Raw genomic sequence first — 57,671 nt, 5'->3', positions numbered from 1 at the left:
GCCAGCAACCGCTGATCTGATTGCTCGCATGACAGCTGGCATGGGTAACGACCTACTGACCACTTTGGTTCTAGCAACCGATGCGCCAGTTGCGGTATCTCCGGCAATGAACCAACAGATGTACAGCCACCCTGCCACTCAAGAGAACATCGCAACACTAAAACGTCGTGGTTGTGAGATTTGGGGACCGGCGGCTGGCGAACAAGCGTGTGGTGATGTGGGCATGGGCCGCATGCTAGAGCCTATGCAGCTTGTACACCGCTGTGAAGACTTCTTCCAACCCAAACCACTTGCAGGCCGCTCTGTACTTATTACTGCAGGCCCGACTCGAGAAGCGATCGACCCTGTGCGCTACATTACCAACCACAGCTCAGGAAAAATGGGCTATGCACTGGCCGAAGCAGCAGCTAAACAAGGCGCTACGGTTACTTTAGTCAGTGGCCCAGTATCACTCGCGACACCGAATAATGTCACTCGCGTTGATGTTGATAGCGCTCAACAGATGCTAGATGCCGTTTCTTCACGCGCTGCTCAGCACGACATTTTCATCGGTTGTGCTGCAGTTGCAGACTATCGTCCTGAGACAGTTGCAGACCAGAAGCTTAAAAAAGTCGACGGTAAAGATGACATGAACATTCAAATGGTTAAGAACCCAGATATCGTCGCTTCTGTCGCTTCAATGACTGAAGGTCGTCCATTTACTGTTGGCTTCGCAGCAGAAACTCAAGATGTTGAGAAATACGCGCGCGGCAAACTAGAAAGAAAGAACCTCGACATGATTTGTGCCAACGACGTCTCAGTCGCAGGCCAAGGCTTCAATAGCAGCAGTAATGAATTGCACCTTTATTGGAAAGACGGTGATAAATCTCTGCCACTGGACAGCAAAGACACACTTGGTTTCCAGATCCTCGATCAGATCCAACAGCTTATTGATGCATAAACGCACAAATTTGCTCTGACAATCTGCTGACACCTCTCGATTCTGTTGACCTAAGGCTCACAAAACTAGGAAACAGAATTGATTGGTGTTTATAATCCTTCTTCACTCAATCCTCATCTTTAGGAAAGGAAGTAAATAGATGGCTGGTGCTCGAAAATCAAACCGTCGTGAAGAAATCCTACAAGCTCTCGCACAAATGTTGGAATCGACCGAAGGTGCTTCTCGTATCACAACGGTAAAGTTGGCCAAGCAAGTGGGTGTTTCTGAGGCTGCGTTATACCGCCACTTCCCAAGCAAAGCTCGCATGTTTGAAGGCCTAATCGAGTTCATTGAAGAAGCGTTGATGTCTCGAATCAACCGCATTCTGGATGAAGAGAAAGACACGCTAGAGCGCATACGCCTAGTGCTACAACTTATCTTAGTTTTCTCAGAACGTAACCCAGGCCTGACTCGAATTTTATCTGGTCATGCTCTAATGTTTGAAAATGAACGCCTGCGTGATCGCATCAACCAACTTTTCGAACGCATTGAGACGCAACTTCGCCAGATCCTGCGTGAAAGAAAGCTTCGTGAAGGGAAATCATTCCCGGTTGATGAGAAAATCTTAGCCGCTCAGCTGCTCGGTCAAGTTGAAGGCAGCTTGAATCGATTTGTTCGCTCAGACTTCAAATATCAACCGACAGAAAACTTCGATGCTTATTGGGCTCTGCTAAGCGCTCAGATTAAGTAGCAATCAAATTTTAAGTGATGGTTATGACGACGAAAACTTCTCCGACAAACAGCACTGCACAACACGTTATTACTAAGCCACCTTTTACTCTGGCGTTACTCCACCCTAAATACTGGGGGGTATGGTTCGGTTTTGGGTTATTGGCGCTTATCGTTAACGTTCTTCCTTACCGTCTCTTACTGCTATTAGGCCGATCGTTAGGCTCTTTGGGCGCTCGTTATGGTAAAAAACGTGTAGCGGTAGCAACACGTAACTTGGAACTCGCCTTCCCAGACAAGCCAGCAGATGAAGTCTCAGCAATGGTCAGCGAGAACTTCAAGAACACTGGTATGGCACTCATCGAAACTGGCATTACCTGGTTTTGGCCAACGTGGCGTTTCAAGCGAATCCTAGTAGATAAAGATACCCAAGCACTGCGTACGCATAAAGCCAACGGTAAAGGTGTTTTGTTGTGCTGTGTGCATGCCTTAAACCTAGAGATCACGGCACGAGCAATGGCTGTTCTCGGTATTTCTGGCTTAGGGGTTTATCGCCCACACAACAACCCTGCTTATGAATTCATTCAGTACCGCGGTCGTACCCAAAACGGCAACCGCCTAATTCACCGTAAAGACGTGAAGCGCATGATTCGAATCCTGCGTCAGGGTGAGATCCTTTTCTACCTACCGGATCATGATTACGGTCGTAACAAATCTGTGTTTGTGCCTTTCTTCGCGGTAGAAGATGCATGCACCACTACAGGCACCAGCATTCTTGCGTACACCAGCCGATGTGCACTTGTTCCGGGGTCTGGTTTTAGAAATGCCGACGGCAAATATGAAATCATGGCCGATGAGTCAATCGAAGATAACTATCCGCAGAAAGATGAGAAAGCCGCCGCTGCCTATATGAACCGCTATCTTGAGAAGATTATCTTAAGAGCACCAGAACAGTGGATGTGGCTACACAAGCGCTTCAAAACAATGGAAGATCCAGAAGTGGAACGCGGCATTCGTTATAAGTAGAGTAGCCGCTACAAGTAAATACTTCTGAACCAAAAGAAAAGGGGCTGATGATTCATCAGCCCCTTGTGCATTCTATAGCTATAACAAATTGTATTAGATGCCGTACTGAGCGCGGTACGCTTTTACTGACTCTAGTTGTGCTGCGTCTGTGCCTTTCTCTTCAAGGAAAGTCACAAGATCAGTCAGGCTAACGATTGAGATAATCGCACAACCGAAGTCTCGCTCTACTTCCTGAATTGCAGACAACTCGCCTTTGCCCTTCTCTTGGCGGTCAATCGCAACCAGAACACCCGCTAAATCAGCGCCGTTTGCTTGGATGATTTCCATCGACTCACGAATCGCAGTACCAGCAGTGATCACGTCATCCACTAGCATGATGCGACCTTCAAGTTCGCTACCCACTAGGTTGCCACCTTCACCGTGGTTTTTCGCTTCTTTACGGTTGAAACAGTAAGGCGTGTCCACATCGTGGTGATCTGCCAGTGCAACCGCTGTCGTCGTTGCAATTGGGATACCCTTGTATGCAGGGCCAAATAACACATCAAACTCAATGCCAGAATCAGCCAATGCTGCTGCGTAGAAGCGACCTAAGCGTGCTAGGTCACGACCTGTATTAAACAATCCAGCATTGAAGAAGTAAGGGCTCTTACGGCCAGACTTTAAAGTAAATTCACCAAACTTAAGTACTTCTTTCTCTAGTGCAAATTCAATAAATTCACGTTGATATGCTTTCATGCTCATCCTCTAAATTAATTTACTTTCCAATTCCTAACTTCCGATCACTTCGAAAGCTAACGATGATGTATTTTCTAAATAGATAGCTCTACAACAAGGCAGCAAAGTTTTTCAGCCCTATGAGCATAGGGAACCTATGTGATTAGGGTGAAAAATTGTAGCTAACACAGGTGTAGAGTTATATATGACGAAAATAAAAAAAATAGCCCCCATTTGGGAGCTATTAAAAATAATTAGTCGGCCAACGCAGCTTTCTGCGCTTCGACGATATCGGCAATACCCTTATTCGCCAAGGCTAAAAGCTGCATCAGCTCTTCGTGGCTGAACGGTTCGCCTTCTGCGGTGCCTTGAATCTCAATCATCTTACCGTCTTCCGTCATTACAACGTTCATATCGGTATCTGCTGCTGAGTCTTCAACGTACTCAAGGTCACACAGTGCTTGTGCACCAACGATACCCACTGAAACTGCCGCTACGTGGCCTTTCATTGGGTTCTTTTTCAGTTTACCGCTTGCTAGTAAGCTGTTGATAGCATCAGCCATTGCAACGCTTGCACCTGAGATAGAAGCAGTACGTGTACCGCCGTCTGCTTGGATAACATCACAATCGACAGTGATCATGATTTCACCCATTACTTTCAGGTCAACAACAGCACGTAGGCTACGCGCGATCAGACGTTGGATTTCCATCGTACGACCACCTTGCTTACCGCTCGCCGCTTCACGACGGTTACGAGTGTGCGTTGCACGTGGCAGCATGCCGTATTCAGCGGTTACCCAACCCTTTCCTTGGCCTTTTAACCAACGCGGTACGTTTTCTTCTACCGTCGCATTACATAGAACTTTAGTGTTGCCGAACTCAACTAATACAGAACCTTCAGCATAAGCTGTGTAGTTACGAGTAATTTTAATTGGACGAATTTGATCTACAGCGCGGTCATTTGGACGCATTGGTATCTACCTTATTAACAGTCTGAAGTGATTTACTATCGAAAGAGTGCATCACCTAAGAAAGGGGTGAGACAGTTTTGATTGGGGCAAGATTATATAGCAGTTTATCATGCAAAGCTATCCATCATGAAAGGCGACAAGCTTCGGGAGCACACCATATCGTGATACTATGCGTGCGCGTTATTTTCAGAATGATAAAAGACAGGAAAATTCGATGATTTATAGTATGACCGCGTATGCACGCAAAGAAGTAAAAGGCGATTGGGGTACAGCAGTATGGGAAATCCGTAGTGTAAACCAGCGCTACCTAGAAACTTACTTCCGTATGCCTGAACAGTTCCGTGGTTTAGAACCAATCTTGCGTGAGCGTTTCCGCAAGCGTCTAGCGCGCGGCAAGGTTGAGTGTAACCTGCGCTTTGAAGCAAACCCTGCAGCAAAGGGCGAACTAAGCATTAATGAAGGTTTGGCTCAGCAAGTAATTAATGCTGCGAACCAAGTTATGACCATGACAGGTGAAGACAGCCGTCTGAACCCATTCCAAGTCATGAACTGGCCTGGCGTGATGGAAACGCCAGAGCAAGACATGGATGCCATCAACAAAGACCTACTTGAAGCATTCAACGATGCAATCGCAGAATTCATTGATGCTCGTGCTCGTGAAGGCGAAAACATGAAGGCGCTAATCGTTCAGCGTTTAGATGCAATCACTGAAGAAGTAGTTAAAGTTCGTGCACGCATGCCTGAGATCCTAGAGTGGCAACGTGAGCGTCTTCTTACCAAATTTGAAGATGCGAAAATTGAACTTGAAGGTTCTCGTGTTGAACAAGAGCTTATCCTACTCGCACAGAAGTCAGACGTAGCAGAAGAGCTAGACCGTCTAGACTCTCACGTGAAAGAAGCGAACGTAGTGTTGAAGAAAGGTGGCGCTTGTGGCCGTAAGCTAGACTTCATGATGCAAGAGTTCAACCGTGAGTCAAACACGCTAGCGTCTAAGTCTATCAGCACAGACATCACAGCATCAGGCGTAGAGCTTAAGGTTCTTATCGAACAGATGCGTGAGCAGATTCAGAATATTGAATAACAGTTTGTCAGTAACACGCTGTGAATAAGCTATTAGCTGAATCAGTGTTGATTAGATCAAGATAAGCTCCTAGTTTTAGGGGCTTTTTTTATGGATGCAATAAGGCCAATCAGGTTGAGCAGGTTGTTACGCAGGAGATTTGTTTGGAGCAAGAGATAGATACAGCTATAGATAAAACAGAGAAGCGGATGTAACAAAGGATTTTAGAATATCTTGAGGGGGATATTACAGGTGGAACTAGAGGGGAAAGATTTAAAGGAGAAAGTGACGCAAGTTGCTAATGCAACCTGCGCCGACTTAAAATCTTATAGAGCTACAACGTTTGCAGCTTGAAGACCTTTTTGGCCTTGCTCTACTTCGAAAGACACTTGTTGGCCTTCTTTAAGAGTCTTGAAACCTTCAGAAGCGATTGCACGGAAGTGTACGAATACGTCTGCGCCGCCGTTGTCTTGAGTTAGGAAACCGAAGCCTTTCTCTTCGTTAAACCATTTTACTACGCCGTTTGTTTTGTTAGACATGATGTGTCCCTTATATAAAAATAAAAAATTAATCGCCAAAAGTGCGATGCGCTGAAAGCTTGAATTATTTAATGTATCTATGAAGCTAAGGGAAACACTGAGAATAACAATGAAGCAATACTAAGGGTTTTACTTTACAACTGGATGTTTCATTTAATAACCCTGAAAACAGAGCGACGCCATTCTTGGTGATCTTAGCCTGCTTGTAAAGCGTTATTTGGATAAATTGATGTTTTTTTGTTCAACTAACCCAATTAAAAACCCAACGATATCGCTGGGCTTCATTTATAAAACCTTAACCTTCAAAGTGTTACTCATCTGGCTGCTTGGTTCGAAGGTCTACATACGGCCAATAATGATGCCCAACACGAATCAAGAGTGTTGCAGCAGCTAAGATAAATGCCGCTAAAGATAACCAAACGATCAATACTGCATCGAGCTCTTTCATACCCAAAGTGATGTAACGAGCAATCGCCATCATCGCGATATAGATTGGGTATCGCACTGGGATCTTACCGTTCATCACAAACTGTTGAACCATCGCCAACACTTCTAAATAGATGAACATCAATAGAATGTCGGTCAGTTGTACACGGCGTTCAGCGAAGACATGCATGAACTCTTCGACCATCGCAAACAAGGTCGCGAGCGTGATCGCCACCAGCAATACCGCTTCCATAATGTGGAACACTTTTAAAAACGGCTTACTAAAAGATTTGGGTAAATGAGAAGGCATAGTCACTCTTCAAAAAATAATTAATCCAGTCTCTACAATAGCATGCATCAATATAAGTCGCGTACTCTCTATCGGATAACACCATCGATTGCACACGTTTTATAGAAGCAACAGATACAAAAATGACCCCACATTCACTGTAGAGCCATCTATTGATCTTTTACTTAATAGTAGCTAATTAGCCTTTAAAGCAGAATCAGGTAAGTTAAGAACACCACACAGGCCGTAGATAAGTGGATGCACTTCTTTATACAAACCAAAACCACTAAAAATAAACTCAATTAAATTAAGTACCTAGGTTTGAAAGTGTCATAATAGTACACGCTGATATCGGAGTTACTATGGTTCAAAATCGTCATTTGGAATAGCAGATAAGATTCCTCTCTTCTGCATGCCCTTTACTGAACAAAAACAACTGGTCACCTTTCACTTTATACATCAGTTCAATTTTAGCTCTTACCAGAGCGTCCATATCACGAACAAAAATCTCATTGCCAGTTGGCTTTAGATTCCAGTCGATATGTTGATAGGCAACCGATAGGAGACCATTCTCAGCAATGTAGTTTGCTTCATAATAGACTTCGTAGGGCTTGGTTTCTCCGACAAGTGTCTGAACATAACCTTTCTGAAAAATCAGCAAACTGTCATTTGAGGTAAACTCTAAAATAGAGCGATCAGCGATCTCTTGATAGTGACGATACCCTTGCGAAACAAACCCCTCATCAAGCTGAACACATGCCCAACGACTACCCGCTAACTGTTGTTGCTCAAACTTCCATTGATACAACGCCACACCGATGACACAGGTAGCAAGCGCAATATTGAAAACGACGACCGATTTTATCCGCATATTGATCGAGCCCTCCTAATTGCTTTCACCACCGTCTCTGATAAATCATCAATACTCACCGAATGATTCACGTAGCTTGCGTTCTTACTGCCGTGTTTCGCAAAAGCAAAAGTTTTAATCATATAAACGTCGTCGTCATAAGCAGACTCTGCGATTCGCAGATACATATCCGCATGACAGGTTGGAAACGATTGAGTCGCTAACTCATATGCGAGCAGTCGACCGTCACTTATTAAATAAGCACTGTCATAAAGATAAAAATCGGTCACGCCAATCTGAAAATGTTGATACTCACTAGGCTGGAGAAACTGTGGCTTTCGGATAAAAGGCTTAGTAAAAAAAACGAACACCAAACAGGCTAGCAGCAATACCGTCACAAACCCATGCCAAGAATACATGTTCATTTTCAAGGTAGGGGCAGGCTTAAGGCTCACCTCTTCTAAAACGATTTCTTGCTCTTGGCTAACCCGAATTGCTCGGTTTCCTATTTTCTTAATCGGCTCTTTGCCACTGTGAATGTTCAGAACGTAGCCAATTTTGCTGACTGTTTTCAAGGTGACATCGTGCGCGCCCAACTGCTCGAAGTTTTTCCTTAAACCTGAAATGACATTAGTTATCGCTTGGTCAGTGACTAATGCGCCCCCCCAACACGTTTCAAATAGTTGTTCACGAGTAACGTGAACACCCTGGTTTTCAAGTAACAAGCTCAACACTGCATATGGAAGCGGGCGTAATTGAATACATTCCCCATCGGCATTCGATAAAGTTAGAGTCGTTGGATCGAGAATCAAATTGGAAAAACAGACTCTATGCATACACTCACTATTACCGAAATTAGGGCTCACGTAACCAAAAAAACACACGCGTGAAGAACTGGATCCTACCATTACCAAGTCAACTGCGTAAGCATTGAGTACAATCCATCTACCTAAAGCAAAAGTTCCTACAGAAAAAACACAACATCAACTATATCAATGAATTATGCAATAAAGATAAAAACATATAAAAGGAAAATCATCAATAAACCGACAACTCATGAAGTTTATATGAATTCCATCTTTAGTTTTATATTGTCATTGAACACATAATGCACACCACTTTTTATTCCCGATGAGATGAATCTAATGAAAAAAGCAGTGATCCTTCTGGCGGCATTTTCTGCCTTTGCCGGTGCCCAAGAGCAAGCAGTTGAGAAAGACGTATCAGGCTTTTACCTAGGTGGTGGTTTTGGTACCACAACTTACGATGACGATGCCGCGTTTTCTACACTAGAAACAAAATACTCAACGCTTAAGTTGATTGGTGGCTATCAATTTAACCGCATTGTTGGCGTTGAAACACAATTCACCAAATACAGTAATATAACAGCACCAGGCTTGTCAGGTTATGCTATCGAGACAGCAGGCATATCTATTGCTGCAAACCTTGGCTACACCTTTGATAGCGGTTGGCGTCCATTTGGTACCATAGGTCTAACGCAGCTTTCATTTGATGTTGATGACTATGGTAGCAAAGATGAAACAGCATTGCGTCTGGGCGCAGGTGTAGAATACACACCAGCAAGCCTTGAGAACCTAAACTTCCGTGTGGCTTACGAAGTTGATACCTTCAGCGTTGATACTGGCCACTGGTTATACAATGATGTGACCGTCCAACTTGGTAGCTTCTACGCTGGCGCAACGTACAAATTCTAATAACGAACACTTCGTTGGCTAGTAAACGTAAAGAGGCGACCACCGTCGCCCTTTTTAGATGAACATCAGCAGAATAGCGGTAAGTTGAACTCAACGTTCAGCAAAAACGAGCATAAATTTAAGATACAACAGATACAAAAATGGCCCCACATTCACTGCGGAGCCATCAGTTTGCCTTTTACTTAGCGACCTTTAAGGCTAATTAGCCTTAAAGCAGAATCAGGTAAGTTAAGAACACCACACACAGTCCGTAGATAAGCGGGTGTACTTCTTTGCGCTTACCTGCCACAACCATTGTGAATGCGTAGCTGATGAAACCCATCGCCATACCGTTCGCTGGAGAGAAGCTTAACACTGTAAACATGATGGTGAAGAAGGCTGCAATGCGTGACTCTTTCTTTTCCCAGTTAATCTGACCAAGGCGACCTACCATGTAAATACCCACAACTACCATCGCCGGCGCAACCATGGCTGCCGAGAAGATAGAGAAGATTGGGTATAGGAATAGCGAGATTAGGAACAAACCCGCAACCATGACTGCCGCTAAGCCCGTTTTCGCACCTTGAGAAGACGCAATACCTGACTCAGAGAAAGCCGTAATCGACGTTGTACCCAGAATAGAGCCAATCACAGTACCGCCTGCATCAGCCACTAGAGCCGACTTCGCGTTTGGCACCTTACCGTCTTTATCAATGATTCCTGCATCGCGGCCAACACCAACGATCGTGCTCAAGCCATCGAAGAAATCGACAATCAGGAAGATAAGCACGATGAATAATAGGTCGAACATTTTCTCTGGCGTGAAAGCAGAGAAATCGAAGATAGCGCCGAAGCTACCTGCCATGCTTGGTGGCATAGCTACTAACTGTTCTGGGATTGGCGCGTTTGATGTACCCATAAATACGTCAGCAAGAATAGTTAGTGCAATTGCCGACACAAATGAAATGAATGTAGCGAGCTTGATATCACGAACCATACAGCCTAGTGCGATGAAGATACTTACATAAGCGATGATCACTTTTGGATCTGAGATATCACCTAGACCAACCAACACGAATGGGTTAGAAACGATAATGCCTGCATTCTTCAGACCTAAAAAAGCAATAAACAGTCCGAGAGATACGGTAATTGCCAGTTTCAAGTCTTCAGGGATCGACTCAATCATCGACTTACGAATATTAGTCAGTGAGAACGCAAGATAAAGTATGCCCGACAAGAAGATGCCGAATAGCGCTTCATTCCAAAGTACCGCGACTGAACCACTTAATAGCAAGCCTTTAAAGAAGCCGTTCATACTCATGCCCGGCGCAAGCATCACTGGATAGTTGCCCCAAATACCCATGATTAGGGTCGAAATAGCCGCAGCAAGTGCTGTTGCAGTAAACACGGCACCTTTATCCATTCCAGGAATACCACCCAAAATCGCTGGGTTGACCGCCAGAATGTAACTCATCGCCAAGAAAGTAATGAAACCCGCGTACAGCTCAGTGCCAATCGTGGTTTTTCTTTCAGTGATTTTAAACAACGAATCAAGTGAGCCAGAAGAGTTCTGGGCTTTTAGGGTGGAATCGGTACTCACAACAAAACCTATGCAATAAATTAAGAATTTGGTGATTCAAATGCTGTGAGAATAGAGAAGTCTCTACACTAAAAACTGTAGTCACCAAGATAGGCTCGGTAGTAGAAACATTTGATCCATTTCATCAAACATATACAGCATTTAATCGTTTGCGCGGATTGTAAGGATTGAGATTAAAACTTCAACAGATTTTGTCCAGATCACATAAAAAAGTGCAGATGGTGAGTGATTACATTTCTACAAAGATCCTCATGAAGATCATTCGCCAATAAATAACGATCAAGCCAGTTGTTCTCAATCATCTAAATATGCTACTCTTCGCCTCCATTTTTCTGACCTAATTTTCACCAGTTGCTTCTATTAGTTTTACTCGTTATCTCTTTATAGACGTAACCAACGGAACAACAATTAGAGTCAGTGCTATCTTTTATAGTGTAGGTCTATTGCCTTCACTCAATCCAACCAACAGTGGAAATATACAGATGGGCAAAGGTACTCTTTACATCGTATCTGCACCTAGTGGCGCAGGTAAGTCGAGCTTGATCTCAGCAATGCTAGAAACCAATCCAACCTACGCAATGAAGGTATCTGTTTCACACACCACTCGCGGTATGCGCCCTGGTGAAGAGAATGGTGTTCACTACCACTTTGTAGAAAAACATCACTTCGAAGATCTTATTGGTAAAGGTGAGTTCCTAGAGTACGCTGAAGTGTTCGGCAACTACTACGGTACTTCACGCGTTTGGATTGAAGAAAACCTAGACCGCGGTATCGATGTATTCCTAGATATCGACTGGCAAGGCGCTCGTCAGATCCGTGAACAAATGCCTCAAGCGAAGAGTGTATTCATTCTTCCACCATCAAATGGTGAGCTAGAGCGTCGTTTGAATGTTCGCGGTCAAGATAGCGACGAAGTTATTGCGAAACGCATGAGCGAAGCAAAATCAGAGATTTCTCACTATGCAGAATATGATTATGTGATCGTGAATGATGACTTTGATGCAGCCCTAATGGACTTCAGAGCTATCATTCGTGCGGAACGTTTAAAAGAAGATAAGCAAGCAGCGAAATACAGCGGCATGCTTACTGCTTTATTAGCGGAATAATCTAGATCCCCTAGATTTTCCATTGAGATAAGTATACGGTGATCTAGAAAGTCTCTAGTTAAACTTGTATACTTTCTCGTCATCAAAAATTTATTAGTTAATTACTATTTGGAGTCCTCATGGCACGCGTAACTGTTCAAGACGCTGTTGAAAAAGTTGGCAACCGTTTCGACCTAGTTCTTATTGCGGCTCGCCGCGCACGTCAAATGCAAACTGGCGGTAAAGATTCACTAGTGCCTGAAGAAAACGATAAACCAACGGTTATCGCTCTTCGCGAAATCGAAGAAGGTCTTATCACTAAAGACGTACTAGATGCTCGTGAGCGTCAAGAGCAACAAGAGCAAGAAGCGGCTGAACTTGCAGCAGTAAGCAGCATCGCTCACACTCGTTAAAAGCGTCATTCGAACTAATTAACCTTCCGGGCCTTTAATTTGTATCTATTCGATAGCCTCAAAGACGTTGCCCAAGAATACCTAACAGAGCCTCAAATTGAGGCTCTGCGTCAATCTTATGTGGTAGCGAGAAACGCCCATGAAGGGCAAACCCGTTCAACGGGTGAACCATACATAATCCACCCTGTTGCTGTTTCAAGAATCCTGGCAGAAATGCGTCTGGATATCGAAACCCTGCAAGCAGCCCTACTCCACGATGTAATTGAAGATACTGAAGTTACAAAAGAGGAGCTAGAAGCTCAATTTGGCAATACTGTTGCTGAACTGGTTGATGGTGTATCTAAGCTGGATAAGCTTAAATTTCGTGATCGCAAAGAAGCGCAAGCAGAGAACTTCCGCAAGATGGTTCTCGCCATGGTGCAAGACATCCGCGTTATCTTGATCAAATTAGCTGACCGTACTCACAACATGCGTACACTTGGGGCTCTTCGTCCTGATAAAAAGCGTCGTATTGCTCGTGAAACCCTCGAGATTTATTCTCCGCTAGCTCACCGTCTTGGTATTCATAACATCAAGACCGAACTAGAAGAGCTGGGATTTGAAGCCCTTTATCCTAACCGTTATCGCGTACTTAAAAACGTAGTGAAAGCTGCGCGTGGTAACCGTAAGGAGATGATCCAACGTATCCATAGCGAAATCGAGGGCCGCCTTGAAGAAGTCGGTTTGCCTGCTCGCGTACTTGGTCGTGAAAAGAACCTGTTCTCCATCTATAACAAGATGAAAACTAAAGAGCAGCGCTTCCACACCATTATGGACATCTACGCTTTCCGCGTGGTGGTTGATACCCCAGATACTTGTTATCGCGCACTTGGTCAGGCTCACAGCCTGTACAAGCCTCGCCCTGGCCGCATGAAAGATTACATTGCGGTACCAAAAGCCAACGGCTACCAATCTCTGCATACGTCAATGATCGGCCCTCATGGGGTGCCAGTTGAGGTTCAGATCCGTACTGAAGATATGGATCAAATGGCAGACAAAGGTGTCGCGGCGCACTGGTCTTACAAAGGCAATGGTTCGCGTAGCAGTAATGGCACAACCGCACAGGTTAAAGCACAACGTTGGATGCAGAGCTTACTTGAGCTGCAACAAAGCGCGGGTAACTCATTCGAGTTCATTGAAAACGTTAAGTCTGATCTGTTCCCAGATGAAATCTTTGTATTCACGCCGAAAGGTCGCATTGTCGAACTTCCTGCGGGCGCAACAGCGGTCGATTTTGCTTACGCGGTACATACCGATGTCGGCAACATGTGTGTAGGCGCTCGTGTAGACATGAACCCTTACCCACTCAGCAAATCGCTGAAGAACGGTCAAACCATTGAGATCATCAGTGCTCCGGGCGCACGTCCGAATGCAGCATGGCTCAACTACGTGGTGACATCACGTGCGCGCACTAAGATCCGACAGGTTCTGAAAACCATGCGTCGTGAAGAATCGATTACTTTAGGTCGTCGTCTACTGAATCACGCACTTGGCGAACACTCGATTGGCGATATCGGCCAAGAGAACGTTGAACATGTTTTGTCTGATCTGCGTCTCGATAACATTGAAGACTTACTAGCATCGATTGGTCTTGGTGAGCTGATGAGTATCGTGATTGCTCGTCGCCTACTGGGTGATGCTGACGAACTAACTGAAGTGGAAAACAACAGCGATACACCAAGGAAGAAACTTCCTATCCGTGGTGCTGAAGGTCTACTGCTGACGTTCGCCAACTGTTGTCACCCGATTCCAGATGATCACATCATTGCCCATGTATCTCCAGGTCGTGGCCTTGTGGTTCACCGTGAAACGTGTCCAAACGTTCGTGGTTACCAAAAAGAACCAGACAAGTACATGGCGGTTGAATGGTCTGACGATTACGACCAAGAGTTCACAGCTGAGCTTCAGGTTGATCTGCAGAATCACCAAGGTGCACTGGCTGAGCTAACTAATGTTATCTCGAAAACAGGCTCTAACATTCACGGTATTTCTACCGAAGAACGTGACGGTCGCCTGTACACAGTGACTATCTTGCTGACCACTAAAGATCGTGTTCATCTTGCAAGCATTATGAAAAAGCTACGTGTGATGCCACACGCGCTGAAAGTAAGACGTCGTAAGAACTGATCCAAAAGCAGATGAGAGATACGAGTCTCGAGATGCGAAGAGCACAAGCTTTTCACTACTCAACTCTCCGTATTTCGAGTCTGCTTTAATTTTTTGTACCGCCCTGTTCTTTTCTTAGCTCGCTTACCCACATCCCGCATCTGCTCCTAATCTCTTCGTATCTCGTTTACCCGCATCCCGAACCGGCTCTTAATCTCTTCGTATCTCGTTTACCCGCAACCCGAATCTGCTCTTAATCTCTTCGTATCTCGTTTACCCACATCCCGCATCTGCTCTTCATCCTTTCGCATCCCGCATCTGCCCTTAATCTTTTCGAATCTCGTTTACTCGCATCCCGTATCTGCTTCTAAGCTTTATCCTGTACAAAAATCCAGTAAAATGCTTGAATAGATCATCTCTCTTACGTTTATGAGCCTTGTTATGTCACAGCTTTTATCTGCTATCCCTCTCAACTCTTTATCTGGAGTCGGCGCTAAAGTCGCAGAGAAACTGGAGAAGGTTGGGCTTAATAACGTACAAGACCTGCTATTTCATCTCCCTTTACGCTATGAAGATAGAACACGCATCTATCCGATCGTAAAACTGCACGCTGGCCTTTGGGCTGCGGTGCAAGGCAAGGTGATGCATGTTGATACCATTTTCGGTAAACGTAAGATGCTCGCAGTAAAGATCAGTGATGGGAATGGCACCATTACCCTACGCTTTTTCAACTTCACTGCCGGAATGAAGAATAACTTTGCCGAAGGCAAACAAGTACACGCCTACGGTGAAATCAAGCGCGGCAATATGGGGCTGGAGATCGTCCACCCTGACTACAAGTTCTTTGCCCCAAGGCAGCAGCCAGATGTTGAAGCGAACCTAACGCCGGTGTACCCAACCACTGAAGGGCTAAGACAAGTCACGCTGCGTAACCTGGCAGACCAAGCGTTAGAGCTTATCGACAAAGCAGCCGTCAATGAGTTGCTACCATCTGGTTTATACGATCACCAAATCACCCTAGCACAAGCGCTGCATACCATTCACAGACCACCTCCGGGCATTGACCTAGAGCTGTTTGATGAAGGTAAACACCCTGCGCAACTGCGTCTGATTATGGAAGAGTTACTGGCTCAAAACCTGTCGATGCTGTCAGTTCGCAGCAAAGGGCAACAAGACAAAGCGATGCCATTTCCTCCAGTAAATACGCTTAAAGATAAGCTGCTGGCTCAGCTGCCGTTTTCTCCAACCAATGCTCAAGCACGAGTGACTAAAGAGATCGAAGCTGACTTGGAAAAGCCGCACCCTATGATGCGCTTAGTACAAGGGGATGTAGGTTCAGGTAAAACCTTGGTTGCTGCATTGGCGGCGGTTCGAGCGTTAGAACATGGTCAACAGGTCGCTTTGATGGCACCAACTGAACTATTAGCAGAGCAGCACGCGATCAACTTTGCCAACTGGTTTGAAGCAATGGGCATTCAAGTGGGTTGGCTTGCAGGAAAACTCAAAGGTAAGGCTCGTGAGACTGAACTGGCGCGCATTGCCAGTGGCGAAGCACAAATGGTTGTCGGTACTCATGCTCTCTTCCAAGAGCATGTCGAGTTCAAAAACCTTGGTCTCGTGATCATTGATGAGCAGCACCGATTCGGTGTCCACCAGCGACTAGAACTGCGCGAGAAAGGCGCAAAGCAAGGTTACTACCCTCACCAATTAGTGATGACGGCAACGCCAATTCCACGAACGCTCGCAATGACGGCCTATGCCGATCTCGAAACCTCAATTATTGATGAGCTACCACCGGGGCGAACACCGATTCAAACCGTGGCAATTCCAGATACCAAACGTGATGACATTGTTGAGCGGGTGCGCAATGCGTGTCTCAATGAGGGCAAGCAAGCCTATTGGGTGTGTACGCTAATTGATGAGTCAGAAGTATTAGAAGCTCAAGCCGCGGCTGACACAGCAGAAGAGCTGCAACGAAAGCTGCCAGATGTGAAAATTGGCTTGGTGCACGGCCGAATGAAACCCGCAGAGAAACAAGCGGTGATGCAGGAATTCAAAGACAACAAACTGCACCTTTTGGTTGCGACAACCGTGATCGAAGTCGGTGTGGATGTACCGAATTCGAGCTTAATGATCATCGAGAACCCAGAGCGTCTAGGCCTAGCACAACTGCACCAACTGCGTGGCCGTGTTGGCCGTGGTTCAGTCGCAAGCCACTGTGTGCTGCTGTATCACTCTCCACTATCAAAAACCGCTCAGAAGCGCTTAGGGGTACTGCGTGAAAGTAACGATGGCTTTGTGATTGCTCAGCGAGACCTAGAGATCCGTGGCCCAGGTGAGCTACTTGGCACTAAACAGACCGGCTTGGCTGACTTTAAGATTGCCGACTTAATACGAGACCAACGTTTAATCCCTGAAGTGCAGCGTATCGCCCGCCATATTCACGATAGCTTCCCAGACAATGCTAAGGCGATCATCAATCGCTGGTTAGGCGAGCGCGATGTCTATTCTAAGGCGTAATTAGCCATTATATTCCCGCTTAAAACGTAAAAAGGCTTCCTCAAGGAAGCCTTTTTAGTGCGTATAGTCCAAGCCTAAGGTTTCACAGGGAAACTGATCTGCGCTTTTAAGCCACCTTCACTGCGGTTATTGACCACTACAGCACCTTGGTGCTGGCTGACAATACGTTTCACGATCGCTAAACCTAAGCCCGTACCTTCGCTGCCACGAGCCGTGTCACCACGTGTGAAGGGTTCAAACAACTTACCGATCTGGTCTTGTGGAATACCCGGACCATTATCTTCTACCGTAACCCAAGCTAACTTGTTATCCGCCGTCATGCCGGTCGATACCTTCACCCAGCCATTACCATAGCGCAGCGCGTTCACCACCAAGTTACTCACTGCACGCTTCATTGCGATCGGGTTGCCCAACGCAGGTTTCATGGTTTCTGGAATATCGGTTTCAATCTGGACCTCATAGCCACCTTCAGAGCTAGAGACTTCTCGCGCAATATCATCGACAAACACCGCTTGGAATGAGTCTCTGTCAACAGGCTTTAGGTAATCCATGAACTGACTGATGATCTCGTTACACTCTTCGGTATCACTGATGATGCCTTCCGCTAAGTAGCTGTCTTCTGGCGACATCATCTCGGTTGCTAAGCGAATACGCGTTAACGGAGTACGCAAATCATGACTGATTCCTGCCATCAACAAAGCGCGGTCTTCTTCCAATTCTTGTATGCCTTTCGACATTTGATTGAAAGCTCGTGTTACTGAGCGAATTTCTTGCGCACCTTGAACCGGCAATGGCGGTGGAATATCGCCGCGCCCGACACCTTGCGCGGCTTTCTCTAGCGCTATCAACGGCCGGTTTTGTAAGCGGATAAACAACCAACCACCTACGACAATCAACAACGCCATGATCAGACTGTTACGAAATAGTGGTGCAAAATCTTCTTCTTGCAACTCAGAAAGAGGAATACGAATCAGAGAGTTGGGCAGCTGCGCAATGTCCATCCACAGCACATAGCTCTCTTTACCCAGAATCAACCGTACTTCGGTTTCAGAGCCTAGCTCTTTGGTCATCTCCTCGCTCATCAAGTCAATCGCAACCGCGTGGTAATACTCACCCGCCGCTTCACTGTTTTTCGCGTGAACGGTTACCCCGAGTTGTTCAAGTACACGCTGACGCAATGGCGCATCAATCTCGATATCACTGCCTTGGTCTAATACTAGGTTTAACTCATGCGCCAGAATCTTATTAAACTGCTGCAAACTCGGCATCAATGCATAGTTAAACACTGCGTAGTAAGAAAAGATTTGGCTAGCGACCAAGAGCGTTAAGAAAAGCACTATCGACTGAGTAAAGGAGCTACGTATGCGCATAGAAGACCTAAAATGGAGGTTAGGGAAACAGAGACATGATAGAAACTATAACTCTAATCTCTTGTGCTGAATACAAAGCGGGCCATCACATATCAATGAGATGGCCCGTAAATAGAGAATTCTGAATCACAGAATCAATAAAGCTGCTGTCGAGCTTTTAATACTAGATTACACAGCCTTACCATCAGGAACGAAGACATAACCTAAGCCCCACACTGTTTGGATATAGCGAGGTTTGCTTGGGTCTTCTTCCACTAGACGACGCAGACGCGAAATCTGAACATCGATAGAACGTTCCATCGCTGAATACTCACGGCCACGAGCCATGTTCATCAGCTTATCGCGAGACATTGGCTCACGCGCATTGGTTACTAGTGACTTAAGTACTGCAAATTCGCCAGAAGTAAGCGGCATTGGCTCTTCACCACGGAACATTTCACGTGTACCTAGGTTTAGGCGGAATTCACCAAACTCAACCACAGACTCTTCTGTACTTGGCGCGCCTGGTGCTTCAATTACTTGGCGACGCAGTACCGCTTTAATGCGAGCAAGCAGCTCACGTGGGTTAAATGGTTTTGGCAGGTAATCATCAGCACCTACTTCCAAGCCCACAATGCGATCCACTTCATCACCCTTTGCAGTAAGCATCAGGATTGGTAGCGAGTTGTTTGCGTTTCGTAGACGACGACAAATAGATAGGCCATCTTCGCCCGGCAACATCAAATCCAATACCATCAAGTGAAAATTTTCACGGGTTAACAGGCGGTCCATTTGCTCACTGTTTGCCACGCTACGCACTTGAAAGCCTTGCTCTGACAGATAGCGTTCTAACAGTGCACGTAAACGAGCATCGTCATCGACCACTAAAATTTTGTAGTTTTCTTGCATGTAATGGTTCCACCTATTAAAGCTTAAACCTAAGGTTAAGCATTCTTGGTAAATTGTATATTGGTATAAGACATTAAAAATGTAACATTATTGGAGAAAAAGTCGCCTAAATAATTGTTAACGTATGTTGCCTTTCTATATATTCTATCTTAGATCATCATTTCATTAAGTCAGATTTATGAAAACCAAACTTATCACTCGAGAAGGTTATAACAAGCTCAAAGCAGAACATGACCACTTATGGCACGAGAAACGTCCAGAGATCACCAAAATAGTCACTTGGGCGGCAAGCCTAGGAGATCGTTCAGAAAACGCAGATTACACCTTCAATAAGCGTTTGCTTCGACAGATTGATCGCCGAGTACGTTTCTTAAGAAAGTTCCTACCTGATGTCACGATCGTTGATTACTCTCCACAACAAGAAGGTAAGGTATTTTTCGGTGCTTGGGTCGAAATTGAGAATGATGATGGGGAAATTAAGAAGTTTCGAATTGTCGGCCCAGAAGAGATCTACGGCGATGCTAAAGGTTATATCTCTATCGACTCACCCATGGCTAGAGCTCTGCTCAAGAAAGAAGTGGATGATGAGTTTACGGTAAAGACACCGGAAGGCGACAAAGAGTGGTTCATTAACTCGATTCGCTACGCAGACAATCAATAACCAAACCTAATATACACTTAGCAATGAGCTGAGTGTTCAAGTAAACCCAAACGCCAGATAAAAGAAAACCCCGCTAGGCTTTCGCCTGACGGGGTTAAGTCTCTATCGCAGCAATCCGGCTACTGTTTATCTCTTCGAGATAAGGTGCTCCCTGCATCTTTCCTTGATAGTGGCTAAATCCTTTAACCAATTTCCTTTTTGTTCATCGCCATCCTAGCGGTGTCCATTCTAGCCTGTCATCCTGACTGGCGAATCTCATCCAGAGATTATAACTTCCTTGCTGACCACTCATCCTAAGTAATCAAATCTTCATCCTGAAGATACCTAGTCCGTTAGGCTTTTTCCTGTTCCTGCCAACTCCCTGTCGACAAGTTAAATATTACGGTATTTGGGCGAGTTTCCTAGATAGTCCCAAAAAACATTTCAGGTGAGAAATATACCCGCAAACACTCAACATAATAAAATCAGCAACTTAAGTTAATATTAAGACGATTTCATCGGTTTAAAGTGACTTAGTCTCACATCACTTGTAAGAGATCTCGCACAAAGCGGGTATCACAAACGGAAATTCGACTTCTGACAGGATAATTACACAGTCAAAGCTAGAAAAAGAGTACGCTCACCCCCATGTATTTGTCATGATATTAAATAAGAGATTCATCGGATGAGCCAAGCTATCTGTCGACTGATCGCTGAAGAACTGAATGTCCGTTCTGAGCAAGTCACTGCCGCAGTAAACCTAATTGACGACGGTAATACCGTTCCCTTTATTGCCCGCTACCGTAAAGAAGTTACGGGTGGCTTAGACGATACCCAACTACGTAACCTTGATAGCCGCCTTTCTTACCTACGCGAGCTAGACGATCGTCGCCAAACGATTCTTAAGTCGATTCAAGACCAAGGTAAACTCACGCCAGAACTCGAGCGTGATATCACTCAGGCAGACAGCAAGACTCGCCTAGAAGATTTATACCTGCCTTACAAACCAAAGCGCCGCACCAAAGGTCAGATCGCGATTGAAGCAGGCTTAGAGCCACTTGCCGATACGCTATGGAATGAACCACAGCACGATCCGGAAACGGAAGCAGCGAACTTCATTAGCAACGACAAAGGCATTGCCGATACCAAAGCTGCACTCGATGGCGCACGTGCGATCATCATGGAACGCATTGCGGAAGACGCAAACCTGCTTGAAAAGATTCGTCAACACCTAAACCGTAATGCAGAGCTTGGTGCTCGTGTTGTGGCTGGCAAAGAGAACGAAGGTGAGAAATTCAAAGACTACTTCGAGCACAACGAAGCGCTTAGCAAAGTACCGTCTCACCGTGCGCTTGCAATGCTGCGTGGCCGCAATGAAGGCTTCCTAACACTGGCGATGAACGCTGACCCGGATCAAGAAGAAGGTGTACGTGGTTCATACTGCGAGAACATCATCTCTGATCACTACGGTATTACCCTAAGCAGCGCACCTGCGGATGCATGGCGTAAGCAAGTGATCAGCTGGGCATGGCGCATCAAGGTTTCTATGCACATGGAAACCGAATTGATGGGCGCGATGAAAGAGCGTGCTGAGATCGAAGCGATTGAAGTGTTCGCCACCAACCTTAAAGATCTGCTAATGGCAGCACCAGCTGGTCCTCGTGCCACATTAGGCTTAGATCCAGGTTTACGTACCGGTTCAAAAATCGCCGTTGTGGATTCAACTGGTAAGGTTCTAGCGACAGAAACTATTTACCCTCACCCACCACAAAAGCAATACGACAAATCAGCACACGTTGTTGAACAGATGGTTCGTCAGTTCAACGTTGACCTGATTGCGATTGGTAACGGTACGGCTTCACGCGAAACCGATAGCTTTGTGGCTGATGTGATTAAGCGCGGCAACCTAAAAGCGCAAAAAATTATTGTTAGCGAAGCAGGTGCTTCAGTTTATTCAGCGTCTGAGCTAGCGGCGAAAGAGTTCCCGAACATGGACGTATCGATCCGTGGTGCAGTATCTATCGCTCGTCGTCTACAAGATCCATTGGCTGAGCTCGTGAAGATTGATCCTAAATCGATCGGGGTGGGCCAATACCAACATGACGTTAGCCAAACCATGCTTGCTAAACGTCTAGATGCGATTGTCGAAGACTGTGTAAACGCCGTAGGTGTTGATGTGAATACCGCGTCTGCCGCGCTACTTACTCGCGTAGCAGGCCTTTCTAGCACCATAGCTCAAAACATCGTGGATTTCCGTGATGAGAATGGTCGCTTCGAAGCTCGTACTACACTTAAGAAAGTCGCTCGCTTGGGGCCAAAAGCCTTTGAACAGTGTGCTGGTTTCCTACGTATTATGGATGGTAAGAACCCGTTAGATGCATCATCGGTTCACCCAGAAGCTTACCCAGTAGTGAAAACTATCGCTGAGAAAAACCACAAAGACATCAAATCTCTGGTGGGTAACACCGACTTCTTACGTGGTTTACACGCGGTTGATTACACCAATGAAAACTTTGGTGTACCAACGGTCACCGACATCATCAAGGAGCTGGATAAGCCGGGACGCGACCCTCGCCCTGAGTTCAAGACTGCAACCTTCGCAGATGGTGTAAACAGCGTTTCAGACCTAGAACCAGGCATGATTCTAGAAGGTGTGGTGTCGAACGTGGCTAACTTTGGTGCCTTCGTTGACATTGGTGTTCACCAAGATGGCTTAGTGCACATTTCAGCGCTCACCGATCGCTTTGTCTCTGACCCACGTGAAGTGGTTAAAGCGGGTGACATCGTGAAAGTGAAAGTGATGGAAGTGGATGTTCAGCGTAAACGTATTGCACTAAGCATGCGTATGAAAGACGAGCCGGGACAAGACAACCGCGCGCAACGTTCAAGTGCACCTCGCACGCAAAACCGCCCGAATCAAAAGTCACAAGGTGGACAACGCCGCCGTGAGGAACCGCAGCAAAACGCGGCGATGGGTGGTGCTTTTGCCGCTGCTTTTGCTAAAGCGAAAAAATAATCCGTTAGCGTATCTGAAAAACTGAATCGCCTAAAACAGAAAACCTGCATCCCTTAGGGTATGCAGGTTTTTATTATGTGTTCAAAAAAGACATCGAAGCTTGGTTTTATTCTGCGCGTTCTAATCACAACACGATCGTTTTACAAAACAACTAGCATCTCTGATGGAGCATGAGGCGCAACAGCATGACCATAATGATATTTTATGACCTTACGTCGTTTCTCCATCTGTCCCTCCTGAATCGCCGCATCTAAAACATGCTTTGGCAGGCGAAAACGCATGGTATAGCCCTTTCCTTGGTCAGCACTGTAAGTTCTCAGTGCCAACAAGCTGAACAGCCTATCAAAAGGATCTTGTGACTCTTCTTGGCTAATCGAATTGGCCTCTGACTCGTTCTCCATTTCATAACCAGGATGGTCTGAAGGATCCCAAGCCGACTGCTGCCTTCGCTTATCGTCCGACTTTACCTTTCGCTCTGCATTGGTTTTCGCCAACGCTACTGCGGGAGCAACAGGCTCTCGAACTCTATTATCACGCGCAACTTGCTCTGTTTGCACATTAACGGACGGGGCGATAAGTGGCACACTCACTGCAGTTGCAGGTGACACAATCATCGCGAACTCCTCAAGAATCGCCCATCGTTATTGCTATAACGCTGTTGTACTGTGAGTCAGCACAACAGGCATAGCCCAACTTACCGCAATCAGCTCAGGAGAGAGTTAGGTCTGAGTATCAAGCAACACGTTGGTGTTATACCAATCGTAGTAAATAACTGATCATCCTAGCTTGTTAAAATACTCGATAACGGCGTTAGATTTTTTGATTGTAGAATAACTACTTATCGAAACTACTTGTCAAAAAAAAGCTGCCTTGTTCTCAAGCCTTTTTCCTACGCTATTTTTGAACACTTACTTACTGTGATTGGTATTAGCTTATATATCGACCAAGCCGGCGATAAATTTAGCGATTATTTTTGCGCGAAGCTAACCAGTTCACTGCAAAAGGCATCGGCTTCGGTCATAAACGGCGCATGTGAAGACTGAGTAAAGATATATTGCTCGGTATGAGGCAAGGCTGCGCCCAAGTCTTTCGCAACCTTGATTGGCACCAATCCATCTAATCGGCCATACAAGCGCAGCATTGGTACTGAAATCTCAGGCAGTTGTTCACGCAGGTCGACATCCGACAGCATCTTTAGTCCTGCTAATAATGAATCAGGGTTCGGTAATGGGCGAGACAGCACCGCTTGCTTGAGCTGTTTTACATCTTGTCTTGCTGAAGGGCTACCCATAGCTTGTAATGCCATAAAGCGTTCGATGGTGGTTTGGAAATCTTCAACCAGTTGTTCGGTGAATGCGCTTAATACGTTTGGCTGAATACCTCGCCATAACACTGGCTCTTTTGAGGCCGAGAATTTAGGAGAACTGGCGACAGTCACCAGCTTACTCACGTAGTCTGAGTGATGGAGAGCCATGTGCGTTGCGACCAAACCACCCAGTGACCAACCCACCCAAATAGCTTGTTTAGGCGCTTCGGCCAACAGTTGCTGAGCAATCTCTTCAAGATCTTGAGCGTGGCAGTGTGCGCTGTGTCCATATCCTGGTAAATCGACAACATGCACTCGGAAATCAGCTTGTAATGCATTAACGGTTTGTTGCCACACCGCACCGTTCATTCCCCAGCCGTGAACCAACACTAAATCAGGCCCTTGCCCAGAAACATGCCAATATAACCCGTCACTCATTCTCAATATTCCCTACTTTTTTCATCGGCGATTATCTGTGCTTTTCAGTATGGTGAGTAAAAGGAACACCTTAACCCAAAAGCATCACGAGCTATGTTATCTGATTGGCTACAAAAACACACACCACGTCTGGTCACACCTCAATGCCACCTGTGCAAGCTAGATAAGTCGCATAGCGATGCTCACCCTCGATGGTGTGATTCTTGTCTTAATCTCTTTGAGTCAGTTCCTCGCTGCCAACGATGTGGTTTAAAAACACTGCTCACAGTAGAGCAGTGCGGACAGTGTTTATCTCAACCTCCACCTTGGCATCGTCTCTATTGCGTTGGGGATTACACCTTTCCAACAGCACGTTACATTCAACAAATGAAGTACGCCGATAAGTTTTGGTTTGCACGCGATCTGTCAAAGTTATTGGCTTCACGTATCGAGCACCCTGCTCCGCTGATCACCAGCGTACCGCTGCATTGGCGTCGATATATTCATCGTGCCTTTAATCAAAGTCAGCTGCTTGCTAATTACACAGCTCAAGAACTTGGCGTTAAAGATGAGGTGCTGTTCCGTCGAATTCGCTCAACCGCTTCTCAGCAAGGGCTGACTAAATCCGCACGCTTACTTAATCTAAAGAGCGCTTTTACGCTGCGAAAACAAGACCTTCGAGGAACTATCCCCTCCCACGTCGCGATAATTGATGATGTTGTAACCACCGGCAGTACTGTGTATCAATTATGCCAATTACTACTTGAAGTGGACGTGAAAAGGATTGATATTTACTGCATCTGCCGCACTCCTGAGCCCTCTGGATAAAAGCTGTGAATCACTACTTGTACAGCAATCCAACAAAAAAAGGGCTGAATTACAAAACTGACAGGAGTAGAATAGCGCTAATAGCCTACAAATTTACTCAGGTATTCGTCGTGTCAAATATTACTATTACAGAAACAGCTCAAACTCATTTTGCCAATCTGCTGTCACAGCAGCCTGAAGGTACAAACATTCGTGTGTTCGTGGTAAACCCAGGCACACAAAACGCTGAGTGTGGTGTTTCTTACTGCCCAACAGATGCTATTGAAGCGTCTGACACTAAGCTTTCTTTCGACGCTTTCTCTGCTTACGTTGATGAGCTAAGCCTACCGTTCCTAGATGAAGCTGAAATTGACTTCGTTACTGACAAAATGGGCTCTCAACTAACACTTAAAGCACCAAACGCTAAGATGCGTAAAGTATCAGACGATGCACCACTTCTAGAGCGCGTTGAATACGCAATCCAAACTCAAGTGAACCCACAGCTTGCTGGTCACGGCGGTCACGTTAGCTTGGTAGAAATCACTGAAGACGGTGCTGCTATCGTTGCATTCGGTGGCGGCTGTAACGGTTGTTCTATGGTTGATGTAACGCTAAAAGAAGGCATCGAGAAAGAACTTCTTCAACAATTCGAAGGTGAACTGACTGCGGTTCGTGATGCAACTGAACACGATCGTGGTGAGCACTCTTACTACTAAGCTCTTTTACGACTAAGCACTCATGCAGTCTTAGTCAGTAAAAAGTGAAAGATTCAATAAAAAGGTTGATGTGCAAGCATCAACCTTTTTTGTTTTTAAAACAGCAGAAGTCCTTCCGAATAATATATTTCCCTTTCAATACCAATAATGGCGGATGCGTTACCATTTAGAGTAAGGTATTCAAGTGATCGCAATCGGTTCCTGCTCTAATAATTCTAGGATATGAAAACTCGGATCTAGGAACTCAACGTCATTTCCCCTATATTAGAATGACTTTATAAGAAAGAATTCCAATGAGCTGAGGAGCGAGCGCAATGACAAAAAGGACCAAGCCAGAAATTTTGGCTCAGCAAACTGTCGCTCAATCAAAACTATTCTCGATCGAGTCTCTCGATTTACGCTTTTCAAACGGTGAACAGCGCACTTACGAACGTATGAAACCTAGCGGCCGCAACGCAGTAATGATGGTTCCGATTACTGAACAAGGCGATATTCTGTTAGTGCGTGAATACGCAGCAGGCACAGAACGCTATGAACTTGGCTTTCCGAAAGGGCTTATCGATCCAGGAGAGCAGCCAAACGAAGCCGCCGTTCGCGAACTCAAAGAAGAGATTGGCTTTGGTGCCAACAAGCTTACTCCATTAAAGGAAGTGATCCTCGCTCCCTCTTACTTTTCTAGCAAAATGACGCTGTTTATCGCAGAAGACCTCTACCCAGAGAAGCTAGAAGGTGATGAGCCTGAGCCACTAGACGTTGTGCGCTGGCCACTGGCTCAAGCCGAAGAGCTGTTAACACATCTCGATTTCTGTGAGGCTCGCAGCATTACCGCCCTACTATTAACCCTTCGTGTCTTAACCAATAATTAGAACATTCAGGATCACTCGAAGAGTAAGAGAATATTTATGCCAATAACAAAAGATTTGTCTCACCTCCTACCCTCTGTCATTGAGATTGCTCGCTCTGCAGGACAACTGATTTTAGAGATCTACGAGAAAAAAGATTACGAAGAGTTCACTAAGAGTGATGACACACCAGTCACCAGTGCCGACCTTGCGGCACACAAGCTGATCTCGAAAAAGCTCAGTGAGCTCACGCCTGACATTCCAGTGCTGTCTGAAGAAGCCGCAGACATCAGCCTAGAGCAACGTTCTCAATGGGATCGCTACTGGTTAGTTGACCCACTGGACGGTACGCAGGAGTTCATTGCACGAAGTGGTGATTTCGCGACAATTATCGCCCTAATTGAACATAACAAGCCAGTAATGGGCGTGGTATATGCACCCGTTTCAGGCGTGAGCTATTACGCTTACAGTGGCAAAGGGGCTTGGAAGATCCCAGACCTTAATGACAGCGTTAAAATTAAAACGCATCGTCACGAGCTGCCAAACCAGTCAATCGCAATGGCGATCAGCCGTCGCCAAGACATCAATCGAATCACTAGCCGTATGAGCTCAGCATGGAATTATGATTTAGTTCCTTTAGGCTCAGCAGCGCTTAAGGCATGTTTAGTAGCAGAAGGGGCTGTGGATTGTTATCTGCGCCTTGGACCAACCGGAGAGTGGGATACAGCGGCAACGCAGTGCATTGTTGAAGAAGCTGGCGGTCGCATCTTAAGTACTCAACTGGAACCGCTCTCTTATAATGAAAGAGAGACGCTTGAGAACCCGAACTTCATTGTGCTTGGTGATGCTGACTTACCGTGGGCAGAGATCTTACAAGGTAAAGACTAGGCGAGCTTGCTCACTGTCACTCTCGACGATTCAAACAAAACGGGCACCTCAATGAGGTGCCCGTTTTTTATATCTCGTAATTTAGTAGCCCTTAGCTGTTTAGCTAAAAACGACCTTGATAAGTAAACTGGTACTTACCTTGGCTATCAGGGTTACCCAGCCACTTAAGCTGGCTCTGCATCGCTGGTGGGAATTCCGCACCCGGCTTAAACCAAGCCGCCGACGTGTAGCGTTGGTTAGGTGTTACGCTCGCTGAGAACTCACTGTCCACCTGTTCGCTCTTCTGAGTGCCTTTCGCTGCAATTGTGCTGCCTTCACAGTTTATGTCCGCAATCACAGGACCAAGGTCTAACGATCCAACAGGAGAGTCGACTGCAGCACCAGACCAAGCCAGTGTGCCTTCACCAGATTGACACCAAGGCTGAGCGTGAACCGCATGTTTGATCGTCAGTTCAACTTGTCCTGCAATAGAAACGGGGACTGGAATAGCCGGCGCATATTTCATCACGTTTCTTGCTGGCATGGATGCCACTAAGTTTTCTGCATACGCGCCGCTCATGCTGTACCCGACACGCCCTTTACCTGATAAGTTCATGTCGCTGTTACGACCAAAACGAACCGCCAGTTCTGCTTTGGCTTGAAATAGCTTAGAAAACTGGAAGTCCCACTGCACTGAGCCGTAATTGACACGCTGCCACGCAATATTGTTAGCGCGACCTTGCCAAACGGTGCCCTCAACGCCTTCGATGCTTAAACCACGCACAGCGGGCGCATGCTTGAGAGCAAAAGCGGCAGGCAAATGCAACAACAAGCTTACTGAGAAAAAAACGATAAAAATGACGCTGAATAACAGGCCATATTTGAAAGATAGACCGCGTTTCACATTAACCTCGTTTAAACTGTAGTCGGTTGATCTCAATAACCCCAGGGCTATCAGAGCGATCAATATCCATAAACTCAACCTCAACACCCTGCTTTTCTTTCAGGTATGTCAGCCAGTCAACGAACTTATTAAATGGCACAGGCTTAATCCATACTTGCAGCATCTCACCACGTGGTTGTACGCGTATCAACTCGATGTTAAAACGGCGCATAGAAGCAGGCACAGATTGGTTTAAAGGCTGACTGGCACTGATGCCACCGCTGCCTCGTAGCTCAACCACTTGATTCGCTTTGTCCGTTACCCAAGCAAGAAGCTGCTTCTCACTTTGAATACGACTTTGTGCAAGTTCAGCTCGCTGACTGAGTGGCTGTAATAACCCCCAATAAACGACACCCAACACCAATAAAACTGAGCAACCAACAACTAATCGTTGCTCTCTTTGACTTATTGAAGTCCACCACGCTTGGAGTGGCTCAATCATATTTCTCATCACTGATCTCCTTACGCAGGTTATTGATGGGGTTTAAGAGTAAAGCTGCCAAATACGGCATCGCCATTGCGATTCAATGGACCTTGTTCGACGGTAAACCTCTCTTCGAGCTTCACTCTCGCAGTCTCAAAGTGTTGGAAATCAGAGCTTTTCGCCTGTAGTCGAACCTCAGAGCGATTGCCATCGTAGCGAATGCTTTCGACTTCAATCGACTTCACCTGCCCTAACGTTTCTGGCAGCAAAGCTAACCAACCGAGTAAGGAATCACCATCGCCTGAGCCGCCATATTTCTTAGCTTCATCGTTCATCTGACGCTTAAGATAGCTGACTGTTGGGATACGTTGTTTACCTGGCAGCACTGCTCTAAAGATACGTTCACTCTCCATGCGGTAAGCTTGTGCTTGAGCTTCGTATTGTTGAACCTTCAACACTTGTTGAGTCACAATCACAGCCACCAGCAAACAAGCAGCAATCGCTACTTTCTGCCATACGCGCCAATATTTACTGAATGAAGATTTGGTTTTAAAGGTGCCAGTCAGTAAGTTTACGCCGCTTGTGATCGCTTGCTGGCTCAGTAAAGACATCACCAATTCCGCAGGCTTTGCCTGCCAATTCGCGCCGCTTTGCTGTTGAACGTCTTCGCTCGGCATTGCTGTATAGCTGAAGATAGTCGTCGCTTGCTCTTCGTCATCAGCAACCACCCAATCACTTTGTAAAAACATCGGTAACCATGCTTCGCTGATCGATACCGCTTGATAATTGCCTTGGCGCAGTAGCCAATGCTGGTCGATCTGCAATGCACTGATGCCAGGTTCTTCAAAAGGCACGGCCAGTGTATCTGGCAACACCTTACGGAAGATAATATTAGCTTCACGAAACAGGTCTAAAGCTTGCTTTAACCATTCGCGGTCGACACCACACACGGTAGCGTGCGTTGAGTTTTTATCTAAAATCGTCAGGTGTAAGTCTTCGATATCTTGTGCGACTTCGTCTTCTAATAAAAACGGCAGCATAGAATCGAACTGGCGAGCAGCACCTTTCGGGATCTCAACACGCTTAATTAGGCATTCATTTCCCGGCAATAAAGCGATACAGCTGCGCTTTTCAGCGTAAGGCGTTAACTCATCCAGCTGTTCCCAGCTAGACAACTCGCCACTTGCTATCACTTCTTGTTGGCTTGTCGACCAAACTAACCACTGCACAGGGCTTTGTGGTTCGCTACTCAGTCGAACGGTCAGAAACTCGCTCACTGATTCCTCCAAAACGACGGCGTACTACCGTCACTGTTTCTCGATTACTACTATAGAAAAGCGTCCGTATACGTACACGTGACTGCTCAACTAATACCTCTGCATCTAGCTCAAAATAGGCGCTATCTACAGTTAAATACGCTTTCGCTTTTTTGCTAACTTCGGCACTCACGCCAACAATGACAGGTTCAGCCATAAAAGCATCCACCGTATCCCAGCCATCAAATGGGCGTTTGTCTATTAGCTGTTTAGCATCTGACTCACTTAAGCCAGGTGCAAACATCGCCTCCAATAAAGGTGCCTGCTTTTCCGTGAGTGTATTCACGTTCAAGCGAAAATCGTCGCTAGGCAGAGCGCAAACAAACGGGCGAACCTTATTCATGACTTCACCCGTGACCTGATAAACCGCTCTTAGCTCAGATTCATCCGCCATTAAGCCATTCGCCGCCAAATAAGATGGCTTCATCGCTTCATAGGTGCTGTCTTCTACCCCCGCTGAAGAGGTGGTTCGGGTATCTGCGTCAACAAATTCCCACGTTGAGTTTGCGATAACCTCAGCCTGATAAGGCTCAACGTCTTGATTTTCTAATAAGGTTTGCCAAACCGTGATCAAATAAGGTGTCTGGTTACTTGAAGTGCTCGCCACCCCAGCTAACGAATTAAGATTAAAGCAAGCCTGAGCATCAACGATGCGTCCTTTAACTTGACCGTAATCCAATGGGTATACTTGCTCTTCTAGCGCCCATGGTTGACTTAGATTCACGGTATCACTGTCTTTGTAGCTTTGCCTAATACCGTCTTGCACCAGCGCTTCTACACCAATGCTGTACCAGTAAGCCTGTTGGTAATTCAGTTGATTACCAACGCGCTTGAATTGCGTAAACAGACGTTCCGACATACTGCCAGCGATAGTTGCCATGATCGCCAGTAGCATCAGGATAATGATCAGCGCGACACCACGCTGCTTGCGACCCATAGTAGACCTTGTCCGTGCAAGCTTGTTAGTTCGATGAGTCATTATTCCCCTCATTACTACCTGAAGAGTCACTGTTTGAAGAATCATCGGCCTGATCTAGCGTGCCACCGGGAGTGAGATAAACACGTTCTATCTCACCATAATCTTTCAAGGTTAGCTTTAATCTTACCGCTTTCGGTAGCGATTTGTCGGTTTGCCACTCTTTACCCCAGCGGCTTCCGTCATAAAACTCGAATTCCAAGCTTTCAACATCATCAAGCAAAGGCGTAATCACACCTTCTTGGCCTGCAGGGGTATCGGGGTAACGCCACCACACACGCTCAAGTGTTTCTTCTTTAATGCGATAACCCACTTTGGTGACTTCTCCGCGAGGAAACTGCTGCTGTGGGTTATGCCAACCAAGGCGAGTGAACATGATGCCAACGCTGTCGGAATCCAGTAAATACTCTTTAATTAATATCAGTTTAGATGATGTTTCTTCACCGTTGGTACGAAATTGTCGCACCGCCATCTGGCGAAAATCATTATCTAAAATGACCAAGCTACGTTGCAGTTGATTTAAACGAGCGCTGCGCTCGATTGAAAGCTCGTTGCTGCGCTGAACCTGATTGACTACCTGATAAGCCGCCATGCTTAAAGTGGCAAAGATAGCGATAGAGACCAAAACCTCAATTAAGGTAAAGCCTCTCCCGTTCGAAGATAGACCTTGTGTACGAGACACACGCTTATTGGCGGACATGCTCTTACTTGACCACATAACTGCGCACCGTGACCACTGGAGAAGCTTGTTTACTGGTTGCCACACTCACATCAAACGCCTTTAATAAGTCATCGCTAGTATCGATTGGCGTAACCTTCCAGAACCACTCTCTTCCAGCCAGCTCTTGTGTACCCTGTACTTTTTTTAGCTTCTCAGGGTGCAACATCACCAAGGCCATTTGATTATCAACGACCATAGCAGCAAAGGTTTTTTCTTCTAGATAACTGAGGGTATTGATGTGCTGGGTGACAGCACGAATCACACTGATCGCCGCGGTCGCAAAGATAGCGAGCGCAACCAAGACCTCAAGCAGCGTCATTCCTCGAGAACCAAGGGTCATGCCACGATAACGAGAAGGAGAACGGTTATTCCTCTTCATCTTCTTCTCCAGGCTCTAGTAATCGAATGACACCATTGTCCAACACTCGAATACGCCAACCATCTTGTATGGTGTCACCCGTATTAGGATAAAACGATAGTACAAACGGTGTCATTTCAGCACTCGACAAGATGTAGATCTGTGGTGGTTTCGGCTTCTTATCCTCTTCAAGATCCGCAAACATATCTTCATCAAACAAGCTTCCTGGATTGAACAACCGATCATCATCTTCCCATGCACCACCACCTAGAGTCAGTGACAATGCGAGCTCTTCCGGTAGTTCAGTTAAAGAGGGAATTTTTTCAAAGTCGACTTCTTGCCAGCCTTCAGACTTAAGCGCCATCAGTACATAGGTCGATTTCTTTTCATCAACACGAACGCCAAAATCCAAACCACTCAAAATCGCCTCTTCATTGAGTAATTGAACTCGCTGATAAAAGCTTTGTGCATATTTTTTGGCGACATCTTTACTATTGGTAGGAATGGTCGCGATCACCGCGACCGCCGTTACTGACAGTAATACCAACACCAAAAGAATCTCAATTAAGGTGAAACCTGGCTGTGTTTGCTTAGTTTTCACCTTGTAGACTCCATCTGTTTACGTCCTACCATCAATAACGTATCAAGCGACAATAACGTATCAACCAACAACAAGCCGAAGCTTATTGAAAGTCTTGCATGTTCCAGTTGCCGATATCCGCAGCAATACCTTCACCACCTTCTTGGCCATCAGCACCAAGAGTGAAAATATCGATAGTGCCGTTATCACCAGGGCTTAGGTATTGGTACTCATTGCCCCATGGGTCGTTAGGCAGACGCTTGATGTAGCCACCGTCGCGGTAGTTGCGAGGCTCAGGGCTGCTTGGCTTAGAAACCAATGCATCAAGACCTTGATCCGTTGTTGGGTAAACGCTGTTATCCAGTTTGTACATATCTAGCGCGTTCTCTAGCGCCACGATATCAGTGATGGCTTTTTGTTGGTCAGCCTTCTCTTTGTTACCCAATAGGTTAGGTACAACAAAGCTCGCCAATACGCCAAGGATAACCACAACAACCATCACTTCTAATAGGGTAAAGCCTGATTGTTTCTTCATTCTATTTTTCATTATTTTCTCCAAATTACAGACAGCGAGTTGAAGGTAATAATGTCCTTCTTCTCGATAATCCAAAAACTAACGTCTTATGAGCAATCAGTTAGCCGCTCATTAAATTATTCATTTCAAGCATCGGCATTAGGGTCGCCATCACAATGAACAGCACTAAACCTGCCATCAAAGCGATAAGTGCTGGTGTGAAAATACCTAGCGCAATGTTCACGGTCGATTCAAAGCTTTGGTCTTGGTTGTCCGCCGCTCTTGTCAGCATTTGTTCTAACTGACCACTCTGCTCACCACTGGCGATCATATGCAGCATCATTGGAGGGAAGAGTTTGGTTTGATCGAGCGCTTTACGCAGGCTTGCCCCTTCTCTCACGCTATCTGACGCTTGTAAGACTTGTTGTTTCACATGGTGATTCGACATTACATCTACCGCCACTTTCATCCCTTCAAGGATAGGAATCGCACTCGAAGTACAGATAGAGAGTGTTCGTGCAAAACGAGAGGTATTAATCCCTTTTGCGATCTTGCCAATCAGCGGAATGCTTAATAGCTTGCGATCCCAACTCATGCGAACGCCCGGCTTTTTCAGCGCGGTCTTAATCAACACAATCACACCAATGCTCAACAACAGTAATTGGATGCCCCAATTCTGGATAAATTCACTCGATGCCAATAAAAATTGTGTCGATTGAGGAAGCTCTTGACCCATTTGGATAATAGGCTCGACAATCTTAGGTACCACAGTTGCCAGCAGGAACGAAACAATCGTCACCGCAAACACCACCAGCACAACTGGGTAGATCATCGCTTGCAGCAACTTAGAGCGCATCTTCTGACGGTTTTCTGCGTAATCAGCCAGTCGCTCCAATACTGCATCTAAGTGACCCGATTTCTCACCAGCTGCGACCATAGCTCTAAACAGTTCATCAAAGATGTGCGGGTAATCAGCCAAGCTATCCGCTAGCGAATAACCTTCCGTTACCTTCGAGCGAACCGACAGCAGCATGGTTCGAATGCGTGGCTTTTCAGACTGCTCAGCGACGGCCTTCAAACACTCCTCTAACGGCATGCCTGATTGCACCAAGGTAGAAATTTGGCGAGTAATCAAAGCAAGGTCTGGTGTGCTGATACCACGCTTAAAGCTGGTTGATGGCTGAGCACCTTTCGATGTTTTCGCTTTAGCTTCGGTCATCTCAACCGGCATCAAGCCTTGTTCTTTTAAGCGTTGGCGAGCCTGACGAGCGTTATCCGCTTCAATCGAGCCCTTTTTGCTCTTACCTTTGGCATCCAGTGCTTTGTATTCAAATGCCGCCATATTAGACTTCCTTGGTTACGCGCATCACTTCTTCTAGGGACGTTACCCCTTTCAGAACTTTGCTCAAGCCATCATCTCTAATACTTGGTGTTGTGCCACGAATTGCTTTCTCAATTGCCTGTTCACCAGCTTCACTGTGAATCAGCTCTTGCACCGAATCGTCAATCATCAATAGCTCATGAATACCGGTACGGCCTCGATAGCCTTTGTGACTGCAGCTTTCACATCCTTTTGCATGGTAAAGCGTCAGACTCTCTTTCTTCTTCAGTCCAAACAGCTTTTTCTGCTCTTTATCAGCTTCATAAGGTTCTTTACAGTCGTTACACAGAGTACGAACCAAGCGCTGAGCCAGAACACCCAGCAGCGAAGAAGAGATCAAGAAGGGTTCGATGCCCATATCACGTAGACGTGTAATCGCACCGATTGCAGTATTGGTGTGAAGGGTCGACATTACTAAGTGACCGGTCAAAGAGGCTTGAACAGCGATCTCCGCGGTCTCCAAGTCACGTATCTCACCAATCATTACGACATCGGGATCTTGACGAAGAATGGCACGTAAGCCACGAGCAAAGGTCATATCAACCTTAGGGTTCACCTGTGTTTGACCAATGCCATCGATATCAAATTCAATAGGATCTTCAACCGTGAGAATATTTCGCTCGTTGCTGTTGAGCTCTTGTAGGCCAGCGTACAAGGTCGTTGATTTACCAGAACCCGTAGGACCTGTAACCAAGATAATGCCGTGTGGGCGTTGGATCAGTTTTCGGAAGTTCTCGTGGTTCTCTGCCGTCATACCTAAACTATGCAGGTCTAGACGAGTCGCGTTCTTGTCCAACAGACGCATTACCACACGCTCACCATGTGAAGAAGGCATGGTTGATACACGAACGTCGACCGCTCGGCCACCAATACGCAGAGAGATGCGGCCATCTTGTGGCACGCGTTTTTCCGCAATATCCAACTTCGCCATAACCTTTACACGCGAAACCAATAATGGAGCCAGTTTACGGCTCGGCGCTAACACATCACGTAACACACCATCAATACGGAAACGGATAGACAGCGACTTCTCAAAGGTTTCGATATGAATATCCGAAGCGCCTTCTTTGATTGCCTCACCCAGCATCGCATTGATCAACTTGATGATTGGTGCGTCATCTTCTGATTCAAGCAGATCTTCATCTTGAGGCAGCTCTTCTGCTAGCGAGAAGAAGTCGTCGTTGTCGGCACCAATATCTTCCATCAATTGGCGCGCTTCTGAAGAATCACGTTGGTACGCATCAGTCAGCTTTTTATCAAACTCATCGGCGCTGATCGCTTGTGGCGTGAAACCATTTTTCACAACACGGCTTACTTCAATGATCGCCGCCGATTTTAGAGGCTCTACATAATAGAGTACCGGCGGACGCTCTGGGTGCTGATATTCCAACACCATCTTGTAGCGATTCGCAAAGCTAAACGGCAAGCGCTGATAAGTACGTGCCGCCCCTACCAATTCAGCCATTATTCTGTTTCCATTTGATCGATGAAGGCTTGGATTTCAGCCGGGTGATTCATATCGGCACCAAATTTAGGCAATACCGGGATATTATCGTCAGCCATCAGTTTCAAACCTTGCTCTGCCTTGTACAGCTGCTCAGCTCGAATGAAGTTGTATTTACGCTGAGTGATACCATCTGCTGTCATGCCATCACGGATGATGGTTGGCTTAATGAATACCATTAGATTCTTTTTCTCAACCTGAGTACTGGTTGATTTGAACAGGTGCCCAAGAACAGGAATATCACCTAGGAATGGCACTTTAGACTCACTCTCTAACGCACGTTCATCAATCAAACCACCAAGCACCAACATTTGGCCATCTTGAACAATCACAGACGTATTTAGCTGTCGTTTAGCAAAACGTACATCTACCGCGCCGTTCGCGCCCAATACGTTCGACACTTCTTGTTCAATATTCAGCTGAACTGAGTCACCTTCGTTGATCTGTGGCACCACTTTAAGCTTGATACCCACTTCTTTACGTTCAACCGTTTGGAATGGGTTATCGTTACTTGAACCCGCCGTCGAGCCAGTTAAAACCGGAACTTCTTCACCAACGATGAACGACGCTTCGCCGTTATCCATCACGGTAATACTTGGAGAAGATAGGATGTTTGAATTGGAGTCGGTTGCTACCGCACTGATCAAGGCAGTCCAGTCACCCATTACCACGCTCATGGCTGCGCCATTAACACCTGAAAGTGCAGAGGCTAATGTTGAATAGTCCCCTTGTTCAGTCGTAGTTTCATTTCGTACGAACTTACCATTTTCATCGTACACAGCGGTTGTCGTTTCTGTATCTTTTGCTTCTTCTAAACCCACCATTACGCCACCGATCGATGCACCAGTGTTGCTGTACTGGATCATTGCACCCGTTTCTAGGTTACCCCATTGCACACCAAGGTTAACGCCATCGCCTTCTGCCATTTCAACAATCAAGGCTTCAATCAATACTTGAGCACGACGAATATCCAGTTGTGCGATCACGTCTTGCAGCGCATTCATAATGTCTGGCTGTGCAGTAATAACCAAAGAGTTGGTATCACTGTGGGCGGAAATCATTACTTGGTTGCGTTGCGATGAGCTGCCTTTGGTTGATGACTGCTTCTCTGATTGTAGGTTGTCCGACACGCCTTTCAGCACATCAACCAGATCTTCTGCTTTTGCGTATTTGAGGTAGATAACTTGGTTGTTGCCCTTGGTTGCCATTTCGACATCAAGCTGCTCGATAAGCTTTCTTAATCGGCTACGAACCTTAGGGTCACCTGAAATAAGGATCGCATTGGTACGCTCATCAGCAACCAATTTAGGTTGTAGGAACGCAGGTGTATTTTTAGCATCTGTGGTTTTACTTAACGCATCAACGATACGTACCATTTCTGCCGCGGAAGCATTCTTTAGCTCAACGACTTCAATCTCTTTATCACCCGCTTGGTCAACGCGCTTGATGATTTCAGCTAAACGGTTTACTACCGCCGCTCGGCCTGTAATAAGGATGATGTTGGCTGGGTCGTAATGCACAACGTTACCCGCGCCTGCATTGTCGTTCAATTGACGAAGCAGAGGAGAAAGTTCACGAACCGAGACATTACGAACCGTCACTACGCGTGTCACTACGCTATCACCAGTGATCGAATCACGGTCACCAACAACAGGGATTGCCGAGGTTTTCGAATCTTTAGCTTTGATGATCTTAAGAACACCCGAGTCCATTTCAACAACTGCGTAGCCATACACCTCTAGTACGTTTAAGAAGAAGCTGTAATATTGTTCTTCATTCAATACGTCGTAGCTGCGTACATCGATTTTTCCGCGCACCGAGGGATCAACGATGATCGTCTTCTCTAGGTTACGACCAACAATATTAATAAACTCTTGGATATCAGTGCCCTTAAAGCTGGCACTAAAATCACTCGCGATGGCTGCGGGTGTGCAGATCAAGCTTCCTGCCAATAACCATGCACTTTTCTTAAACCAATGCTTCACGTACTTCTCCTACACTTTCGTCCTTCGTTAGACGCAAAGTTTTAAAATTCAATAAACACTTCATGTTGTTGACCATCTCTCTCGACGACGAGATTTAACTCTGTCAGCTCTGAGATAGAACGAAATATGTTGCCCATAGCGGCTGGGTCTGTCAGGTCTTGTCCATTTAACTGAGTAGCAATATCTCCGTTTTGGAGCCCTACTGAGTTAAAAAGTTCTGAATCTTTGCCAGGACTCACACGATAACCAATAACGCTATCGTCGCGCTTCACCTGAGACAATCGAACATATTGGAAGATTTGTTGCGGATCTTTCATTATCTTCGCTTTAATTTCATCAAGCTTCTCTTCTGCAGAAGCCGGGTTATTACCACGAACCGAAGAAGAACTACGAGGCGCTGCAGGCGCTGAGACAGCTAAACGCTTGTACTCAATACCTTCAAGCATCAAGGTTTCGTCTCGCCCTGAGTTATCAATGATTACGCGGTCGACTAATACGGCTTTAAGCTTAGCTCGGGTGCCTTCAATCTCTTCATTAATCCCATAAGTCGCTTGTGTACCGCGATTGGCAATCACCGCTAAGCTTAATTTTGGATTTGAACTCGCTACCGCACCAACCAAAACCAAGTTCAGTCGCGTCTTTGGTGCATCTTGGATAACTTGCTGTTCAACTACAGCGGGCGTGGTTGGGTTATAAGCACCAAACATGTTGCTCTGCTGCAAAGAAGAGATATCAAGGGTCGATTGAGGAGTAGAAGACGATGAAGCTGTTGCTTTCCAAGGCACGACTGTGTGCTCAGCAGGCTCAATAAACCATGCAAGCTGTCCTAAAATCCATGCGGAAGCTGCAATCAATACACAGCACGTCGCTAGACTTAGTTTCTGCTGGATTACAAATCCGTTCTCTAACAAGCGGCTCAACACAGGAGAACTTCCTACGCGATTCTTGAGCTCTAAAAAGTTCACTTTCCTTGCCCCTTTTCATGACGGCAAACGCTGTAAATTATTAAACTTTCAGCTTTTTTATTCATTCGTTCGATACCGAGCTTATTTAAGCATAAGATCCTGAACTATATCATAGCAAATCTATAAATCGGCATTACATGGCTATTTTGTATTATGACTTGAAAAAAATGCTAACCGCCTCCACATAAAACCTCTATCTAATGTGATAAGCATCATCAAAAACATGTTGCGCACTGTTCACTACAGTTAAACCGCATTCATTTCTCACTTAATAAGGCACAGCCCTATATGAAAACTTCTAATGAAGCTGTCAGACTCGATAAATGGTTGTGGGCAGCACGCTTTTACAAAACTCGGTCTATTGCTCGTAACATGGTCGATGGTGGCAAAGTCCACTATAATGGTCAGCGCAGCAAGCCAAGTAAAATTGTCGAACTTGGGGCTGTGATTACACTGCGCCAAGGTAATGAAGAAAAGACGGTTACGATCGAGAAAATCTCAGCCCATCGTGGCGGAGCTCCGATCGCTCAAACCCTCTATGAAGAAACCACCGAGAGCTTGGCAAAAAGAGAAGAGTTTGCGACACAACGTAAACTAAATGCTCATAACCCAGCTCCAGAGCGTCGCCCTGATAAGAAGCAACGTCGTGACATCATCAAGTTCAAGCATCAATAAGCTAGAAGGAATAGCCAAATGGCAGACCCAATGTCTACAAGTAATGTTTTAAATCGCTACCTATTTGAAGACCTATCAGTACGTGGTGAATTGGTACAAATGGATGAAGCGTACCAACAGATTATTTCTAGCAAGGAATACCCAGCGCCAGTACAAAAGCTACTGGGTGAGCTACTGGTATCAACAACGCTATTAACTGCGACCCTAAAGTTTGAAGGATCTATCACTATGCAATTGCAAGGTGACGGTCCAGTATCTCTAGCAGTTATCAATGGCGATCACGATCAAAAGATCCGTGGTGTTGCTCGCTTTGAAGGCGATATCGCAGACGACGCAGGTCTACACGACCTAATGGGCAAAGGCCACCTAGTGATCACCATCGATCCTAAGAAAGGTGAGCGTTACCAAGGCATCGTTGGCCTTGAAGGTGATACGCTTGCCCAAGTACTTGAAGGCTACTTCGCTAACTCGGAACAACTTAAGACTCGTCTATGGCTGCGCACTGGCGAACATGAAGGCAAAGCACACGCTGCAGGTATGTTGCTACAAGTGATGCCAGACGGCACTGGTTCGCCAGATGACTTCGAGCACCTAGAGCAACTAACAGACACCGTTAAAAACGAAGAGCTATTTTCTCTAGAAGCGAACGAATTGCTTTACCGCCTGTACAACCAAGAAAAAGTACAACTGTTCACACCACAACCAGTTCAGTTCTTCTGTGGGTGCTCTCGCGAAAGAAGTGGCGCTGCTATCATTACCGTTGCTCAAGAAGAGATCTACGACATCCTAAGCACCGAAGGAAGCGTTGGTCTTCACTGCGATTACTGTGGCACAAACTACTCGTTCGACAAGAACGATGTTGATGCTCTGTACGCAGAAGCAGCAGATAAAGGCAGCAATACGGTTCATTAATTTACGGCGTACCAAAAACACGTAATTTACCCCAAAAAGGTCAGCGCTAAGCTGGCCTTTTTTGTGATCAAAATAGCGCAAACTCCGTAACATCTCGTAATAAAATCACCGCTTAATTTTAATCAATTAATAATGTTCTCGCCCCTAGCGCAAAGGTTTGCGTACAGGATAGACTAGTTAGGCCAATATGTGACGAGACACTTAAAACCTCATGGTTAATATGGATATTTTTTGAGCTGTATCCCTGTTTCCCCCGAGTCTCGTTGCTAGCATGGTGAGCAGATAACAATAAAAAATTAATACAAAATCCCTACAAAATATCCTACAAGGAGCACCTATGACCGTTATGGAACATACTAAGGCTGCACAAATTGATCTAACTAAGCACGGACTGACTGGCGTTACTGAAGTTCTTCGTAATCCTAGCTACGAGCAGTTATTCGTTGAAGAAACACTGCCAGGTTTGGAAGGCTACGAAAAAGGCGTAGTAACGGAACTAGGCTCGGTTGCAGTTGACACTGGTATCTTTACTGGCCGCTCACCAAAAGATAAGTACATTGTTAAAGATGACACGACCCGCGATACCATGTGGTGGTCAGATCAAGGCAAAAATGATAACAAACCGATTACAACTGAAGTATGGAATGAGCTGAAAGAGCTTGTGACAACTCAGCTATCTGGCAAGCGTCTGTTTGTCATTGACGGTTATTGTGGTGCTAACCCAGATACGCGCTTAAGTGTACGTATTATCACAGAAGTAGCGTGGCAAGCGCACTTCGTTAAGAACATGTTCATTCGTCCAACTGACGAAGAGCTAGCGACGTTCGAACCTGATTTCGTGGTCATGAACGGTGCTAAAACAACCAACCCTAACTGGGAAAAGCAGGGGCTAAACTCTGAAAACTTTGTTGCTTTCAACCTCACAGAGCGTGTTCAAATCATCGGTGGTACTTGGTACGGCGGTGAGATGAAGAAAGGTATGTTCGCAATGATGAACTACCTACTTCCTCTGCAAGGTATCGCTTCAATGCACTGTAGCGCAAACGTCGGCGAGAAAGGCGACGTAGCGGTATTCTTCGGTCTATCAGGTACAGGTAAAACAACTCTATCAACGGATCCTAAACGTCAGCTAATCGGTGATGATGAGCACGGTTGGGACGACGACGGTATCTTCAACTTCGAAGGTGGTTGTTACGCGAAGACCATCCGTCTATCTAAAGAAGCAGAACCAGAAATCTACAATGCAATCCGTCGTGATGCACTGCTAGAAAACGTAACGGTTCGTGGCGATGGCTCTATCGATTTTGATGACGGTTCAAAAACTGAGAACACTCGTGTTTCTTACCCGATTCACCACATCGACAACATCGTTAAGCCAGTATCAAAAGCAGGTCACGCTCAAAAAGTTATCTTCCTGACTGCTGATGCATTTGGTGTACTACCTCCGGTTTCTAAACTGACTCCAGAGCAAACCAAGTACCACTTCCTATCTGGCTTCACTGCGAAACTAGCAGGTACTGAGCGCGGTATTACTGAACCAACACCAACCTTCTCTGCGGCATTTGGTGCGGCATTCCTAACCCTTCACCCAACTCAGTACGCTGAAGTACTTGTGAAGCGTATGGAAGCGGCTGGCGCTGAAGCTTACCTAGTGAACACAGGTTGGAACGGTACTGGTAAACGTATCTCTATCCAAGATACTCGCGGCATCATCGACGCTATCCTAGATGGCTCAATCGATAAGGCTGAGACTAAGGTTATCCCTATGTTTAACCTAGAAGTGCCTCTAGCACTGCACGATGTTGACCCAGCGATCCTTGACCCACGCGATACGTACACTGACCCTCTACAATGGGAAAGCAAAGCGAAAGATCTAGCAGAGCGCTTCATCAACAACTTTGATAAGTACACGGACAACGCTGAAGGTAAGTCACTGGTTGCGGCTGGCCCACAACTGGACTAATCCAAGCATCTGCTCGGGCTTAGTCAAAAGCAAACGCCCAATTTAAAATGATATTTTTGTAGCAAGCCCCTCTTTTGAGGGGCTTTTTTGTTGCTGCTTGACCCTTTTTGTTCCACTCTATTTTGAGACTATTGAAATTTAAGGCTTTCAAGGAATGAAAAAGGTATTGATGGTGTTCGGCATTGTGTTGGCTATCGCCGTTGCAACTATCGCAGCGTTGCTATTAAGCCTGCAGACCCAATACCGTGCGGATGTTGCTAACTTTTTTATCAAACATACGATTGAACAACCTGTGTTCATTGAAGATGTGGGTTATCAGGCGCCTTATCACATCACCTTAATGGGCATAACCCAAAGCCAACCCGAAAAACAGACACCTCTATATATCGACAAGATCGATCTTTGGTTCAGCCCAGACTCTCTCCTTGAAGCCAAACTGGTTTTAGACTCTGTGTTGATCAGCGGACTACAGTTAGAAGCCGACGATCTAACAACACTCACATCAGTGTTTACCCAACCAAACCTCAAGCTGCGTCAGCTGGCGATCAATAATCTAGATTTCTCGACCCCAGACTTTAATGCGCGAGGCATCGACCTTCAGATCTCCGCACCAAAATGGGAAGACGACAACTCACTGCTACCTTATGGAAAAACCCAACTCTCTGCCTCACAACTGTATTGGCAAGGTGAAGCATTCGATAATCTGTTGATTGACCTAGATCTCAAGCCGAGTGACAGCACCCTTTATGGTGCTTCATTTGATTGGCGTGGCGCCAAAATCTCCGGACAAGCTGAACAATATCAACATGATTGGTCGTTGGTGAATGTGACAATAGATAGTTTGCGATTAAACCAAAAACAAGCTCAAAGTCTACTGAATAAAGAGTGGAATGTGGCAGGTGTTCAGATCAACCACATCAACAGCTTAGATATTCTGCGTAGCGACGTAGAGTGGAAAGATGGTCACCTCGCAGCCTTTGATGCCTCTTTAGAAAATATCCAACTGCCCTTTGAACTGTGGAAGCAGCAGAAAGCCATTTTCTCTCTGCAAGCAGAAGGAGTGACCATTGATGATGACATGTTCATCGAGCCAAATATCAAGCTAAGCCTAGAGCCAAACCAGATTCTAATCGAAGATTTCTATACTCAATTCCTGCAGGGCACTGTACAACTCAATGGCGAAGTCACCCCTAGCAGCATTGAATTAGAGCAGCTTGACCTGCAAGGCATAAAATGGGTCACTGAAAACCAAGATAACCCTCTAGCCGCCGCTCGCCTATTACCTTGGCTCACACAGGTCCAGAGCGTCGAGATTAGCCGACTTAACATAGAACGCAGTCAACTCATCCAACTCGCACAAAAGCCTTACTGGCAGGCCTCAGGGTTACATGTCGAAGGGCATAAGGTTCAATTTCTGCAAGATAGAAAACTGGGCTTATGGCAAGGCAAATTGATGGCGAGCGCAAACGATGCCAGTTACCAAAACATTGTTAGCGCACAGCCGGTGGTTGAGATGAATAGCGAACAAGGGAAATGGACGCTGACACGTCTGTTTGCGCCACTTAGGAATGGCTATATTGAAGCCAATGCAACACTCGATTTTAACCAAATCAGCAAGCCATGGAGCTTAGATATCTCTGCCGATGGGTTACCGATAGCACCCATGCTGCAACAACTTGAATTACCGCTCGATGCAACAGGTTATGGCGAGTTCGAACTTCAAGCCGCTGGGTTATACGGCGATTCACTGATGCTCGGCTATTCAACCACAGGACAACTCACAGGCAGCGTTCGCCAAGGTGTGATGACCTTTAACGACAAGCTTTCTGAAACATCGACTGATAACGTGTTTGAAATCCCAGAGCTCAATGCGAATTTTGACCGTGGACGCTTCACTCTCGAACCGATGCACATTATTGGTGCATCGGCAGCAGAGCAAGGCGAACAAAGGATTCAAACGCTCAATGGTGAGGTGTCTGGAGAGCTCGACTTGCTTAAAGCCGAGCAACACACCCTATCGATTACCCTATCGGACACATGCCATCAAATCTCAGGCAAGCTCACCCAAGCTGAGTATTCTGAGATTAACGACTGCCAACAAAAAAGCGCCACTCCTCAGGAGTAGCGCTTTCAGTCAATCTTTACAGTATTACCGGTGTTAGCTATTCGCTCCCATTTGAATCTGTCGAAAGTATCTTTTTATAGTCGGGGATCAACATGTAGGTTCCGGTAAACTCTACCGCTTCCACATCACCACTGTTAATAGTCACATGAATGATGATACGTGCCTTTCTGCCCGACGCGAGGCGGTCTAAATCACCGCTGATCCCATCCAATGAGGTAGAGGCCACCGGGTTTTGCTCAACCGGGTGACGATAACGAATATTACTGTCTGCCAGCACGATATCACCTGTCAGGCCACGCTCTTTCATCAATAACCAAGTCATCCCCCAACCGGTTAAGGTCGCTAGAGTGAACGCTGAGCCCGCAAACATGGTGTTATGAGGGTTCAAGTTGGGATTCAGCTGAGCACTGCACTCAAATTGGTAACCCGTGTATTGGTTAATCTTGATGCCCATCTTGTCACTGATCGGGATCTGATGTTCCCAGCGCTGCTGCAGCTCATTACACCACTCTGGCTTACGCAGAACATCTGCCATGGGGTCAAGGTGTTTAACCATCTGCTGATGACGCACAGGGCCACGTTGATCGTTAATCTCACCGCGACGTTCAAATTCATTCTTCTCATAGAATGAGATCGCATCTTCACGTGCATTACACACCAAGCGCTTAGCGCCCTCTTGGCGAGCCAATGACTCAAGTGCGACTAGAATCAATGAGCCCATACCTTTGCTTCGGCGAGAGTTCTTCACCGCCATGTAGCGGATCTGGCCTTCTAGATCTGGGGTGATATACAAGCGACCAATCGCCATCGGGCGACCACGACCATCAACAATCATGCGATGGTGACTCATTGGGTCGTATTCATCGCGCTCTGAGCCTACCGGCATTCGCCAAGGTTCACGGAGCATCTGCCAACGAAAATGGTAATACTTGTTTAGCTGATTTTCGGTGGTCGGTGTTATGAGTTTAAACATGCTTATTCCTTTAAGCCTAAACCTGCAGCCAGAATGTCACTGGGCCATCATTAACCAAAGACACTTTCATGTCGGCTGCGAATCGGCCACGTTCCGTTGGCAACACTGATTCACATTGGTCTGAGAAATAGTTGTAGAGACGCTCAGCATCTTCTGGGTGAGCACCACGAGAAAACCCTGCTCGTGTCCCTTTTTTGGTATCGGCTGGCAGAGTGAATTGAGACACCACTAATACCTTACCTTCTACCTGCTTCACGTTGAGGTTCATTTTATCGTCTTCATCTCCAAAGACACGATAAGTGGTTACTCGTTCCATCAAACGTTTGGCTTTGGCTTCATCATCACCTTTTTCTACGCCTAACAAAACCAATAAGCCTTGCTCAATCTCACCAACTACTTCGCCATCAACACGGACGGCAGCTTCACTTACTCTCTGGATCAGTGCTATCACTGTTGTTTCCTTGCTCTGTGATTTTGTCTTTATCCGACGAGTGTACCATTTCTTTCGGGTCACTCCACTGTTCCTGCTCACCCAATGCGGCCGTCACCTCAGCACCAACCAGCACGATCAACCAGCACAAATAAACCCAGACAAATAGAATTGGAATTGCCGCCAATGCACCATAAATCAACTGGTAAGAAGGGAATTGAGTAATGTAGGCCGCGAAGCCTTTCTTGCTTAATTCAAACAGCAGAGCCGCCACTAGAGAACCTGCAGCTGCATGAGAAAAGTGTATCTTTTTGTTGGGAACCAGCAGATACAGACCGAAAAACGCAAAGAAAGAGAGAATCAAAGGAAGTTTGCGAATTACGGTATTAAAAGCACCAGACACCACCTCATTTTGCAGCAAGCTCAATGAGGTCACGTAAGACGTTGCAGCAATACTCGCTCCCACTAGAATTGGTCCAAGCGTGAGCACCATCCAGTACATAGAGAAAGACAGCACCGCACGACGCTTTTCCGTTACTCGCCAGATGTAGTTTAAGTTCTTATCAATATTCGAAATCAGCATCAGCGCTGCAATGAATAAGAACACACTACCTACCGCCGTCATCTTTCCGGTATTGGCAACGAACTCCAACAACGCGCCGTGTACTGCATCCCCAGATGCAGGAACAAAGTTGGTAATAACGAAGTTTTGAATCACGATACCAACATCAGCAAAGATGGAGAATGACGACAAGATAGAGAGCAATACCGTCAGCATAGGAACGATCGAGAGCAAAGTAATGTACGCCAAGTAGCCCGCATTCACATTCACTCTATCGTGCGTCATTCGCGCCAAAAGATAGCGAGAGAACTGAATACTGAGTGTAGCGACCTTTTTTATCTTCAACTTGTAACTCCCTGGTAACTCGTTCATAGTCCTAACTAATATTCCTTTATTTAACTATAGGAAACTAGGATGCCTTATTTAATAGTTATAGTCCTCTCTATTTTTACTCTTACTGGATGCCAATCCGCTTATTACTCTGCAATGGAACAGGTGGGCTACCACAAACGTGACATCATGGTCGATAGAGTAGAAGACGCTAAAGAGTCGCAGCAGGATGCTCAGGAAGAGTTTACCAGCGCACTTGAAGCACTCAGCAGCCTGACTAACTTCAGTGGTGGCGACCTTGAAGACATGTACAACCAGATCAACGATAAATACCAAGACAGTGAGAAAGCCGCGCAAAATGTCAGTGATCGTATTGCTGCGATCGAAGATGTGTCAGATGCGCTGTTTGAAGAGTGGCAGAATGAATTAGATCTCTACACCAGTGATTCACTGCGCCGCTCGAGTGAGCAAAAGTTGCGTGAAACCAAATCGTCTTACCAAACGATGCTGTCAGCAATGAAGCGCGCCGAGAAGAAAATGGATCCCGTGCTCAATACCCTTCGCGATAACACGCTTTACTTGAAGCACAACCTCAATGCGAGTGCTGTGGGTTCACTGCAGGGTGAGTTTATGAGCTTAGAAAAAGACATCGCCTACGCGATCAAACAGATGAATGCTGCAATAGCAGAATCGGATAAGTTCCTAGCTCAACTGAACCAGAAATAACGCCCGTAGACACAAATAAAGATAAGCCCGTATGAACCCAATCATTATTACTGGCGGCCCTGGTGCCGGAAAGACCACACTAATTAATGCCTTGGGAGATGCGGGTTACCCAACCTTCGCTGAGTCCTCTCGCCAGTTAATCGAACAGCAGAGCCAACTTGAGACCGGTATCTTACCTTGGTTAAACCTTCCGGGCTTTGCTCGCCTATGTTTAACCGTCATGAGCGAACAAAAAGACCAAGCCAATCAACGTCCGATTGCGTTTCTCGATCGCGCTATTCCCGACATCTGCGGTTACTTGTCCCAGGCCAACCTTGAGGTTACTGAGAACTACCGAGAAGCGAGCCAAGGCTATCACCCACAAGTCTTGTTCTGTCGCCCTGAAGCTTCCATCTATGTGCAAGATGAAGTGCGCCCTTACCCATTTGAAGAAGCATTAGAGATTCACCACACGCTGGTCAAAGTCTATCGAGAGCTAGGTTATAAGGTAGTTGAAGTGCCCTTTATGTCGGTCGCTGAGCGAGTTCAGTTCGTTGAAAGTCACCTAGGAATCAAAAGCTAGATTCCAGATATTTCGCTCCTCAATTCTGGAAGGACGATTCGCTAAGTAGATATCGAACACACTCTTCGTATCCCGCATCTCGTTTACTCGTATCTTAGCTAACTAAAAAACAAAAGCCCTGAGCAGCTTGGCTACTCAGGGCTTTCTTATTTACTTAGCTAGAAGCTCGTCAGCTGGCAATTAAGCCTTAGCTGGACGTGCTGCACGCTTACGTTCGTTTTCAGTAAGAAGTTTCTTACGGATACGAATGCTTACAGGCGTTACTTCTACTAGTTCGTCTTCGTCGATGAACTCAAGAGCTTGCTCTAGAGTGTGACGGATAGGTGGCGAAAGAACCTGTGCTTCATCAGTACCTGATGCACGAACGTTCGTTAGCTGCTTACCTTTCAGACAGTTTACTGTTAGGTCGTTTGAACGGTTATGAATACCGATGATTTGACCTTCGTATACTTCATCTGCGTGCTCAGCAAATAGACGACCACGTTCTTGTAGGTTGAATAGTGCGTAAGTCAGTGCTTTACCAGTCGCGTTCGAGATTAGAACACCGTTGTTACGTTGACCGATTACGCCGCCTTTGTGAGGACCGTAGTGATCAAATGAGTGGTAAAGAAGACCAGAACCAGACGTTAGAGTTAGGAACTCAGTTTGGAAACCGATAAGACCACGAGAAGGCATCATGAAGTCCATGCGAACACGGCCTTTGCCATCTGGAGACATATCAGTTAGCTCACCTTTACGTAGACCGATGTTTTCCATGATGCCACCTTGGTGCTCTTCAAGCACGTCGATAGTCACAGTTTCAAACGGTTCAGTTAGGTTGCCATCTTCGTCTTTCTTGATGATAACTTCTGGACGAGATACAGCTAGCTCGAAGCCTTCACGACGCATGTTTTCGATCAGGATAGATAGGTGAAGTTCACCACGACCAGAAACACGGAAACGATCTGGGTTATCAGTTTCTTCAACACGTAGTGCAACGTTGTGTACTAGTTCTTTTTCTAGACGCTCAAGGATGTTACGTGAAGTAACGAACTTACCTTCTTTACCCGCGAACGGAGAAGTGTTTACTTGGAACGTCATTGTTACTGTTGGTTCATCAACAGAAAGCGGAGTCATTGCTTCAACATTATTTACGTCACAGATAGTGTCTGAAATTTTCAGCTCACCAAGACCAGTGATTGCAATGATGTCGCCAGCGTTAGCTTGCTCAACTTCGTGACGGTCAAGACCTAGGTAACCAAGAACTGTACCTACTTTACCGTTACGTTTTTTGCCTTCTGCATTTACGATAGTTACTTGTTGGTTTGGCTTAACAGAACCACGAGTAACACGAGCAACACCGATAACACCTACGTAAGAGCTGTAATCAAGTTGCGAAATTTGCATTTGTAGTGGGCCGTCAAGGTCAACTGCAGGCGCGTCTACTGTATCAACAACAGCTTGGAACAATGGTTCCATGTTCTCGCCAGTTTCGCCTTCAGTCATTGTTGCCCAACCGTTTAGAGCTGAAGCGTAAACAACTGTGAAGTCTAGTTGCTCATCAGTAGCACCTAGGTTGTCGAAAAGGTCGAATACTTGATCCATAACCCAATCAGGACGAGCGCCCGGGCGGTCAATCTTGTTGATTACAACGATTGGCTTAAGACCGTGTGCGAATGCTTTTTGCGTTACGAAACGAGTTTGAGGCATTGGGCCATCAACTGCGTCAACGATAAGCAGAACAGAGTCAACCATAGACATGATACGCTCAACTTCACCACCGAAGTCCGCGTGTCCCGGAGTATCTACGATGTTGATGCGGTAATCATTCCAGTTGATTGCTGTGTTCTTAGCAAGAATGGTAATGCCACGCTCTTTTTCGATGTCATTCGAATCCATGACACGCTCTTCAGCTTCACCACGAGACTCAAGAGTGCCTGACTGTTGTAGCAGTTTATCAACCAAAGTCGTTTTACCGTGGTCAACGTGCGCGATGATCGCGATATTTCTTAACTTATCAATCTGTGGAGTAGACATGGATTCTCGATTCACTCATAAAAGTAGCCGTCACTTATCTCAAAAGTTTGGATAATAACCGCTAGCTTGATTTAAAAAACGGTCAATAATATACCAGATTCTAGACAAAAACCCAGAAATATGTGATCTGAACCAAGGCTTTTTTCTTTATTAGCGATTCATATCCGCTTAACTTTGATTCAGTACAGTGTTGAGCAGCCAAATTCGTAGGACTCTAAAAAAGCATCACCGGCGAGTGGCGAGCCAAATCTCCCGCAAAATAACAAAAGTGGATTGACAACTTAGGCAATTCATTGCTGAATGGTGCTCGCTTATGTCTCATATTGGTGCACAGACAAATCATTGCACCAACAAGGTGCAGCCAAAGATCATTTTGGTGCAAAAACCAGATTAGGCAAAATTGAAAAACAAGTAAATCATTGAAATTAATGGAATAATTTTTTTGGCACGTTTTTGGCTATAGATAAATCAGCATCGATTAATGCACTTATAGACATTAATCAATGCTAGTTTCAACCGAATCGAGCTAATACCGAATTAATAACACTGGAGGTTATCCAAGATGTCAGTAGAAAATGTACTATCCCTGATCCAAGAGAACGAAGTTAAATTTATCGACTTACGTTTTACTGATACAAAAGGTAAAGAGCAGCATATCTCTATTCCTTCTCACCAAGTTGATGCAGACTTCTTCGAAGAAGGCAAAATGTTTGACGGCTCTTCAGTAGCTGGTTGGAAAGGCATTAACGAATCTGACATGGTAATGATGCCGGACGCAGCATCTGCTGTACTGGACCCATTCACAGAAGACGCAACGCTAAACATCCGTTGTGACATCCTTGAGCCTGCAACAATGCAAGGCTACGACCGTGACCCACGCTCTATCGCTAAACGTTCTGAAGAGTACCTACGTTCTACAGGTATCGCAGACACAGTTCTAGTTGGTCCAGAGCCAGAATTCTTCCTATTTGACGACGTTAAGTTCTCAAACGACATGTCTGGTTCTTTCTTCAAGATTGATGACGTAGAAGCAGCTTGGAACACAGGTTCTGACATCGAAGGCGGTAACAAAGGTCACCGTCCTGGCGTTAAAGGCGGTTACTTCCCAGTAGCTCCTGTAGATTCATCTCAAGACATCCGTTCAGCAATGTGTCTAGTAATGGAAGAGATGGGCCTAGTAGTTGAAGCTCACCACCACGAAGTAGCAACTGCGGGTCAAAACGAAATCGCAACTCGCTTCAACACGCTAACAGCGAAAGCTGATGAAACTCAAATCTACAAGTACGTTGTACACAACGTTGCTCACGCATTTGGTAAAACAGCGACATTCATGCCTAAGCCACTAGTTGGTGACAACGGTTCTGGTATGCACGTTCACCAATCTCTAGCAAAAGACGGCGTTAACCTGTTTGCTGGTGATAAGTACGGCGGCCTATCTGAAATGGCGCTTTACTACATCGGTGGTGTAATCAAGCACGCTCGTGCAATCAACGCGTTTGCTAACCCATCAACTAACTCGTACAAGCGTCTTGTACCTGGTTTCGAAGCACCTGTAATGCTTGCTTACTCAGCACGTAACCGCTCTGCTTCTATCCGTATCCCAGTAGTACCAAGCCCTAAAGCACGTCGTATCGAGCTACGTTTTGGTGACCCAGCAGCGAACCCATACCTATGCTACTCAGCAATGCTTATGGCTGGCCTTGACGGTATCAAGAACAAGATTCACCCAGGCGAAGCTATGGATAAAGATCTATACGACCTTCCTGCAGAAGAAGCAGCTGAAATCCCAACAGTTGCAGAATCTCTACAAGAAGCTCTAGCAGCGCTTAGCGAAGACCGTGAGTTCTTAACAGCTGGCGGCGTATTCTCTGACGATTTCATCGATTCTTACATCACTCTGAAATCTGACGATGTACAACGCGTGAACATGGCTACACACCCACTTGAGTTTGAACTGTACTACTCAGTTTAATCTCCTGTAGAGATAAGCCATTTCTTACTGCAATCTTGTAAGAATCGCTGACTAAATATTAGGCTCGCCTCGCAGGCGGGCCTTTTTTATATTCTCTCGACGCTCCCCTCCTCGTACCATACTAGATACCAATCGTAGCAAATAACTACTCAGCCTAGCTTGTTAAAACACTCGATAACATCGTTAGGTTTTTTGATTGTAGAATAACTACTTATCGAAAAAACCTGCCTCGTTTTCAAGCCTTTTTCCTGCGCTATTTCTGAGCATTAACTTACTGTGATTGGTATTTAACAAAAGCCCTCAGAGGCTGTCGCGCTAAATACAATAAAATCAAAACCAATAAAATCAATAAAATCAATAACAAAACCAACGCCAAACGTGAAATCACCTAGTGGTGACAAAGAGGCTAAAGATATGAAAAATATACTGTTCCTGATCGGGTTAACAGTCGCGCTCTCGTGCTCTGCTCAAACGGTGTATACCTGGGTGGATGAGGATGGCGTGCTCCACTTTAGTGATAACCCTAGCGCTCAAGATGCCGAGGCTCTTCGCCTGCCAGATGTGCAAGCTTCAGCACCCGCCCCTAAATTTGAGGCTTCAACTCCGGTAGACACCGCTGCTTTACCTACAACTAAAACGGCAACGCCAGCTAAAAATCAGGCAAAAACAGAAACCACAAAACGTGAGGTTCCCACTCAATTAGCCCTCACCATGCTGACTCCAGTTCATGATCAAACCATTCATAGCAACCGCGGCTTAATCCCGATTCAGATAGTTCTCAACCGAAAACTTGGTATCGGGGAGCAATTACAATTGATACTCGATGGCCGTCGTTATGGCGCCCCACAGACTCAACCTATTTGGGAATTAAAAGGTATCGATCGAGGTACTCACACCATTGCAATTCAAGCACATAGAAGCGGCAAGCTTATTGCATCTACTAGTCCAGTCACCGTGTATTTACATCGAGCGACGCTCAAGTAGGCCAATGTGTGAAAAGAGACTGAATTACCTCTACTTTTCACCAAATCGAAGCAGCTTTCAGCGACTCTAATGAATTATCTTTAGCTTCTGGTTGATATGCGCCATACTTGAACTTAGCTACGCACCAATTTGGTGCAGTGAAAAAAGCACCAATTCAAGGACGAAATAGTGAATCGATCAGCCAAAAGCGACAGCATAGATACACATCATCTTTCCAGCGCCATTCTCGACAATATGGTGACTTCGACATTGATGCTCGATGAGCAACTGTATGTCCGCTACGCCAATCCGGCGGCTGAACAACTCTTTTCACAGAGCGCGCGACGCATCGTTGATCATCCACTGAGCCAACTTATCCAACACGCCTCGCTCGACTTAGCACTTCTAACTCAACCTCTACAAAGCGGCCAGAGCATTACCGACAGTGACGTGACCTTCGTCGTTGATAACCGCCCGCTGATGCTTGAGGTGACGGTTAGCCCAATCTCTTGGCAACGTGAAACGCTGTTATTGGTTGAGATGCGCAAGATTGACCAACAAAGAAGACTCAGCCAAGAGCTTAACCAACACGCACAACAACAAGCGGCTAAGCTGCTGGTGCGTGGGTTAGCACATGAGATCAAGAACCCATTGGGTGGTTTAAGAGGTGCTGCGCAACTACTTGGAAAGATGCTCCCTGATCAGTCTCTGAATGAGTACACCCAGATCATTATTGAGCAAGCCGACCGCTTGCGCGCTTTAGTCGATCGCCTGCTTGGCCCGCAAAAGCCAGGAACCAAATCAGAAGAGAACCTTCACCAGATACTCGAAAAAGTAAGGCAACTGGTTGAGCTCGAATCAGGTTCGACGCTCGCTATCGAGCGAGATTACGATCCAAGCCTACCTGCGATTTTGATGGATTCTGCGCAAGTTGAACAAGCCATGCTCAATATCGTGAGCAATGCGGCGCAGATTCTAAAGACTCAGGAATCAGGGAAAATCACCATTCGCACCAGAACGGTGCATCAAGCAAATATTCATGGGCAACGACACAAACTCGCGGCTCGTGTTGAGATCAGCGATAACGGTCCGGGCATCCCCGATGATTTAAAAGACACCCTGTTTTACCCAATGGTCAGCGGACGAGAAGGCGGTACAGGACTGGGGCTATCGATATCTCAGAACCTGATCGATCAACACAATGGGAAAATTGATGTTGAAAGCTGGCCGGGCAGCACCACATTCACGATTTACCTGCCGATTTAGGTTACAAGAACCTCGCTATTGGACTGCGAGATCAAAGGCTTAACTCGGTAACACAAAAATTAAAGACATCATAAAAACAACAATGATTATCACAATAGATTTGGCTGCAAAGGAATTGAATTATGAGTAAGGGATACGTTTGGGTCGTCGATGACGACAGCTCGATCCGCTGGGTAGTAGAGAAAACACTCTCATCTGCGGATATAAAGTGTGAGACATTTGCTGATGCCGAGAGCGTATTGCTTGCGCTTGAACGCGAGACACCTGACGTGTTGGTGTCTGATATTCGCATGCCAGGTATTGACGGAATTGAGCTGTTGCATCAAGTTCACCAACGCTCTCCCGACCTGCCCGTGATCATCATGACCGCGCATTCAGACCTTGATGCGGCGGTGAATGCTTATCAAAAAGGCGCCTTTGAATATCTACCAAAGCCGTTCGATATTGATGAGACACTGACTCTAGTGGAGCGAGCGATCGCGCACAGCCAAGAACAGAAACGTGAGCAAGCCAGTGAAGTAGCCGAAGATACCAACGCGCCTGAAATCATCGGTGAAGCGCCGGCAATGCAAGAGGTTTTCCGTGCTATTGGCCGTTTGTCTCGATCATCTATTTCAGTACTCATCAATGGCGAATCAGGTACTGGTAAGGAGTTAGTCGCTCACGCTTTGCACCGTCACAGCCCAAGAGCTAAAAAGCCATTCATAGCTTTGAACATGGCGGCAATTCCCAAGGATCTGATCGAATCTGAGTTGTTTGGCCACGAGAAAGGCGCCTTTACCGGAGCTAACAGCGTTCGCCAAGGACGTTTCGAACAAGCCAACGGCGGCACGCTTTTTCTTGATGAGATCGGCGACATGCCACTCGATATTCAGACTCGCTTGTTACGTGTACTTTCTGATGGTCAGTTTTATCGTGTGGGTGGACACTCTGCGGTGAAGGTTGACGTTCGCATCGTTGCCGCAACCCACCAAGACCTTGAACGATTGGTGCATGAAGGCGACTTCCGTGAAGACCTTTTCCACCGACTCAACGTTATCCGAATTCATATCCCGGCACTTCGCGAACGCAAACAAGACATTGAAAAGCTCACACATCACTTCCTAGCATCCGCCGCCGAAGAGCTCGGTGTTGAAGTTAAGACCCTGCACCCTGAGACCATTTTGAAGCTCAACCAGCTCAATTGGCCGGGTAACGTGCGTCAGCTTGAGAACATTTGTCGCTGGCTCACCGTGATGGCGAGTGGCAGCGAAATTCTCCCTTCAGACCTTCCCCCAGAGCTGCTAGAAGAAAAAGTAGTGACAACCTCTGGAACTGGAGATAACTGGCAACAACTGCTCGCTAATTGGGCGAAGTGTGCGCTTGATTCAGGAGAAAAAGAACTGCTGACTTATGCGCTACCAGAGTTTGAACGTATACTACTTGAGGCTGCACTCAACCATACTAATGGTCACAAACAAGATGCAGCCAAGGTTTTAGGTTGGGGAAGAAACACCCTAACTCGCAAGCTTAAAGAGCTGTACTGACCTAATATGACTCTCGATGCAGCTACTTTTTAACCAAAAAAGTGTCGCTTGGTCTGAATAGTGTCGGTACAATTACAGTACACTATTCACCAAAGTTGTAGCTAAAGATGTCTTTGAAAACACAAATTACCTTGAGAACCGCAGTGGTTCTGCCATTCGTGATGATTTTTCTATTCACTATGGGCGTAATGGTTTTTACTCAAAAGCAAAGCTACAAAGAGATGGTGAGTGATGTTAGTGCACGCCAGCTAACATCACTTACTGACCACGTTCACCAAAGCCTGTCTAATTTTTTAGAAAAGCCATTTCATGCGAACCTCTCACTCAGCCATAACATCGGCTACCACCATCTTTATCAAGCGGGCAACCTTAGTAAGGTCCAAGACTATATTTTTTATACGTTTTCAGACCATTACACTGCTGTACCTCAACTCGATGTGATCGGCTTTGGTTCTGAAGATGGTAACTACGTCGGTTTCCGCAAAGAAGCCAACAAAGGCTACACCTTGATGGTGCAAGACGAACGCACTAATGATCAGTTGGTCATTTACCGTGGCAGCAAGATTAGTGAAGACATTCGATCGGTGATTTCAGGTTACGATCCAAGAATCCGTCCTTGGTACACACCCGTTGCGACACAGAAAAAACCGTTATGGTCACCAATTTATGCCAATGCTGACGAACGCCAAGAAATCACCTTATCTGCTCTCTCCCCTATCTATGATGGTAATGAATTCAAAGCCGTCGTCGTCAGCGATATCAAAATCAATACCTTCAATGCGTTTCTCAGAAAGCTCAAAGATAGAACAGATGCCTCTGTTTATATCATCGATAAGCAGCAGCGCTTGGTCGCACACTCAGGCGGAGGCAGTGTCGTTTCATGGGGAACAGGAAAAACCAATAAAGGCCAACGCTTACTGGCAACAGAGAGTGCTACCCCCGTCATACGTGAAAGCGCCAGTTACGTAGACCAATTCCACCTAATCGATAATTTGGGCGAGCAGCGCTTTAGCTTCCGCCTAGACAACGAACGCTACTTCAACCAAATCACCCCTTACGAAGATGAACACGGCCTCACGTGGTTTATTGGGGTGTCGATCCCTGAAAGCAATCTGCTCGGTGAGTTGCCAGAAAACCAAAGAAACAGTTGGTTG

At 46.0% G+C, this 57,671-nt stretch carries 53 protein-coding genes and 1 riboswitch (2 of these 54 cut by a window edge); of the genes, 26 read left to right on the top strand and 27 right to left on the bottom strand.

Annotated elements, in window-relative coordinates:
* The 3 genes from coaBC to lpxL all read left to right on the top strand — a co-directional run.
* On the top strand, positions 1–940 hold the 3' portion of the coding sequence (gene coaBC / locus FTW16_RS17565) for a bifunctional phosphopantothenoylcysteine decarboxylase/phosphopantothenate--cysteine ligase CoaBC (protein ID WP_146491993.1). It extends 302 nt beyond the left edge of the window; only the last 940 of its 1,242 coding nucleotides appear in the window; its start codon lies off the left edge, out of view; its stop codon occupies positions 938–940.
* A 139-nt stretch (positions 941–1,079) separates the two neighbouring features.
* Positions 1,080–1,670: a nucleoid occlusion factor SlmA gene (gene slmA / locus FTW16_RS17560; RefSeq protein WP_017063086.1), complete on the top strand. Its 591-nt coding sequence runs from the start codon at positions 1,080–1,082 to the stop codon at positions 1,668–1,670.
* Between the two features lie 23 nt (positions 1,671–1,693).
* Positions 1,694–2,674 carry an LpxL/LpxP family Kdo(2)-lipid IV(A) lauroyl/palmitoleoyl acyltransferase gene (gene lpxL / locus FTW16_RS17555; protein ID WP_146491992.1) on the top strand — a complete coding sequence of 327 codons (981 nt, stop codon included), beginning with the start codon at positions 1,694–1,696 and terminating at the stop codon, positions 2,672–2,674.
* A gap of 93 nt (positions 2,675–2,767) precedes the next feature.
* On the opposite strand, the gene pyrE is transcribed toward lpxL, so the two are convergent.
* On the bottom strand, positions 2,768–3,409 hold the full coding sequence (gene pyrE / locus FTW16_RS17550; protein ID WP_146491991.1) for an orotate phosphoribosyltransferase: 642 nt from the start codon (positions 3,407–3,409) through the stop codon (positions 2,768–2,770).
* 233 nt (positions 3,410–3,642) lie between these two features.
* Positions 3,643–4,359 (bottom strand): ribonuclease PH, encoded by a 717-nt coding sequence (rph, locus tag FTW16_RS17545; RefSeq protein ID WP_009847983.1) that lies wholly within the window; start codon positions 4,357–4,359, stop codon positions 3,643–3,645.
* Positions 4,360–4,573: 214 nt separating this feature from the next.
* On the opposite strand from rph, the gene FTW16_RS17540 reads away from it, so the two are divergent.
* Positions 4,574–5,440 carry a YicC/YloC family endoribonuclease gene (locus FTW16_RS17540; RefSeq protein ID WP_004735725.1) on the top strand — a complete coding sequence of 289 codons (867 nt, stop codon included), beginning with the start codon at positions 4,574–4,576 and terminating at the stop codon, positions 5,438–5,440.
* Between the two features lie 305 nt (positions 5,441–5,745).
* On the opposite strand, the gene FTW16_RS17535 is transcribed toward FTW16_RS17540, so the two are convergent.
* The 4 genes from FTW16_RS17535 to FTW16_RS17520 form a co-directional block, all read right to left on the bottom strand.
* A complete protein-coding gene (locus FTW16_RS17535) occupies positions 5,746–5,958 on the bottom strand; it encodes a cold-shock protein (protein ID WP_004735656.1) in 213 nt (70 codons plus the stop codon).
* A gap of 310 nt (positions 5,959–6,268) precedes the next feature.
* Positions 6,269–6,694 (bottom strand): phosphate-starvation-inducible protein PsiE, encoded by a 426-nt coding sequence (locus FTW16_RS17530; RefSeq protein WP_017062464.1) that lies wholly within the window; start codon positions 6,692–6,694, stop codon positions 6,269–6,271.
* 355 nt (positions 6,695–7,049) lie between these two features.
* Positions 7,050–7,544, bottom strand: coding sequence for a hypothetical protein (locus FTW16_RS17525; protein WP_146491990.1), 495 nt, complete (start codon positions 7,542–7,544; stop codon positions 7,050–7,052).
* A complete protein-coding gene (locus tag FTW16_RS17520; protein WP_146491989.1) occupies positions 7,535–8,359 on the bottom strand; it encodes a transcriptional regulator in 825 nt (274 codons plus the stop codon). The genes FTW16_RS17525 and FTW16_RS17520 overlap by 10 nt, the downstream gene beginning before the upstream one ends.
* Before the next feature lie 309 nt (positions 8,360–8,668).
* Between FTW16_RS17520 and FTW16_RS17515 the strand changes: the two genes are divergently transcribed.
* Positions 8,669–9,238, top strand: a complete 570-nt coding sequence (locus FTW16_RS17515; protein ID WP_146491988.1) for a porin family protein — start codon at positions 8,669–8,671, stop codon at positions 9,236–9,238.
* Between the two features lie 208 nt (positions 9,239–9,446).
* Here the strand turns inward: FTW16_RS17515 and FTW16_RS17510 are convergent, their stop codons facing one another.
* Positions 9,447–10,817, bottom strand: coding sequence for an NCS2 family permease (locus tag FTW16_RS17510; protein ID WP_048661315.1), 1,371 nt, complete (start codon positions 10,815–10,817; stop codon positions 9,447–9,449).
* A 58-nt stretch (positions 10,818–10,875) separates the two neighbouring features.
* Positions 10,876–10,975, bottom strand: a riboswitch (purine riboswitch).
* Between the two features lie 324 nt (positions 10,976–11,299).
* Between FTW16_RS17510 and gmk the strand changes: the two genes are divergently transcribed.
* The 4 genes from gmk to recG all read left to right on the top strand — a co-directional run bounded on the left by gmk (position 11,300) and on the right by recG (position 16,980).
* Positions 11,300–11,923 (top strand): guanylate kinase, encoded by a 624-nt coding sequence (gene gmk / locus FTW16_RS17505; protein WP_048661314.1) that lies wholly within the window; start codon positions 11,300–11,302, stop codon positions 11,921–11,923.
* 119 nt (positions 11,924–12,042) lie between these two features.
* A complete protein-coding gene (gene rpoZ / locus FTW16_RS17500; RefSeq protein ID WP_009848003.1) occupies positions 12,043–12,315 on the top strand; it encodes a DNA-directed RNA polymerase subunit omega in 273 nt (90 codons plus the stop codon).
* A 39-nt stretch (positions 12,316–12,354) separates the two neighbouring features.
* Positions 12,355–14,481: a bifunctional GTP diphosphokinase/guanosine-3',5'-bis pyrophosphate 3'-pyrophosphohydrolase gene (gene spoT, locus FTW16_RS17495; RefSeq protein ID WP_048607651.1), complete on the top strand. Its 2,127-nt coding sequence runs from the start codon at positions 12,355–12,357 to the stop codon at positions 14,479–14,481.
* Positions 14,482–14,901: 420 nt separating this feature from the next.
* Positions 14,902–16,980, top strand: a complete 2,079-nt coding sequence (recG, locus tag FTW16_RS17490; protein ID WP_146491987.1) for an ATP-dependent DNA helicase RecG — start codon at positions 14,902–14,904, stop codon at positions 16,978–16,980.
* Between the two features lie 74 nt (positions 16,981–17,054).
* Here recG and envZ read toward each other — a convergent pair whose 3' ends face one another.
* The gene (gene envZ, locus FTW16_RS17485; protein WP_048661311.1) at positions 17,055–18,350 is read right to left on the bottom strand and encodes a two-component system sensor histidine kinase EnvZ; all 1,296 of its coding nucleotides are present in this window, start codon (positions 18,348–18,350) and stop codon (positions 17,055–17,057) included.
* 168 nt (positions 18,351–18,518) lie between these two features.
* Positions 18,519–19,238: a two-component system response regulator OmpR gene (gene ompR, locus FTW16_RS17480; RefSeq protein ID WP_008218409.1), complete on the bottom strand. Its 720-nt coding sequence runs from the start codon at positions 19,236–19,238 to the stop codon at positions 18,519–18,521.
* 178 nt (positions 19,239–19,416) lie between these two features.
* On the opposite strand from ompR, the gene greB reads away from it, so the two are divergent.
* Both greB and FTW16_RS17470 read left to right on the top strand, forming a co-directional pair.
* Positions 19,417–19,899 (top strand): transcription elongation factor GreB, encoded by a 483-nt coding sequence (gene greB, locus FTW16_RS17475; RefSeq protein WP_146491986.1) that lies wholly within the window; start codon positions 19,417–19,419, stop codon positions 19,897–19,899.
* A gap of 664 nt (positions 19,900–20,563) precedes the next feature.
* Positions 20,564–22,894, top strand: a complete 2,331-nt coding sequence (locus FTW16_RS17470) for a Tex family protein (RefSeq protein ID WP_146491985.1) — start codon at positions 20,564–20,566, stop codon at positions 22,892–22,894.
* 140 nt (positions 22,895–23,034) lie between these two features.
* On the opposite strand, the gene FTW16_RS17465 is transcribed toward FTW16_RS17470, so the two are convergent.
* Positions 23,035–23,508, bottom strand: coding sequence for an ATP-dependent Lon protease (locus FTW16_RS17465; protein ID WP_146491984.1), 474 nt, complete (start codon positions 23,506–23,508; stop codon positions 23,035–23,037).
* A 353-nt stretch (positions 23,509–23,861) separates the two neighbouring features.
* Positions 23,862–24,638 (bottom strand): pimeloyl-ACP methyl ester esterase BioH, encoded by a 777-nt coding sequence (gene bioH, locus FTW16_RS17460; protein WP_146491983.1) that lies wholly within the window; start codon positions 24,636–24,638, stop codon positions 23,862–23,864.
* A 93-nt stretch (positions 24,639–24,731) separates the two neighbouring features.
* Here bioH and FTW16_RS24570 point away from each other — a divergent pair, with 93 nt between their 5' ends.
* The 4 genes from FTW16_RS24570 (at position 24,732) to cysQ (ending at position 27,870) form a co-directional block, all read left to right on the top strand.
* On the top strand, positions 24,732–25,445 hold the full coding sequence (locus FTW16_RS24570) for a ComF family protein (protein WP_186728088.1): 714 nt from the start codon (positions 24,732–24,734) through the stop codon (positions 25,443–25,445).
* Positions 25,446–25,555: 110 nt separating this feature from the next.
* Positions 25,556–26,140 carry a Fe-S biogenesis protein NfuA gene (nfuA, locus tag FTW16_RS17450; protein WP_146491982.1) on the top strand — a complete coding sequence of 195 codons (585 nt, stop codon included), beginning with the start codon at positions 25,556–25,558 and terminating at the stop codon, positions 26,138–26,140.
* Positions 26,141–26,454: 314 nt separating this feature from the next.
* The gene (gene nudE / locus FTW16_RS17445; RefSeq protein ID WP_060983216.1) at positions 26,455–27,006 is read left to right on the top strand and encodes an ADP compounds hydrolase NudE; all 552 of its coding nucleotides are present in this window, start codon (positions 26,455–26,457) and stop codon (positions 27,004–27,006) included.
* A 36-nt stretch (positions 27,007–27,042) separates the two neighbouring features.
* Positions 27,043–27,870, top strand: coding sequence for a 3'(2'),5'-bisphosphate nucleotidase CysQ (gene cysQ, locus FTW16_RS17440; RefSeq protein WP_048612454.1), 828 nt, complete (start codon positions 27,043–27,045; stop codon positions 27,868–27,870).
* Positions 27,871–27,973: 103 nt separating this feature from the next.
* On the opposite strand, the gene FTW16_RS17435 is transcribed toward cysQ, so the two are convergent.
* From FTW16_RS17435 to gspC, 12 genes are all read right to left on the bottom strand, one after another.
* Positions 27,974–28,753, bottom strand: a complete 780-nt coding sequence (locus FTW16_RS17435; RefSeq protein WP_146491981.1) for a type II secretion system protein N — start codon at positions 28,751–28,753, stop codon at positions 27,974–27,976.
* Position 28,754: 1 nt separating this feature from the next.
* Positions 28,755–29,243: a type II secretion system protein M gene (locus FTW16_RS17430; RefSeq protein WP_017086954.1), complete on the bottom strand. Its 489-nt coding sequence runs from the start codon at positions 29,241–29,243 to the stop codon at positions 28,755–28,757.
* Positions 29,244–29,263: 20 nt separating this feature from the next.
* Positions 29,264–30,493, bottom strand: a complete 1,230-nt coding sequence (gspL, locus tag FTW16_RS17425) for a type II secretion system protein GspL (protein WP_146491980.1) — start codon at positions 30,491–30,493, stop codon at positions 29,264–29,266.
* Complete coding sequence (gspK, locus tag FTW16_RS17420) at positions 30,462–31,511, bottom strand: type II secretion system minor pseudopilin GspK (protein ID WP_146491979.1); 1,050 nt, start codon at positions 31,509–31,511, stop codon at positions 30,462–30,464. Before gspK ends, gspL begins: the two co-directional genes overlap by 32 nt.
* Positions 31,495–32,226 carry a type II secretion system minor pseudopilin GspJ gene (gene gspJ / locus FTW16_RS17415; RefSeq protein WP_146491978.1) on the bottom strand — a complete coding sequence of 244 codons (732 nt, stop codon included), beginning with the start codon at positions 32,224–32,226 and terminating at the stop codon, positions 31,495–31,497. The genes gspK and gspJ overlap by 17 nt, the downstream gene beginning before the upstream one ends.
* On the bottom strand, positions 32,213–32,608 hold the full coding sequence (gene gspI / locus FTW16_RS17410) for a type II secretion system minor pseudopilin GspI (protein ID WP_146491977.1): 396 nt from the start codon (positions 32,606–32,608) through the stop codon (positions 32,213–32,215). Before gspI ends, gspJ begins: the two co-directional genes overlap by 14 nt.
* Positions 32,595–33,188 (bottom strand): type II secretion system minor pseudopilin GspH, encoded by a 594-nt coding sequence (gspH, locus tag FTW16_RS17405; protein WP_146491976.1) that lies wholly within the window; start codon positions 33,186–33,188, stop codon positions 32,595–32,597. The genes gspI and gspH overlap by 14 nt, the downstream gene beginning before the upstream one ends.
* Before the next feature lie 82 nt (positions 33,189–33,270).
* A complete protein-coding gene (gene gspG, locus FTW16_RS17400) occupies positions 33,271–33,714 on the bottom strand; it encodes a type II secretion system major pseudopilin GspG (RefSeq protein WP_017062485.1) in 444 nt (147 codons plus the stop codon).
* 88 nt (positions 33,715–33,802) lie between these two features.
* Entirely contained in the window at positions 33,803–35,023 is a 1,221-nt protein-coding gene (gene gspF, locus FTW16_RS17395; RefSeq protein ID WP_050652109.1) for a type II secretion system inner membrane protein GspF, read from the bottom strand.
* A gap of 1 nt (position 35,024) precedes the next feature.
* Positions 35,025–36,527, bottom strand: a complete 1,503-nt coding sequence (gene gspE / locus FTW16_RS17390) for a type II secretion system ATPase GspE (RefSeq protein ID WP_019826480.1) — start codon at positions 36,525–36,527, stop codon at positions 35,025–35,027.
* Complete coding sequence (gene gspD / locus FTW16_RS17385) at positions 36,527–38,551, bottom strand: type II secretion system secretin GspD (protein WP_060983226.1); 2,025 nt, start codon at positions 38,549–38,551, stop codon at positions 36,527–36,529. Before gspD ends, gspE begins: the two co-directional genes overlap by 1 nt.
* A 41-nt stretch (positions 38,552–38,592) precedes the next feature.
* A complete protein-coding gene (gspC, locus tag FTW16_RS17380) occupies positions 38,593–39,516 on the bottom strand; it encodes a type II secretion system protein GspC (protein ID WP_146491975.1) in 924 nt (307 codons plus the stop codon).
* 288 nt (positions 39,517–39,804) lie between these two features.
* Between gspC and hslR the strand changes: the two genes are divergently transcribed.
* The 4 genes from hslR to FTW16_RS17360 all read left to right on the top strand — a co-directional run bounded on the left by hslR (position 39,805) and on the right by FTW16_RS17360 (position 45,191).
* Positions 39,805–40,191 carry a ribosome-associated heat shock protein Hsp15 gene (gene hslR / locus FTW16_RS17375; protein ID WP_146491974.1) on the top strand — a complete coding sequence of 129 codons (387 nt, stop codon included), beginning with the start codon at positions 39,805–39,807 and terminating at the stop codon, positions 40,189–40,191.
* A gap of 18 nt (positions 40,192–40,209) precedes the next feature.
* A complete protein-coding gene (gene hslO, locus FTW16_RS17370) occupies positions 40,210–41,103 on the top strand; it encodes an Hsp33 family molecular chaperone HslO (RefSeq protein WP_146491973.1) in 894 nt (297 codons plus the stop codon).
* 337 nt (positions 41,104–41,440) lie between these two features.
* Positions 41,441–43,066 carry a phosphoenolpyruvate carboxykinase (ATP) gene (gene pckA, locus FTW16_RS17365; protein ID WP_146491972.1) on the top strand — a complete coding sequence of 542 codons (1,626 nt, stop codon included), beginning with the start codon at positions 41,441–41,443 and terminating at the stop codon, positions 43,064–43,066.
* Positions 43,067–43,220: 154 nt separating this feature from the next.
* Positions 43,221–45,191, top strand: coding sequence for an AsmA family protein (locus FTW16_RS17360; protein WP_146491971.1), 1,971 nt, complete (start codon positions 43,221–43,223; stop codon positions 45,189–45,191).
* Positions 45,192–45,228: 37 nt separating this feature from the next.
* Here FTW16_RS17360 and FTW16_RS17355 read toward each other — a convergent pair whose 3' ends face one another.
* The 3 genes from FTW16_RS17355 to FTW16_RS17345 are packed head-to-tail and all read right to left on the bottom strand — an operon-like array spanning position 45,229 to position 47,528.
* Positions 45,229–46,164 (bottom strand): bifunctional GNAT family N-acetyltransferase/hotdog fold thioesterase, encoded by a 936-nt coding sequence (locus FTW16_RS17355; RefSeq protein WP_146491970.1) that lies wholly within the window; start codon positions 46,162–46,164, stop codon positions 45,229–45,231.
* 16 nt (positions 46,165–46,180) lie between these two features.
* On the bottom strand, positions 46,181–46,615 hold the full coding sequence (gene dtd / locus FTW16_RS17350; protein WP_004735590.1) for a D-aminoacyl-tRNA deacylase: 435 nt from the start codon (positions 46,613–46,615) through the stop codon (positions 46,181–46,183).
* Positions 46,587–47,528 (bottom strand): virulence factor BrkB family protein, encoded by a 942-nt coding sequence (locus tag FTW16_RS17345; RefSeq protein ID WP_146491969.1) that lies wholly within the window; start codon positions 47,526–47,528, stop codon positions 46,587–46,589. Before FTW16_RS17345 ends, dtd begins: the two co-directional genes overlap by 29 nt.
* A 42-nt stretch (positions 47,529–47,570) precedes the next feature.
* Here FTW16_RS17345 and FTW16_RS17340 point away from each other — a divergent pair, with 42 nt between their 5' ends.
* Both FTW16_RS17340 and FTW16_RS17335 read left to right on the top strand, forming a co-directional pair.
* Positions 47,571–48,212, top strand: a complete 642-nt coding sequence (locus FTW16_RS17340; RefSeq protein ID WP_048607602.1) for a DUF2959 domain-containing protein — start codon at positions 47,571–47,573, stop codon at positions 48,210–48,212.
* 31 nt (positions 48,213–48,243) lie between these two features.
* The gene (locus FTW16_RS17335) at positions 48,244–48,774 is read left to right on the top strand and encodes an AAA family ATPase (protein WP_146491968.1); all 531 of its coding nucleotides are present in this window, start codon (positions 48,244–48,246) and stop codon (positions 48,772–48,774) included.
* A 180-nt stretch (positions 48,775–48,954) separates the two neighbouring features.
* On the opposite strand, the gene typA is transcribed toward FTW16_RS17335, so the two are convergent.
* A complete protein-coding gene (typA, locus tag FTW16_RS17330; protein ID WP_017059220.1) occupies positions 48,955–50,790 on the bottom strand; it encodes a translational GTPase TypA in 1,836 nt (611 codons plus the stop codon).
* A 562-nt stretch (positions 50,791–51,352) separates the two neighbouring features.
* On the opposite strand from typA, the gene glnA reads away from it, so the two are divergent.
* From glnA to FTW16_RS17300, 5 genes are all read left to right on the top strand, one after another.
* Positions 51,353–52,762, top strand: coding sequence for a glutamate--ammonia ligase (glnA, locus tag FTW16_RS17320; RefSeq protein WP_019826498.1), 1,410 nt, complete (start codon positions 51,353–51,355; stop codon positions 52,760–52,762).
* 414 nt (positions 52,763–53,176) lie between these two features.
* Positions 53,177–53,746, top strand: coding sequence for a DUF4124 domain-containing protein (locus FTW16_RS17315; RefSeq protein WP_146491967.1), 570 nt, complete (start codon positions 53,177–53,179; stop codon positions 53,744–53,746).
* Positions 53,747–53,914: 168 nt separating this feature from the next.
* Positions 53,915–54,991, top strand: a complete 1,077-nt coding sequence (glnL, locus tag FTW16_RS17310; protein WP_186728087.1) for a nitrogen regulation protein NR(II) — start codon at positions 53,915–53,917, stop codon at positions 54,989–54,991.
* Positions 54,992–55,113: 122 nt separating this feature from the next.
* Positions 55,114–56,517 (top strand): nitrogen regulation protein NR(I), encoded by a 1,404-nt coding sequence (glnG, locus tag FTW16_RS17305; RefSeq protein WP_048661285.1) that lies wholly within the window; start codon positions 55,114–55,116, stop codon positions 56,515–56,517.
* 107 nt (positions 56,518–56,624) lie between these two features.
* Positions 56,625–57,671, top strand: partial view of an EAL domain-containing protein gene (locus FTW16_RS17300; RefSeq protein WP_146491966.1) — the start only. The gene runs 1,524 nt beyond the window's last position; 1,047 of the gene's 2,571 nt are visible here — the first part of the coding sequence; the start codon lies at positions 56,625–56,627; its stop codon lies beyond the right edge, outside the window.

Source organism: Vibrio sp. T20 (genome assembly GCF_007858795.1).
GTDB classification, from domain to species: Bacteria; Pseudomonadota; Gammaproteobacteria; order Enterobacterales; family Vibrionaceae; genus Vibrio; species Vibrio satsumensis.
The sequence above is the reverse complement of the archived record's forward strand: the minus strand, read 5'-3'. Positions and strand labels throughout refer to the sequence as shown.

Bases quoted from the DNA above. Each gene is read 5' to 3' on its own strand.
- FTW16_RS17525 (WP_146491990.1), bottom strand. From the start codon at position 7,544: ATGCGGATAAAATCGGTCGTCGTTTTCAATATTGCGCTTGCTACCTGT.
- FTW16_RS17540 (WP_004735725.1), top strand. From the start codon at position 4,574: ATGATTTATAGTATGACCGCGTATGCACGCAAAGAAGTAAAAGGCGAT.
- gspG (WP_017062485.1), bottom strand. From the start codon at position 33,714: ATGAAAAATAGAATGAAGAAACAATCAGGCTTTACCCTATTAGAAGTG.
- pckA (WP_146491972.1), top strand. From the start codon at position 41,441: ATGACCGTTATGGAACATACTAAGGCTGCACAAATTGATCTAACTAAG.
- typA (WP_017059220.1), bottom strand. From the start codon at position 50,790: ATGTCTACTCCACAGATTGATAAGTTAAGAAATATCGCGATCATCGCG.
- bioH (WP_146491983.1), bottom strand. From the start codon at position 24,638: ATGAGTGACGGGTTATATTGGCATGTTTCTGGGCAAGGGCCTGATTTA.
- slmA (WP_017063086.1), top strand. From the start codon at position 1,080: ATGGCTGGTGCTCGAAAATCAAACCGTCGTGAAGAAATCCTACAAGCT.
- FTW16_RS17535 (WP_004735656.1), bottom strand. From the start codon at position 5,958: ATGTCTAACAAAACAAACGGCGTAGTAAAATGGTTTAACGAAGAGAAA.
- gspF (WP_050652109.1), bottom strand. From the start codon at position 35,023: ATGGCGGCATTTGAATACAAAGCACTGGATGCCAAAGGTAAGAGCAAA.
- FTW16_RS17520 (WP_146491989.1), bottom strand. From the start codon at position 8,359: ATGCATAGAGTCTGTTTTTCCAATTTGATTCTCGATCCAACGACTCTA.
- gspK (WP_146491979.1), bottom strand. From the start codon at position 31,511: ATGACTCATCGAACTAACAAGCTTGCACGGACAAGGTCTACTATGGGT.
- hslR (WP_146491974.1), top strand. From the start codon at position 39,805: ATGAAAACTTCTAATGAAGCTGTCAGACTCGATAAATGGTTGTGGGCA.
- FTW16_RS17360 (WP_146491971.1), top strand. From the start codon at position 43,221: ATGAAAAAGGTATTGATGGTGTTCGGCATTGTGTTGGCTATCGCCGTT.
- FTW16_RS17515 (WP_146491988.1), top strand. From the start codon at position 8,669: ATGAAAAAAGCAGTGATCCTTCTGGCGGCATTTTCTGCCTTTGCCGGT.
- rpoZ (WP_009848003.1), top strand. From the start codon at position 12,043: ATGGCACGCGTAACTGTTCAAGACGCTGTTGAAAAAGTTGGCAACCGT.
- glnG (WP_048661285.1), top strand. From the start codon at position 55,114: ATGAGTAAGGGATACGTTTGGGTCGTCGATGACGACAGCTCGATCCGC.
- lpxL (WP_146491992.1), top strand. From the start codon at position 1,694: ATGACGACGAAAACTTCTCCGACAAACAGCACTGCACAACACGTTATT.
- FTW16_RS17315 (WP_146491967.1), top strand. From the start codon at position 53,177: ATGAAAAATATACTGTTCCTGATCGGGTTAACAGTCGCGCTCTCGTGC.
- hslO (WP_146491973.1), top strand. From the start codon at position 40,210: ATGGCAGACCCAATGTCTACAAGTAATGTTTTAAATCGCTACCTATTT.
- pyrE (WP_146491991.1), bottom strand. From the start codon at position 3,409: ATGAAAGCATATCAACGTGAATTTATTGAATTTGCACTAGAGAAAGAA.
- glnA (WP_019826498.1), top strand. From the start codon at position 51,353: ATGTCAGTAGAAAATGTACTATCCCTGATCCAAGAGAACGAAGTTAAA.
- rph (WP_009847983.1), bottom strand. From the start codon at position 4,359: ATGCGTCCAAATGACCGCGCTGTAGATCAAATTCGTCCAATTAAAATT.
- FTW16_RS24570 (WP_186728088.1), top strand. From the start codon at position 24,732: ATGTTATCTGATTGGCTACAAAAACACACACCACGTCTGGTCACACCT.
- gspJ (WP_146491978.1), bottom strand. From the start codon at position 32,226: ATGTGGTCAAGTAAGAGCATGTCCGCCAATAAGCGTGTGTCTCGTACA.
- FTW16_RS17345 (WP_146491969.1), bottom strand. From the start codon at position 47,528: ATGAACGAGTTACCAGGGAGTTACAAGTTGAAGATAAAAAAGGTCGCT.
- gspE (WP_019826480.1), bottom strand. From the start codon at position 36,527: ATGGCTGAATTGGTAGGGGCGGCACGTACTTATCAGCGCTTGCCGTTT.
- nudE (WP_060983216.1), top strand. From the start codon at position 26,455: ATGACAAAAAGGACCAAGCCAGAAATTTTGGCTCAGCAAACTGTCGCT.
- FTW16_RS17470 (WP_146491985.1), top strand. From the start codon at position 20,564: ATGAGCCAAGCTATCTGTCGACTGATCGCTGAAGAACTGAATGTCCGT.
- greB (WP_146491986.1), top strand. From the start codon at position 19,417: ATGAAAACCAAACTTATCACTCGAGAAGGTTATAACAAGCTCAAAGCA.
- gspI (WP_146491977.1), bottom strand. From the start codon at position 32,608: ATGAAGAGGAATAACCGTTCTCCTTCTCGTTATCGTGGCATGACCCTT.
- ompR (WP_008218409.1), bottom strand. From the start codon at position 19,238: ATGCAAGAAAACTACAAAATTTTAGTGGTCGATGACGATGCTCGTTTA.
- FTW16_RS17340 (WP_048607602.1), top strand. From the start codon at position 47,571: ATGCCTTATTTAATAGTTATAGTCCTCTCTATTTTTACTCTTACTGGA.
- FTW16_RS17335 (WP_146491968.1), top strand. From the start codon at position 48,244: ATGAACCCAATCATTATTACTGGCGGCCCTGGTGCCGGAAAGACCACA.
- gmk (WP_048661314.1), top strand. From the start codon at position 11,300: ATGGGCAAAGGTACTCTTTACATCGTATCTGCACCTAGTGGCGCAGGT.
- FTW16_RS17530 (WP_017062464.1), bottom strand. From the start codon at position 6,694: ATGCCTTCTCATTTACCCAAATCTTTTAGTAAGCCGTTTTTAAAAGTG.
- envZ (WP_048661311.1), bottom strand. From the start codon at position 18,350: ATGCGCATACGTAGCTCCTTTACTCAGTCGATAGTGCTTTTCTTAACG.
- FTW16_RS17430 (WP_017086954.1), bottom strand. From the start codon at position 29,243: ATGAGAAATATGATTGAGCCACTCCAAGCGTGGTGGACTTCAATAAGT.
- cysQ (WP_048612454.1), top strand. From the start codon at position 27,043: ATGCCAATAACAAAAGATTTGTCTCACCTCCTACCCTCTGTCATTGAG.
- FTW16_RS17355 (WP_146491970.1), bottom strand. From the start codon at position 46,164: ATGTTTAAACTCATAACACCGACCACCGAAAATCAGCTAAACAAGTAT.
- recG (WP_146491987.1), top strand. From the start codon at position 14,902: ATGTCACAGCTTTTATCTGCTATCCCTCTCAACTCTTTATCTGGAGTC.
- FTW16_RS17465 (WP_146491984.1), bottom strand. From the start codon at position 23,508: ATGATTGTGTCACCTGCAACTGCAGTGAGTGTGCCACTTATCGCCCCG.